General features: G+C 67.1%; 48 protein-coding genes (1 of these 48 cut by a window edge). 27 read left to right on the top strand and 21 right to left on the bottom strand.

The features are described 5' to 3' along the window. The 8 genes from AB6A66_RS02465 to AB6A66_RS02430 all read left to right on the top strand — a co-directional run. On the top strand, positions 1-267 hold a 267-nt coding region (locus AB6A66_RS02465), incomplete at its 5' end, for a hypothetical protein (RefSeq protein WP_371054651.1). Positions 268-617: 350 nt separating this feature from the next. Continuing rightward, positions 618-1,127 carry a MarR family transcriptional regulator gene (locus AB6A66_RS02460; protein ID WP_371054650.1) on the top strand — a complete coding sequence of 170 codons (510 nt, stop codon included), beginning with the start codon at positions 618-620 and terminating at the stop codon, positions 1,125-1,127. Between the two features lie 52 nt (positions 1,128-1,179). Next, on the top strand, positions 1,180-1,374 hold the full coding sequence (locus AB6A66_RS02455; protein WP_371054649.1) for a hypothetical protein: 195 nt from the start codon (positions 1,180-1,182) through the stop codon (positions 1,372-1,374). A 32-nt stretch (positions 1,375-1,406) separates the two neighbouring features. Beyond that, positions 1,407-2,642, top strand: a complete 1,236-nt coding sequence (locus tag AB6A66_RS02450; RefSeq protein ID WP_371054648.1) for a hypothetical protein — start codon at positions 1,407-1,409, stop codon at positions 2,640-2,642. A 78-nt stretch (positions 2,643-2,720) separates the two neighbouring features. Then, entirely contained in the window at positions 2,721-3,095 is a 375-nt protein-coding gene (locus AB6A66_RS02445; RefSeq protein ID WP_371054647.1) for a hypothetical protein, read from the top strand. 92 nt (positions 3,096-3,187) lie between these two features. Continuing rightward, complete coding sequence (locus tag AB6A66_RS02440) at positions 3,188-4,237, top strand: SDR family NAD(P)-dependent oxidoreductase (RefSeq protein WP_371054646.1); 1,050 nt, start codon at positions 3,188-3,190, stop codon at positions 4,235-4,237. A 76-nt stretch (positions 4,238-4,313) separates the two neighbouring features. Further along, positions 4,314-4,838, top strand: coding sequence for a hypothetical protein (locus AB6A66_RS02435; RefSeq protein ID WP_371054645.1), 525 nt, complete (start codon positions 4,314-4,316; stop codon positions 4,836-4,838). 56 nt (positions 4,839-4,894) lie between these two features. Continuing rightward, positions 4,895-7,252, top strand: a complete 2,358-nt coding sequence (locus tag AB6A66_RS02430) for a mechanosensitive ion channel family protein (protein WP_371054644.1) — start codon at positions 4,895-4,897, stop codon at positions 7,250-7,252. Between the two features lie 280 nt (positions 7,253-7,532). Here AB6A66_RS02430 and AB6A66_RS02425 read toward each other — a convergent pair whose 3' ends face one another. The 4 genes from AB6A66_RS02425 to AB6A66_RS02410 form a co-directional block, all read right to left on the bottom strand. Further along, on the bottom strand, positions 7,533-8,549 hold the full coding sequence (locus tag AB6A66_RS02425; RefSeq protein WP_371039323.1) for a TauD/TfdA dioxygenase family protein: 1,017 nt from the start codon (positions 8,547-8,549) through the stop codon (positions 7,533-7,535). 316 nt (positions 8,550-8,865) lie between these two features. Further along, positions 8,866-11,946, bottom strand: a complete 3,081-nt coding sequence (locus tag AB6A66_RS02420; RefSeq protein WP_371054643.1) for an efflux RND transporter permease subunit — start codon at positions 11,944-11,946, stop codon at positions 8,866-8,868. Continuing rightward, positions 11,943-13,241, bottom strand: a complete 1,299-nt coding sequence (locus AB6A66_RS02415) for an efflux RND transporter periplasmic adaptor subunit (protein ID WP_371054642.1) — start codon at positions 13,239-13,241, stop codon at positions 11,943-11,945. Before AB6A66_RS02415 ends, AB6A66_RS02420 begins: the two co-directional genes overlap by 4 nt. Before the next feature lie 4 nt (positions 13,242-13,245). Beyond that, on the bottom strand, positions 13,246-13,743 hold the full coding sequence (locus AB6A66_RS02410; protein ID WP_371054641.1) for a cytochrome b: 498 nt from the start codon (positions 13,741-13,743) through the stop codon (positions 13,246-13,248). A gap of 93 nt (positions 13,744-13,836) precedes the next feature. On the opposite strand from AB6A66_RS02410, the gene AB6A66_RS02405 reads away from it, so the two are divergent. Next, entirely contained in the window at positions 13,837-14,451 is a 615-nt protein-coding gene (locus AB6A66_RS02405; RefSeq protein ID WP_371054640.1) for a TetR/AcrR family transcriptional regulator, read from the top strand. Positions 14,452-14,811: 360 nt separating this feature from the next. Here the strand turns inward: AB6A66_RS02405 and AB6A66_RS02400 are convergent, their stop codons facing one another. Next, positions 14,812-15,240: a helix-turn-helix domain-containing protein gene (locus tag AB6A66_RS02400; RefSeq protein WP_371054664.1), complete on the bottom strand. Its 429-nt coding sequence runs from the start codon at positions 15,238-15,240 to the stop codon at positions 14,812-14,814. Positions 15,241-15,387: 147 nt separating this feature from the next. On the opposite strand from AB6A66_RS02400, the gene AB6A66_RS02395 reads away from it, so the two are divergent. Genes AB6A66_RS02395 through AB6A66_RS02385 form a run of 3 tightly spaced genes read left to right on the top strand, consistent with a single transcriptional unit; the run spans position 15,388 to position 15,883 of the window. Then, positions 15,388-15,477: a mercuric transporter MerT family protein gene (locus tag AB6A66_RS02395; protein ID WP_371054639.1), complete on the top strand. Its 90-nt coding sequence runs from the start codon at positions 15,388-15,390 to the stop codon at positions 15,475-15,477. A gap of 14 nt (positions 15,478-15,491) precedes the next feature. Continuing rightward, entirely contained in the window at positions 15,492-15,698 is a 207-nt protein-coding gene (locus tag AB6A66_RS02390) for a hypothetical protein (protein WP_371054638.1), read from the top strand. Between the two features lie 20 nt (positions 15,699-15,718). Continuing rightward, entirely contained in the window at positions 15,719-15,883 is a 165-nt protein-coding gene (locus AB6A66_RS02385; RefSeq protein ID WP_371054637.1) for a hypothetical protein, read from the top strand. Positions 15,884-15,974: 91 nt separating this feature from the next. Here AB6A66_RS02385 and AB6A66_RS02380 read toward each other — a convergent pair whose 3' ends face one another. Together AB6A66_RS02380 and AB6A66_RS02375 are read right to left on the bottom strand one after the other, a co-directional pair. Then, positions 15,975-16,388, bottom strand: a complete 414-nt coding sequence (locus tag AB6A66_RS02380) for an Rrf2 family transcriptional regulator (RefSeq protein WP_371054636.1) — start codon at positions 16,386-16,388, stop codon at positions 15,975-15,977. Between the two features lie 86 nt (positions 16,389-16,474). Continuing rightward, positions 16,475-16,765: a hypothetical protein gene (locus AB6A66_RS02375; protein ID WP_371054635.1), complete on the bottom strand. Its 291-nt coding sequence runs from the start codon at positions 16,763-16,765 to the stop codon at positions 16,475-16,477. A 213-nt stretch (positions 16,766-16,978) separates the two neighbouring features. Between AB6A66_RS02375 and AB6A66_RS02370 the strand changes: the two genes are divergently transcribed. Genes AB6A66_RS02370 through AB6A66_RS02360 form a run of 3 tightly spaced genes read left to right on the top strand, consistent with a single transcriptional unit; the run spans position 16,979 to position 19,543 of the window. Then, positions 16,979-17,662: a 5-formyltetrahydrofolate cyclo-ligase gene (locus tag AB6A66_RS02370; RefSeq protein WP_371054634.1), complete on the top strand. Its 684-nt coding sequence runs from the start codon at positions 16,979-16,981 to the stop codon at positions 17,660-17,662. Beyond that, positions 17,659-18,864, top strand: a complete 1,206-nt coding sequence (locus tag AB6A66_RS02365) for an NnrS family protein (protein ID WP_371054633.1) — start codon at positions 17,659-17,661, stop codon at positions 18,862-18,864. The genes AB6A66_RS02370 and AB6A66_RS02365 overlap by 4 nt, the downstream gene beginning before the upstream one ends. 10 nt (positions 18,865-18,874) lie before the next feature. After that, positions 18,875-19,543 (top strand): NnrU family protein, encoded by a 669-nt coding sequence (locus AB6A66_RS02360; protein WP_371054632.1) that lies wholly within the window; start codon positions 18,875-18,877, stop codon positions 19,541-19,543. Positions 19,544-19,546: 3 nt separating this feature from the next. Here the strand turns inward: AB6A66_RS02360 and AB6A66_RS02355 are convergent, their stop codons facing one another. Together AB6A66_RS02355 and AB6A66_RS02350 are read right to left on the bottom strand one after the other, a co-directional pair. Continuing rightward, positions 19,547-19,858: a carboxymuconolactone decarboxylase family protein gene (locus tag AB6A66_RS02355; RefSeq protein ID WP_371054631.1), complete on the bottom strand. Its 312-nt coding sequence runs from the start codon at positions 19,856-19,858 to the stop codon at positions 19,547-19,549. Between the two features lie 10 nt (positions 19,859-19,868). Next, positions 19,869-20,567, bottom strand: coding sequence for a helix-turn-helix domain-containing protein (locus AB6A66_RS02350; RefSeq protein ID WP_371054630.1), 699 nt, complete (start codon positions 20,565-20,567; stop codon positions 19,869-19,871). 261 nt (positions 20,568-20,828) lie between these two features. Between AB6A66_RS02350 and AB6A66_RS02345 the strand changes: the two genes are divergently transcribed. The 11 genes from AB6A66_RS02345 (at position 20,829) to AB6A66_RS02295 (ending at position 34,316) form a co-directional block, all read left to right on the top strand. Then, on the top strand, positions 20,829-22,196 hold the full coding sequence (locus tag AB6A66_RS02345; RefSeq protein ID WP_371054629.1) for a nitrate/nitrite transporter: 1,368 nt from the start codon (positions 20,829-20,831) through the stop codon (positions 22,194-22,196). A gap of 66 nt (positions 22,197-22,262) precedes the next feature. Then, entirely contained in the window at positions 22,263-23,687 is a 1,425-nt protein-coding gene (locus AB6A66_RS02340; RefSeq protein ID WP_371054628.1) for a NarK family nitrate/nitrite MFS transporter, read from the top strand. Positions 23,688-23,699: 12 nt separating this feature from the next. Beyond that, complete coding sequence (locus AB6A66_RS02335) at positions 23,700-27,440, top strand: nitrate reductase subunit alpha (protein ID WP_371054627.1); 3,741 nt, start codon at positions 23,700-23,702, stop codon at positions 27,438-27,440. Beyond that, positions 27,437-28,960, top strand: a complete 1,524-nt coding sequence (gene narH, locus AB6A66_RS02330; protein ID WP_371054626.1) for a nitrate reductase subunit beta — start codon at positions 27,437-27,439, stop codon at positions 28,958-28,960. The genes AB6A66_RS02335 and narH overlap by 4 nt, the downstream gene beginning before the upstream one ends. Position 28,961: 1 nt before the next feature. Continuing rightward, entirely contained in the window at positions 28,962-29,681 is a 720-nt protein-coding gene (gene narJ, locus AB6A66_RS02325) for a nitrate reductase molybdenum cofactor assembly chaperone (RefSeq protein WP_371054625.1), read from the top strand. A gap of 12 nt (positions 29,682-29,693) precedes the next feature. Further along, entirely contained in the window at positions 29,694-30,506 is an 813-nt protein-coding gene (narI, locus tag AB6A66_RS02320) for a respiratory nitrate reductase subunit gamma (RefSeq protein ID WP_371054624.1), read from the top strand. A gap of 4 nt (positions 30,507-30,510) precedes the next feature. Then, positions 30,511-31,308, top strand: coding sequence for a peptidylprolyl isomerase (locus tag AB6A66_RS02315; protein ID WP_371054623.1), 798 nt, complete (start codon positions 30,511-30,513; stop codon positions 31,306-31,308). Between the two features lie 18 nt (positions 31,309-31,326). Then, a complete protein-coding gene (locus AB6A66_RS02310; protein WP_371054622.1) occupies positions 31,327-31,908 on the top strand; it encodes a hemerythrin domain-containing protein in 582 nt (193 codons plus the stop codon). Beyond that, a complete protein-coding gene (locus AB6A66_RS02305) occupies positions 31,889-32,506 on the top strand; it encodes a carbonic anhydrase (RefSeq protein WP_371054621.1) in 618 nt (205 codons plus the stop codon). The genes AB6A66_RS02310 and AB6A66_RS02305 overlap by 20 nt, the downstream gene beginning before the upstream one ends. Then, positions 32,503-33,783 carry a gephyrin-like molybdotransferase Glp gene (gene glp, locus AB6A66_RS02300; protein WP_371054620.1) on the top strand — a complete coding sequence of 427 codons (1,281 nt, stop codon included), beginning with the start codon at positions 32,503-32,505 and terminating at the stop codon, positions 33,781-33,783. The genes AB6A66_RS02305 and glp overlap by 4 nt, the downstream gene beginning before the upstream one ends. 11 nt (positions 33,784-33,794) lie before the next feature. Beyond that, the gene (locus tag AB6A66_RS02295) at positions 33,795-34,316 is read left to right on the top strand and encodes a DUF2478 domain-containing protein (protein WP_371054619.1); all 522 of its coding nucleotides are present in this window, start codon (positions 33,795-33,797) and stop codon (positions 34,314-34,316) included. Between the two features lie 309 nt (positions 34,317-34,625). Here the strand turns inward: AB6A66_RS02295 and AB6A66_RS02290 are convergent, their stop codons facing one another. The 10 genes from AB6A66_RS02290 to AB6A66_RS02245 all read right to left on the bottom strand — a co-directional run bounded on the left by AB6A66_RS02290 (position 34,626) and on the right by AB6A66_RS02245 (position 46,959). Next, the gene (locus AB6A66_RS02290; protein ID WP_371054618.1) at positions 34,626-35,783 is read right to left on the bottom strand and encodes a serine hydrolase domain-containing protein; all 1,158 of its coding nucleotides are present in this window, start codon (positions 35,781-35,783) and stop codon (positions 34,626-34,628) included. 4 nt (positions 35,784-35,787) lie between these two features. After that, positions 35,788-36,642 (bottom strand): type II CAAX prenyl endopeptidase Rce1 family protein, encoded by an 855-nt coding sequence (locus AB6A66_RS02285; protein WP_371054617.1) that lies wholly within the window; start codon positions 36,640-36,642, stop codon positions 35,788-35,790. A gap of 411 nt (positions 36,643-37,053) precedes the next feature. Beyond that, the gene (gene cydX / locus AB6A66_RS02280; RefSeq protein ID WP_371039320.1) at positions 37,054-37,194 is read right to left on the bottom strand and encodes a cytochrome bd-I oxidase subunit CydX; all 141 of its coding nucleotides are present in this window, start codon (positions 37,192-37,194) and stop codon (positions 37,054-37,056) included. 14 nt (positions 37,195-37,208) lie between these two features. After that, the gene (gene cydB, locus AB6A66_RS02275; protein ID WP_371039319.1) at positions 37,209-38,369 is read right to left on the bottom strand and encodes a cytochrome d ubiquinol oxidase subunit II; all 1,161 of its coding nucleotides are present in this window, start codon (positions 38,367-38,369) and stop codon (positions 37,209-37,211) included. A gap of 5 nt (positions 38,370-38,374) precedes the next feature. Further along, a complete protein-coding gene (locus tag AB6A66_RS02270) occupies positions 38,375-39,988 on the bottom strand; it encodes a cytochrome ubiquinol oxidase subunit I (protein WP_371039318.1) in 1,614 nt (537 codons plus the stop codon). 93 nt (positions 39,989-40,081) lie between these two features. Continuing rightward, positions 40,082-41,701 carry an amino acid ABC transporter ATP-binding/permease protein gene (locus AB6A66_RS02265; RefSeq protein ID WP_371054616.1) on the bottom strand — a complete coding sequence of 540 codons (1,620 nt, stop codon included), beginning with the start codon at positions 41,699-41,701 and terminating at the stop codon, positions 40,082-40,084. A 50-nt stretch (positions 41,702-41,751) separates the two neighbouring features. After that, on the bottom strand, positions 41,752-43,404 hold the full coding sequence (locus tag AB6A66_RS02260; RefSeq protein WP_371054615.1) for an ABC transporter ATP-binding protein/permease: 1,653 nt from the start codon (positions 43,402-43,404) through the stop codon (positions 41,752-41,754). Continuing rightward, positions 43,401-43,745: a hypothetical protein gene (locus tag AB6A66_RS02255; protein WP_371054614.1), complete on the bottom strand. Its 345-nt coding sequence runs from the start codon at positions 43,743-43,745 to the stop codon at positions 43,401-43,403. The genes AB6A66_RS02260 and AB6A66_RS02255 overlap by 4 nt, the downstream gene beginning before the upstream one ends. 208 nt (positions 43,746-43,953) lie before the next feature. Then, on the bottom strand, positions 43,954-45,615 hold the full coding sequence (locus tag AB6A66_RS02250; protein ID WP_371054613.1) for an alpha/beta hydrolase: 1,662 nt from the start codon (positions 45,613-45,615) through the stop codon (positions 43,954-43,956). Positions 45,616-45,897: 282 nt separating this feature from the next. Next, on the bottom strand, positions 45,898-46,959 hold the full coding sequence (locus AB6A66_RS02245; protein WP_371039313.1) for an alpha/beta hydrolase: 1,062 nt from the start codon (positions 46,957-46,959) through the stop codon (positions 45,898-45,900). Between the two features lie 648 nt (positions 46,960-47,607). On the opposite strand from AB6A66_RS02245, the gene AB6A66_RS02240 reads away from it, so the two are divergent. Further along, the gene (locus tag AB6A66_RS02240) at positions 47,608-48,186 is read left to right on the top strand and encodes a cytochrome c (protein WP_371054612.1); all 579 of its coding nucleotides are present in this window, start codon (positions 47,608-47,610) and stop codon (positions 48,184-48,186) included. A gap of 384 nt (positions 48,187-48,570) precedes the next feature. Here AB6A66_RS02240 and AB6A66_RS02235 read toward each other — a convergent pair whose 3' ends face one another. Continuing rightward, positions 48,571-50,727 (bottom strand): esterase-like activity of phytase family protein, encoded by a 2,157-nt coding sequence (locus tag AB6A66_RS02235; protein ID WP_371054611.1) that lies wholly within the window; start codon positions 50,725-50,727, stop codon positions 48,571-48,573. Between the two features lie 131 nt (positions 50,728-50,858). Further along, positions 50,859-51,707, bottom strand: the 3' end of a protein-coding gene (locus AB6A66_RS02230; protein ID WP_371054610.1) for a RecQ family ATP-dependent DNA helicase. The gene runs 4,257 nt beyond the window's last position; the window shows 849 of its 5,106 coding nt (coding positions 4,258-5,106); its start codon lies beyond the right edge, outside the window; its stop codon occupies positions 50,859-50,861.

The following is a 51,707-nucleotide window of genomic DNA, read 5'->3' as shown; positions in this document are numbered from 1 at the left end:
ACCCCCGCAACCAAACTTTCCGAAAAAATACAGCCGCTTAAGTGCCTCCCGAACGGAAAGCCCTTTGCGTTCCAAGCTTGTGGACGTGACGTGGAGGCAAAGCCGAGCACCTCGAAGGTGCGCTTTAACCACAGTTCGCGCCCAGCTGGAAGCCCCGGGCATGGCGAAGGCCGCGACAGCGCCCTGACGGCCGGTCGCAATGCCATGGGAGCAGGTCAACTGCTCCGCAGGATTGCTGGCGGCCGCAAAAAATTCCGGTTCGCCTGACCAAGCGGTCATCCAAGCGAATGGGTCGGATGTCGAGGACGGGCCCAGACCTTCCGCAGTCGGCGCCGTGCCCCGTCGACGGGATGCGTGGGAATTGCAGCTCATTTTGCAGTCCTGATCGGTGACATCCCGCGAAAGGGCGCGAAACCGTAATCTGCGCCCGGAAAACGACCTGTCCTGCCAGTGGGCGAGGGACACGCGCGACGCTCGAACGCCGCGCCGTCACAACGCAAACCTCGAGTGGCATGTTGTTCTCTGCGGGCCCCGCGATTTAGGATAACAATGGGTCAGGTTGATACGCTTCGAGTCAGCGTGTCGCTCGATGCGACGCGGCAGAAGGCGCGGTCACGATGTGCGACAAGGCGGTCAAAGCCTCGAAGACCGAGCGTAGCGCGGACATCCTCGCCGAGAGGTTCGCAGAGGAGTACCCGCGCTACCAGTATGCCGTTGTCGAATTCATGGTGGCCCATCTGACCGACGTCTCACGGGCCTTCCACGGCGATCTTCAACAGGCGTTGGTGCTCGCAGTGATCGGCCAGGTGCGGCTTGGCGCGGGCCGGACTGCCAGAGACGCAGAGCAGGTGCAGCCGGCGGCCGAGGAGCTTTCGATCACGGCCTCACGGATCGCCGATGTCACGGGTATTCCCCGCGAGACGGTTCGCCGGAAGCTGAAGCTGTTACAGGACCGCGGGTGGGTCGACAGGCGGCCCGACGGGGCTTGGTATCTGGTGTCCGGCCCAGACACGGACACGACCACGCCGGCGCGGCGCGATTTCGCCGAGCTGGAAGAACGCACCCGCCGGATCCTGGCGCGTCTGGTCGTCGATCTCGGCCAACTCGCCAGGCCGCCTCGTCGCTGAGGGGCGAAGTTCCGTCTCCCGGCTGCCCATTTCGGGCAGGTGGTCACTTTCCATGCCGCTGCTCACGCGTCTAGCTATTCGCGAGCAGAAGGGTGTCGAAGACAGGCCGCGGCCTATTCCCAGTCGAGGTGCACTGACTGACCCGGCCGCTCGGGTCACGGGCATGGGCGCCGATCCGGTCGCGGTCATGGAGGCTGTCAACATGAGCATCTGTTTCGGCGATAGCAACATCGGGGCAGCAAAATGAGTTCCGTGCGGAAAGTGATCATGGCGGCGGCCATGGCTCTCGCATCGACTTGGCTTCCGGCAGAAACCGCTGCCCAGAGCGTTGCCGGCGTCGATCCCTATACCAACCAGCAAGTGGAGCGGGTCTCGATCCGCATCGTGAATCCCAGCGCCGATGCCGGGCTGAACGCCAGGGTCGAGGACAGCGTGCGCACGCGCCTCGCCCTTTTCCCGGGTGCGCGGTTCTCCCAGCAGCGGATCGAGTTCCAGCTCGCGCAGGCCCGGCGCATCCGCGATGTGGGCGACATCGACTACGATGTCTCCTTCGGCCGGCAGGGCGGGCTCGATATCGCCATCTCCGTCACGCTTGCCGAGGACGGAGCGGAGGGGCGCGGCCTCACCTTCGGCGGGGACTTTCCGGTCATCTACGAGAAGGACGGCACCTTCGTGCGGTTCAAGCTTGACCTGCTCGCGCTGACCTACGCCAACAACAATGCCTGGTACGGCAGGCCGGACGCGATGCTCGCCGGCAATCCGCTGGTCGAGGGTGAGCCCTCGGGCGAGGGCTGGGACCAGTGGGTGGAATCCTACGTCCATTACGGCATCTACGGGATCACGCCGATCAACGAGCGGCTGTATTTCTACGGCGGCTTGAGCGGCCTCGCGTCCTACTCGGTGGGGCAGGAATTGTTCACCGACGAGACGCGCGGGTGGAACGCGGTCGAGGACGCCTATGCCGGCCTCGTCGGCGGGCGGACGGACGAGGCCGGCAATCGCCTGTCCTACAACCTGACCCTGGGGCGGCAGCGTTTCACGCTGGCCAACGGCTTTCTCATCGCCAATACCGCGGCGAACGGGAAGGAACGCGCGGCGCTGCAAGCCAACGCGCGGTGGGCCTCCGACCTGCTGGCGCTGGCCCGCATTCGCTACAACGACACGATGCTGGAGGCGTTTTACCTCGATCCCGACGAGCTTCCCGACATCGACACCGAGACCGCCTATGCCGGCCTCAATTTCGAGGCCCGACCGATGGAGAACCTCGATATCGGGCTGAGCTATGTCACATCGCCGAACTCGAACGCCAACTATTTCGGCCCGACCGGCGACATCGTGGGCACGCGCGAGGGGCTGCAGGTCTGGGATGCGCGGTTCACCTACACACCGAACGGCGCGGGCGCGCCGGGCCCGTTCTTCGGGGCCGAATATGCATTCCAGTCGAACAAGAACTTCGACATGGACGCGCGCGCGGGCTGGGCCGAGATCGGTTACAGCTTTCCGCAGGCGCGCTAGTCGCCCACGCTCAGCTACCGCTTCGCGCGCTTCTCCGGAGACGATCCCGACACGGGCACCTACGAGCGGTGGGATCCGATGCTCTCGGGCGGCACGGGCGAGCAATGGGTGCAGGGCGCCAATCACTTCAAGGTGGTCCAGGATTCAAACGTGATCGCCCACCGGATCCAGGCCCGCTTCCGCCCCTCGCCGAAGGTTGAGATCGTGCCCCAGCTCTGGGCCTTCCACGCGGACAGCAAGACCAATATCGGCGGCAACCCCGCGCTCTCCTTCCTCAGCGGGACGGAATACGGCTACGAGGCGAACATCACCGCCAAGTGGTTCGTGAGCCGCAACACCTACGTCCACGGCCATCTTGCCTATACCTGGGCCGGCGATGCGACGAGGGACGCCCTGGGCGGCGACGCCGATGACTGGCTGAGCGCGATGCTCTTCGTCCGATACGCCTTCTGAAACGCACGACGCTTTCCCGGGGCGCCGTGATCCTCGCCGTCGCTCGCCCTGACCCCCAGACCACCAGACTGCACGACACAAAGGAGCCCCCGATGATCCGCAGAGACCTCCTGAAATCCCTCGGTATTGCCGCCGCCGGCGGCGTCACGCTGACCCAGGCGGAAGCGCAGGAGCTGAACGAGGCGATCGACCTCGCGCTTCAGGACTGGGCCTACCCCTGGGACCCGCAGGACCCGGATGTGCCCGGCCGCATGAACATCGCGCGCGTCCCCGACGATTACCACATGCCCGGCCGTTTCGCGGGAAAGAACGTGATCGTGACCGGTTCGGCCCGCGGCATGGGCGCCGACGCGGCGCGCCGGCTCGCCCGCGAAGGGGCCAACGTTGTCGGCGTCGACATCCTCGGCGACCTCGGTGAAGAGACGGCGGAGTCGATCCGCTCGGAAGGTCTGAACATGGTGTTCATGCAGGGGGACATCTCGCAGAACAGTGTCTGCGAGGAAATGGTCCGGCTCTGCGTGTCCGAATACGGGGGCCTCGATGCGGCGATCAACAATGCCGGCGTCATGGACGCGCTGCACCCCGACGAACCGATCGACTACGAGAACCAGAAGAACCGCCTGATGGCCAAGATCCACGAGGCGGGCGATGAATACTGGCACCGCGTCATGGAGGTGAATGCGACCGGCATGTTCTATGCGCTGCGCCACGAGTTGCGCCAGATGATGGAGCAGGGCAATGGCGGGTCCATCGTCAACGTCGCATCGGTCACCGGCATCCGCGGCTTCGGCGGGACGGCGCCCTACACGGCCTCCAAGCATGCGGTGCAGGCGCTGACCAAGAACGCGGCGATCGATTATGCCCCCTATGGCATCCGCGTGAACTCCACCGGCATGGGAACGACGCTGACGCCGATGTACGAACGCGCCGTGGAGATCATCACCCAGCGCAGGGCATCGGGCTACAGCGATAGCGGCATCTCGCTCTACAAGTCCCGCAGCCTGCTCGAATACAGCGACCAGGCGAATCGCGGCTCCACCTCGGCCGAGCAAGTGGCGGTCATGCTGTTCCTGCTGTCGCCGGAAGCGTCGAACATCACCGGCGCCACCTACAACACCGACGGCGGCTTCACGATCTACTGAGGCGCGGACCTGGACGGCTGCGATGCCAGGCGGAGAGGCCCATGTGCCGCTCCGTCGATCCGCGTGGGATACCCCGATGCAGGACGTGAACCACATGAGACGTTCGTCAGACCGTACTGGCGATCCGTGGCACGACTTCGACCTTGCAGCCTTCGGGCTGATCTACGGAACGATCACCTCGCTCAGCGTGCTCATGGCGATGAGCGCGCACCCCGAGGCGCCATTCCGGATGGCGGCGGCTCTTTTCGGCTCGGTCCTCGCGGTAACGCTGGCGAAAGCGTTCGCCGAGGTCATCGCCGCAGAACTCGAGCGATGCGCGGACGCGCAGAAGAAAGCGTTCACGGATGCGTGGCGCCACAGTCGTCCGACACTCGTCGCTGCGAACGTCCCGACAGGTCTTATCCTGGCGTCCGGAACGGGGCTGCTGCCGACCCCGGCGGCCATCGGCCTTGCGCAGGGCTTCGGAATACTCTTGCTGCTCGTCCTTGGCGGTCGGGTCGGCTGGATCGCCCGCAGAAAGTTCCGATCGGTCTTGCTGGGCGCGTTGTTCACCGGGGGTATCGGCCTCGCCCTCTCGGCCATGAAGTACCTGATGCACTGAGATGTGGCGCGCCCTGCCCGGACGGTCCGGCCAGGTCGCTCGGAAGGAAAGCTCGAATGTCGACCAGTCGCGCCTGTCCCACCTCCCTGATCGCACTTCTGGCAGCCGTTCTGCTTTGCGCGCCTCTCGCGGTTCGCGCGCAGCAGGCCGACTTTTCGGGCGAGTGGCAGACCTACTGGCGCACCGGCAGCGCGGTGGTGTCTCTCGACCAGGAGGGCAACCAGGTCACCGGCACCTACGCCCCGCACGACGGGCGGATCGAGGGCACGGTGGAGAGGGGCGTCCTGCGCGGCACCTGGGAGCAGCCCGGCTCGTCCGGCCGGGTCGTGTTCGCCCTGTCCGATGACGGGCAGGTGCTGACAGGGCGCTTCGGCAACGGCGAGTACTGGAACGGCTTCCGCGAGGAGACGGGCAGCGCGAGCAGCAACTGGCGGCTCGGCAACGCGTCGCCGCGGGAGACGCTGCGCAGCCTGCTGATTGCCGCCAACGTGGCGATCTATGCCGGCGATGCGGGTGCGCTGCGGCGGGTGGACAACCTGCTAAGCTATGCCGGGCCGGACACGAATGCCCGGGACCAGGCCGCGCGGCGGACCATGATGTTCGACATTCTCGACTTCTCGACGCTTCGGATCAACGACGTGCCCCTCGCGCCCGAGGATCCTCAGGCACAGACCGTCCGCTTCGACGTCGGCCCCGCCGCGATCCCCCAGAAGACCACGCTGCAATTCGTGAGCGAGGTTCCCGGCCGCTGGCGCCTCGTTCTGCCCCCGGCGGACCAGTTGGCCAATGAAACCGCGCACCTGCTGTCCGCGATGGGCTACGAGAGCAAGGCGCAGCTGGACACCGCGCGGGCGAACTCGCCCCGCGCCGTGATGCGCGATTTCATCCAGGGCACACAGTCGTGGGACGAGGGCGGCCGCGAACGCGCACTGGCGGTCATGGACCTGTCCCATATCCCCGAGCGGCTGCACACGCTCGAGGGGCCGATCTATGCCGACTACCTCCAGCGCATCCTGGACAGGGTGGCCTATGTCATCTGGCAGGAAATCCCAGACGACCCCGACCGAACCGTGCCCTACGTCTATTTCCAGCATCCGGTGGGCAACATCGCGATCGCGCGCGTCAGCGAACCGCCGGCCGAGGACGGCGCCGCCGGCGCCGGGCGGTGGAAGTTAACCAGCGAGACGGTGGCCGCGTCGCCCGCGCTGCTGCAGGCGATGCAGAACCTTCCCCCGATCCGGGGGCTGGAGGCACCGCAGGCGCTGTCCCCCTATTTCCGGCTGCGAGAGAGCGTGCGCGCCACTTCGCCCGGCCTCGTGCAGGATTTCGGCTATCTCGAGGCGTGGCAGTGGCTCGGCCTCGTCGCGACGCTGCTTGCCGCCTACGCCGCGCGCCTCGTGGTGGGCGGCGCCTTGCGCGCAGTCGGGCGGCGCGAGGGCGGGGACCGTGCCACGGCCTTGGCGATGCCCGCCGGTCTGATCGCCGCGGCCGTGATCCTGTCCTGGGCGATCACGCGGCTCGGCCTGACCCAGGTCGGGCTGCCGGCGGTGGGATCGCTGATTGGCGTGTTCCTGATCTTCGCCATCGCGGTCCTCGCCTATCGCCTCGTCGGTCTCGTCGGCGGATGGTTTCTAGCGCGCGCCGAAAAGACGGTGTCTCACGTCGACGAGATCGCGGCCTCGCTGGGCACCGGCCTGATGAAGCTGCTGGTCGTGGTCGGCGCCATCATCGCGGTCGCCGATGTCGTGGGCCTGCCCTACGAGGGCGTGCTGACCGGCCTTGGCGTGGGCGGCGTCGCCATCGCCTTTGCCGCGCGCGACACGGTGTCGAACATGCTGGGCGGCGGCATCCTGATGGCCGACCGTCCGTTCCAGAGGGGCGACCTGATCGAGCTGGACGGGACGCTGGCAACGGTCGAGCATGTCGGCCTGCGCTGCACCCGGCTGCGTTCGCTCGACGACACCTTGTTGAACGTGCCGAACTCGCACCTGTCCGATCGCGTGATCGCCAACTGGGGCAAGCGCCGGCGCCGAAAGGTGGTCCTCGGCGTGGGCCTCACCTATGACACCCCGCGCCAGAAGCTCGACACCTTCGTCAAGCGCCTGAAGGAGCTATTGCTGGAGCAGCCGAGGATCGACCGCGAAGACATCTATGTCGGCCTCAAAAGCTTCGGCGCCTCCTCGATCGACATCGAACTGATGTTCTACCTGAAGGTCTACGCCTACGGATCCCAGGTGGATGCGCAGCACGAGATCGTGCTGGACATCATCGCGCTCGCCGAAGAGGTCGGCGTGGAATTCGCCTTTCCCACCCGCACGCTCCACCTGCAGCCCGCCGCGGATCAGATCACGCAGACCGGCGCACCGGACGAAACACCGCGGACCACTTCGGGGGAGGCGGCCGGCCTCGGATAGCGGGACGTCCGGCACGACATCGGCCGGTCACGCGTGACGGCGCACCGACGCGACTTGGGCGGGGCAAGGGCCGGCGGTCGTATTCGGCCAAATCGCGCGCGGGATCGGCGCGATCGGTTGAGCGGAGCGCGGACCGTCCTGTGGGCGCGTCCGGATACGCGGACCACGGCCTTGGTGGAAGAGCCGCAAAGAGGTGGGGGCAATGTGGTCGCATGCCGGACGAGCGCCGCGCCCCGGGCCATCTTGCGATCGGCCGTGGCCCGTTCGCGGTCAACGCCGGTCAGTTCCGCATCTTGATGCCGTCTTCCCACCGGAAGCCGACACCGCCCCCTTGCCACACGCCCTCGCCGATCGGATTGGGGCCGTCGATGGTGACATGCTGCGGCAGGCCGAAACCGGGGGCGAGGTTCTGCACGCCCTTCACCGTGCTGCGGTGCATGATCCGAAGGCCCTGCCGTTCCACGGGCATGTGGGCCTCGGGGGCCGCCCGGTGCGCGACGGCCAGATTGTCGATGAAGACGCAGTCGTTCTCATCGTATTCATGGGCCACCGAATAGCCCTCCGTCAGCCCGGCATTCAGGATGTCGTTGTAATCGTGGCAAAGCTGGCGAAGATCCTCTGCGTGCAGCAGGCTGAACCCGTCCCTGCCGGGCAGCTTTTCGATGACGGCGCCTGTCATGCCCAGATGCAGCCAGATGCATTTCTGGCCCGACACGGGGTGTTCATGCACCAGCGGATGCACCACGCCCGAGGCGGAATTCACCGATGACAGGCGGCTCCAGCGCTCCTGCAGGTCCTCCGGCAGCGCCTCGAAGGCGAGCCCCTGATGCGCGAAATGCGTACCGCCGCCATGCTCGGCAGGCCGAATGATGTGATAGCCCGAATGCGAAAACGTGGCCGGCAGGAAACTGCCGTCATTGTGCCATTGCGGTCCGACATCCGGAATGCCGTGGCGTTCATCGTTCGAGAGGCGAAAGATGTGGCGGTTGCCGCCGGGCGTTGCCGGGTGCACGCCATGGGTGCTGTGCAGCTCGCGCCCGCCCCAGAGGCAGCTCGCGCGCAGGAAATCCTCGGGCTCCAGCTGCGTCTCGTTCTTGAAAACGAGAAAACCGCGATGCGCCATTTCCCTTTCCAGACCATCGACGAGTTCGGGCGGCAGCGCCTCCACGGCAGACAGGTCGATTCCCGAAACCTGCGCGCCGATCGGATCGAGAGCGGTGATTTCACCGCCGAATTCCTCGATCATGGCAGCACGGTCCGGGTCGATCGGCGGGAGCTTCGTTGCAATTGCGCTCAAGGGTCACCTCCTTTGCCTCCTCCAAAGGTAGGAAGAGGTCGGCCCTAGTGAAAGTGGGCCGCCCCCCGCTTCACGGATGACCGAGCAGACAAGAGGGCGTCGGAGACGAGGGTCACGCGGGTTGGCGGCCGGCCGGTTCAAGAGACGGAAGCGGCTCCGGGAAGAGAGCGCGCGGCTGGCTGGCGGCGCGAGTCGCGCGGCTTTCGGCAGGTCGGTCGGGGCGATCTTGCAGGGGCCTCTGCGCAGGCTTTGCGGCGTGTTTCAGGAGAAACGGGTCCCACTGGTCGGCTTTGACGAACGGGCCCGGAATGCTCGCTCACGCGTCGCGCCGGCTGCCCCGGATATCTTCCAGCGCTGCGTAGAACGCAGGCAGCACAAGGAGGATCAGCACCGTGGCGGCGAGCAGGCCGAAGACCACGGAAATCACCAGTGGCTTGAGCGTCTGGGCCTGGGTCGAGGTCTCCAGCAGCAGGGGCGCCATGCCCATGATGGTGGTCGAGACCGACACGAAGATCGGGCGGAAGCGCGCGCGCACGGCTTCTCCGGCGGCAAGCGCGGCAGACAGCCCCTCGGCCCGGCGGGCGTTGATGACGCCCACCAGCAGGATCGCGTTGTTCACCACGATCCCGGCAAGCGAGGCTGCCCCCACCAACGAGGGCATCGAGATGTTGTAGCCCATCAGGACATGGCCCCAGATCACGCCCAGAAACGCCAGCGGAATGGTGATCATCACGATCAGCGGCTCGACATAGCTGCGGAACTGGAAGCTGAGAATGACGTAGACGCCGACCAGGCCGATCACGAAGCCGCGCAGGATCGAGCCGACGGTTTCCGCGGAGTTCGCGGCTTGCCCGCCGACCTCGAAGTCGAGGCCGGGGGACGCCGCGGCCAGATCGGGGAGAAATCCGCCGGTCAGCTGCGCGGTGATCGCGTCGGCATTGCCGATCCTGCCGTCGACATCTGCCGAGACGGTGAGCGTTCGCAGGCCATCGCGCCGCGTGATGGTTCCCCAGCCGCGTGCTTCGGTGAAATTCGCGACGCTGGCCAGCGGGACGGTGCCGCCGTCAGGCAGGGCGATCTCGAAGAGGCGCAGGTCGGAACGGGTAGCACGGTCGGTATCGCTCAGGCGTACCTCCAGATCCCAGGCCAGATCGCCGCGCCGGACTTCGGAAAGTTGCGTGCCGAGGAAGCCTGCGCGCAATTGGCTCGCAACGTCGGTCGCCGTCAGCCCCAGCGCCTCGGCGCCCTGCGAGAGTGTCAGCCGCAACTCGGGTGCACCGGGGCGCAGATCGATGATCGCGTTGCGCACACCGGCATAGGTTTGCAGTTCGGCGAGCGTTGCACGGCCTGCCTCCTCCAGCGTGGCGAGGTCGGGATGGCTCAGGCGCAGTTCCACGGCGATACCCTGCGGCCCGATGCCAGGCTCGGTCAGGATCAGCGAGTTGACGCCGGGCAGGGGGCCGATCTCTTCGCGCCAGAGCATGACGATGTCGTCGAGCGTGTTGCTGCGGGTTTCGGCCCCCAGAAGGTCCACCGCGACGGTGGCGACATGCGCGCCTGTCTCGCCGGCCGAGAGGTTGCGGCCCAGCCGGGTGATGCGGCGGATCACGAGCGGTTGCGCGTCGGGCTGCCCCGGCGAAAGGCGGGCGTTCACGCGGTCGAGCGCCGCTTCGACCTGCGCGACCGCCTCGGACGTGCGCGCCAGCGGCGTACCCGCGGGCAGCATCAGCCGCGCCTCCAGCACGTCGCCGTCGATTTCTGGCATCGCTTCGCGCTTGGCCACTCCACCGCCCAATGCCCCGACGGTCAGGATAAGTGTTCCGATGGCCAGCCCCGCGACCAGCCAACGCCACCTGATCGCGGCATCCGCCAGCCGACCCACGCCCTTTTCGCGCAACGTGTCGAAGCCCGCGTCGAAGCGGCTGCGAAAACGCGAGGGCGCGGCATCCTTCATCCCGCCCTTCAAATGGTGCGGCAGGATGAAGAAGGCCTCGACAAGCGAGGCGGCGAGAGCGGCCAGCAGGACGATCGGCAGAACTTCCAGCACCGCGCCGAGTTCGCCGGCGAGAAAGGCGAGCGGCAGGAACACGGCCAGCGTCGTCAGGAAAGACGAGATGACGCCGGGGGCCACGGCGGCGGCGCCCGCGGCCACGTTCTCGACCGTCACATTCTCGGCGGCATGCACCGCGATGGAGTCCGCGATGACGATGGAATCGTCCATCACGATCCCGATCGCCATCAGGAGCGCGACCAGAGTCATCATGTTCAGGCTGAGGCCCGTCAGGGCCATCCACGCGAAGGCGCCCGCGAAGGCCACGGGAAGGCCCATCGCTGCCCAGATTGCGAAGCCCGGCCGAAAGAAGAGGCTCATCACGGCAACGACCAGCACGAGGCCGATGATCCCGTTCTGCACCAGCATCAAAAGCCGGTCGCGGATGATCGAGGTGACGTCCTGCACCACCTCGACCCGAATGATCTCCGGCAGGGAGGCTTTTTCTTCGTTCACCAGTGCAGCAACGTCGTCGAGCACACGAAGCGCATCGGCGTCGAGCGCCTTGGCAACGTCGATCACGATCGCGGACCTGCCATCCACGAATGCGCGATCGTTCGGCGGCTCGAAGCGTTCCTCGATCATTGCGACGTCGCCCAGCGTCAGCGTCGCGCCGTTCGGCAGGACCAGAACCGGGATTGCAGCCAGCGCGGTGGCCGTGTCCCGCTCGGCGGTAAAGCGCAGCGTCACGTCCGCGCCCGGCCCCTCGAGCGTGCCAGCGGGCAGGTCAATGTTCTGGGCGGAGATAGCAGAGGCCAATGCGGCGGGTGTCAGGCCGTGGCTGTCGAGCACGGCGCGGTCCGCCGTGATCGACAGTGTCCGCTTGCCCAGACCCCCACGGGTCACGCGGGTGACGCCCGGCAGGGCGGTCAGGCGGTCGGAAAGGCCGTCCGCGTAGCGGTCAAGCTCGCCCAGCGGAAGATCGCCCGAGATGGCCACCGACGTTACCGGATCGGAGCGGTGCAACTCGCGGACAACAGCGGGATCGGCGCGGTCGGGGAAGGTATCGATGGCCGCGACCTCGGTGCGCAGGGAATTGACGAAGCGAAGCGCATCGTTGCCGGGCGCCATGGTCGCCACGGCGCGGGCGCGGCCGGTCTGCGCGGCGCAGGTGAAGGTCTCCAGCCCCTCGACACCCTGAACCCCGTCCCAGAGCGGCGCGCAGATCGCGCCTTCGACATCCTCGGCAGCGGCGCCCCGGTACGGCACGGTGACCTCTGCCTCGACCGCGCGAAAATCGGGGAATGTCTCGCGCAAGAGACCCGGCGCGGCGAAGACGCCCGCTGCGAGGAACAGAAGCAGCAGAAGGTTCCCTGCCGTCGGGTGGCCGGTGAACCAGCGGATCATTCCTGAACCTCTACCGGTGTCAGGGCCATGCCGGGGATCGCGGGGGCGATGTCGTCGATCACCACGCGATCGCCGGGGGCGAGCCCCTCGGCGATGACGACGCGGCCGTCCTGCGCGAAGGCGGCGGTGACGGGGCGCAAATCGAGCAGGTCATCGGGGTCCGCGACGCGCACCAGCCCGGCGTGCAGCGCCGCCTCGGGGATCGCGATGGCGCCTGTTCGGGGCGCGCCGGCGAAGGACAGCCCGACCTGCATGTTGGGCACCAACGGCAGGCGGCGGGGCGGGTCGGCGCCTTGGTAGGGATCGTCTACCGTCACCACCACGGGCACGGTGCGGGCGCGCGCGTCGAGTGCGCCCTCGATCCTCGAAACGCGGGCGGGCCAGCCTTGCTCGGGGTCTGACAGGGGGCTGAGCATCACGTCGATCTGGGTGGCGGGCAGCTCGCGCATCATGTCGTCAAGCGTCATGCCATCAGGCACACCGCCGACCAGGCGGCGGAAGCTGTCGATCGGGAGATGCGCCACGACCTCGGCCGCCGCGATGCCATCGGCCCGAATTACCACCTGACCGGGCGCGACTGTCTGGAAACGTTCGGCGCCTATCTCGGTCACGCGCAGATCGAAGGGCGTCGTCAGCGTGGTGCGCGCGAGCGAGCGGCGCGCGCGATCGATGGCAGCTTCGCTCCGCGCCACCTGCGCCGTGATCCGCGCGTCGCGCGGCTCGATCAGCGCGAGCGTGTTCTCCAGTTCCGCCACCGTGCGTCGGGCCAGAAGTGTCGCGCGCTCGGCTTCGTCGGCGCGCGACTGCGGCACGGTGCCCTGCGCGACGAGCGTGCGCGTCCGTTCCAGATCCTGCTCGGTCAGGGTCAGCCGATCCCTCTCCAGTGCAAGGATGCGCCGCGTGTTGTCCGCCTCGGCCGCGAGCTGCGCCCGTTCGGCCTCCAGCGCGGCGAGGTCGGCCTGGGATTGTGCCAGGGCCAGTTCGTAATCGGCGGGGTCTATGCGTAACACATCGGTCCCTGCCGGGATCAGGCGTCCCGCCTCGAGGTCGGGGTGGCGCCAGATCACTTCGCCCTGCACCTCGGTCACGGCGACCCAGGTGTCGGCCGCGCGCAGGTTGCCCCAAGCGGTTGCGGTGGGCCGGAGGTCCTCCGCCTCTACGGTCATCACCCGGACCGGCAGGGCGGGGGCGCCGCCCTCGACCTGTGTGGGGCCGGGGGCGGATGTGATCATCCAGACCGCTGCGGCGATTCCGAGGGCGATGGGCGGAAGGACGAGGAGGGGGGCCAGGCGCATCGGTTCAGCCCTGCGCCCGGCGCATCCGCGCCAGCGTCTCGTCGCGCAGGACGACCTGGTGATAGAGCGCGCCGACGATGTGCAGGGCGATCAGCGCCAGCAGGACGATCTTCATCACATTGTGCCCCTGCGCTGCAACATCGACCGCGCCGAACCAGGCGACAGCGCCACTGACCGGCATGAGGATCATCAGCGCATAGAGGCCGACATGGGTGAGCTTTGCCAGGGCGCCTTGCAACTTGCTGGCCTCGATCACGCGCGGCACGCCACGCCGGGCGCGCAGGGCCAGCCGCCACGCAGCGAAGATCATCACCAGCGCACCGCCCGCCACATGAGTCAGGACCAGCGGATCGAACCCGACCTCCAGCCCATCAGTGACGCGGTCCCAGGCGGTCGACATCGCGTCCTTCAAGATGAATTGCTGCGCGATCAGCGCGACGACGAGCCAATGGAGAGCGATCTGAAGGCCGGAATAGCCGGCAGGGGCTGCCTGATCGGGCATGGCGGGGTACTTTCGGTCCGAGGCGCGACTCGGGATCGGGATTGCGGTTATCGACAGTATATGTTAGTGAGTAATCACTCACAAGAGGTGCCTATGAGCAATCGCCAGAGCGCGGAGGAGCGAAAGGCGCAGATCGTGGCCGGGGTGCTGCGACTGGCCGACGAGATCGGACCCGACCGCCTGAGTACCACGGACGTCGCGCGGGCCGTAGGCCTCAGCCAGCCCGCGATCTTCCGGCACTTCCCGACCAAGGGTGCTCTCTGGCTGGCCGTTGCCGAGGATATCGCGCTGCGGTTGCGGGCCGGATGGGATGAAGCGGAAACAGAGGCCACCGGGCCGCACGCGCGTCTCAAGGCGCTGATCGGCGCGCAACTGGCAGCCATATCCGAGACACCCGCCCTGCCGTCGATCCTGTTCTCGCGCGAGTTGCAGGTCGACAATCCGGCGCTGCGGGACGTGTTTCGAGGGCTTCTGGGTGCGTTTCAGGACCGCCTTGTCGCCGCGATCCGGGGCAGCCAGGCGGCGGGCGACGTACGCCGCGATGTCAGCCCCGAGGATGTCGCCGTCCTGCTGACGTCGCTGGTGCAGGGCGTCGCGATACGCTGGACGCTTGGGGCGCGGAGTTTTCCGCTCGTTCAGGAGGGCCTGCGGCTCTTCGAGGTCCAGATGGCGCTTTTGCGCTCGACCGAGGGTATGTCCCATGAGTAAACCCCGCAGGATCCTCGGCATCGCGGGTGGTTTTGCGATCGTCTTCGGCGTGCTGACCGTGTTCTCCGGCGGCAGAACCCTGCTCGGGTTCGCCGACATGGGGGCGGCCGTGCCATTCGTACTTTGGTTCAACACGCTCGCTGGTGTCGCCTACGTCGTCGCGGGCCTTGGCCTGCGGCAGGGGCGGCGATGGGCGTTTCCCTTTTCATTCGCGATCTTCGCGGCGACGCTGCTGGTCTTCGCGGGCTTCGGTCTGCATGTCGCCCGGGGCGGCGCCTACGAGATGCGCACCGTTTCCGCCATGGCTTTGCGCATCGTCGTCTGGGGTGGCATCGCCTTGTTGGCGCGTCGGCGCGATGATCAGACGGCCGGACCTGCGAGCGATCGAAGCACCGGGCAGTCCGGCACCGCCGCTCCGGTACATCTGGCGGCCGTTGCTCTCAGAACCGCCTCGATACGCCGCAGGTCCGAGATCCTCGCACGGACATCGGCGAGGTGACGCTCCGTCCGCTTCTTGACCTCGCTGCAGGTCGGCGCGGTGCCGTCTTCGAGCCCCAACAGCCCGCGAATGTCCTCCACCCTGGCCCCGAGGTCGCGGGCGCGCAGGATGAAGCGCAGCCGCCTGGCGTGCGCGGCGGAATAGATCCGGTAGCCGGCATCGGTGCGGGGCGGGTCGTGCAGCAGGCCGGTTTTCTCGTAATGGCGGATCGTCTCGATGTTGCGGCCGGTCGCCCGGGCGAGGTCGCCGCGTGTGAGGCCACTCTCGCGCTCGTGATCGGTCGTGGGCAGGTTTCGCCTTGATCCTGTAGTCGCTACAGCCTCTGCACCTGTCGTCAACCATGGACGAAAGGTGCACGACATGGCGCTGAAAGACGACACAACGGACAGCGCGGGTGCGGATCGCCCGGCCCGAAAGGGCTGGCTCGCCGAAGGCGGTTGCTTGGCGCCTTTCTCGCCTCGGCCTGCTGCGTCGGGCCGCTGGTTCTGCTGACCCTCGGCATCTCCGGCGCCCGGATCGGCATCTGACGGCGCTTGAGCCCGTGAAGCCGATCTTCGCCATGATCGCGCTCGGCTTCATCGCGGCTGGCTTCCGGCAGGTGTATTTCCGCAAGCCGGCGGTCTGCGATCCCGGCCCCTACTGCACGCGCCCATCCTCGGCGCGGGTAACCAAGGCCACGCTCTGGGCCTTCCTGTTCCTCGTTGTCGCAGCGCTCACCATCGACTGGTGGGCCCGGCTTCTCTACTGACCCACCGGAAGGACACCGTCATGAGGAAGCTCCTTGCGCTTGCCCTGTTCGGCCTGACCGCCACAGCGCCGTTCACTGCCCTCCCAGCGGCCCCACAGACCGTCGCCGCGGAGCGGACCGTCACCTTCGCCGTCGACAACATGACCGGTGAGCTTTGTCCGGTCACCGTGAAGCGCGCGATGTAGGGCGACTGCTGCGTGTTCTGCTCGTATGGGGATGTCGCCTGCCCACCGGCGCAGGAGGGTGGTGGCTGTCGCGACAGGTGACCGTCGGCGATCAGGCGCTTTCCGGGCGGTAGACGCAATCGGCCAGTGTGCTGCGGTTGAGATCGGCCAAGAAGGCGGCCTCGGCATGCGCCAGCCGGGCCTTCAACCGGCACCGCGGGATCAGCGTGCAGGCGTTGGCTCCTGCCGCGAAGCACTCCACAAGCGCCTGATCGGCCTCGAGCAGCGCCACCACATCGCCCAGCCGGATATCTTCGGGCGCACGCGCCAGTATCGCGCCGCCCCCGCCGCCACGCCGGGTTTCCAGAAGGTCTGCCGCGGCGAGCGCGGAAATCACCTTGGCCAGATGATTGCGCGAGACGCGGAATTCGGCGGCAAGGTCGGCGGCCGTGAAGGCGCGGCCCGGCTCGCCCGCCATGCGCATCATCACGCGCAGCCCGTAGTCGGTGAAGGAGGTGAGGCGCAAGGTCGCGCTCCTGATTTGGTATTTACAGTGCGTATTATGACGGTCTAATCGGTAAATCAAATACCAATTCGTATCCTTCCAATGAGTCAGCGCAGAATGGATGTGCCATGCACCACCACGTAACCGATGCGGCACCAAAGGAAACCGGCGCGCTGATCGACCGGATCCCGACCAACCACCACAAGATGCAGAGGGCTGACCTCGCCCCTCCGGTGCCATTGGCCAGCCATGTCGAACAGGTTCACGCCGATGATCCGGAAGCCCCCAATGGTCTTGCCAATGCCCTGACCCGGCCCGCGCGCGAGATCGGGGCTCATATGGCCCGGGAGGAGATGATCCAGTTTCTGGCCATGCACGCGGGCCGCAGGCCCGGGCATCGAACACCCCGTTGCGGTGATGCGCGCCGACCATGAAGATCACGCAGCGTCCATCTCGCTGATCCCGAAACCGACGGCCGACCCGCTTCCGTCAGAGAATGGCTGCGGATCCTGGCGGTCGCTTGATGGCGGCGCGACGACGCTGCTCGAGGAACTGGCCGCTCACATCGCGCTGGATAACACCTTGCTTTTCCCCCGGTTGGAGGCCGCAAGATGACCAAGGACGGGACACATGCCTCGCCGCCCTGCATGGCGGCCGAGATCGATCCCGCTTATTTCGGCTCGGTTGGCGTCGATCCCGAGCAGGCGTGCGATGTGGCGCGCTGGCGCCAGGCGGAACGGACGCGGCTGGCCGGGCTGAGAGAGGGTCTGGGCCAGGCCGGGCGGGCGCAGGTCTCGGACAGGATCGCGGGGCATCTGGGGCGGGTGCTACGCGATTGCGGGGTGGGGCAGTGGTCTGTCCTGTCGGGCTACTGGCCGATCGGGGGAGAACCCGACCTGCGCCCGGTCCTGGCCGATCTGCATCGCGCGGGCGTGACCGTCGCGCTTCCGGTGGTCGAGACGCGCGCCGCGCCGCTGGCGTTCCGCCAGTGGACGCCCGAGACCCGGCTGGTGCGGGGCGACTGGAAGATTTCGGTTCCCCCGCCAGAGGCCCATCTGCTGACGCCCGACATCGTGCCCGCCCCGTGCCTGGGTTGGGACGGCGCATGTTTCCGGTTGGGCTGGGGCGGGGGCTACTTCGACCGGACGCTGGCGGGTCTGTCGCCGCGCCCCCTGACCATCGGCATTGCCCTCGGCGCAGCGCGCCTGCCCACGATCTATCCTCAACCCCACGACATCCCGCTCGACGTGATCCTGACCGAGGATGGTGTCGCGGCCAAAAGGACAGACAAATGACCTCGACCGCCGAACAGATGCGCGCCTGGACCGGCCCCGCGATCCTGACCTACGGCTTCCGCCCGTTCTTCTTCGGCGCGGCGGTCTGGGCGGCGCTGGCCATGGCGCTGTGGGTACCGATGCTGTCGGGGCATGTCGCGCTGCCCACGGCTTTCGATCCGGTCAGCTGGCACGCGCATGAATTCCTCTACGGTTACCTCGGCGCCGTTATCGCGGGCTTCCTGCTGACGGCCGTGCCGAACTGGACCGGACGGCTGCCCATCGTCGGCTGGCCGCTGGGCGGGCTGGCGGCGCTGTGGCTGGCCGGTCGCGTGCTCGTGCTGGTCTCGGCGGGCTTGCCGCCGCTTCTGGTCGTAGGCTTCGATCTGGCCTTTCCGATCGTGCTGGCCGCCGTGATCGCACGCGAGATCGTGGCGGGCCGGAACTGGCGCAACCTGATCGTGCTGGGGATGCTGGCCGTCTTCGCCCTCGGCAACGCGCTATTTCACTGGGAGGCGGCACGGGGAGACTATGCCGCGCAGGGCTACGGACTGCGCCTGGGACTGGGCGCTGGGATCATGATGATCGCCGTGATCGGCGGGCGGATCGTGCCCTCCTTCACCCGCAACTGGCTGGTGAAGCGCGGGCCGGGCCGTCTGCCCGTGGCACCGATGCAGCGTTTCGACAAGCTGTCCCTGCTGGTGCTGCTGGCCGCGCTCCTGCTGTGGGTGGCCGTGCCGCTGCACACAGCCACGGGGATGGCGCTGATCGTGGCGGGCGCGCTCCACTTTTTGCGACTCGCCAGGTGGGCCGGTCATCGGACGCTCGCTGAACCGCTGGTAACGGTCCTGCACATCGGCTACGCCTTTGTGCCTCTGGGCGCGTTGGCGCTCGGGGCGGAAATCGTGGTGCCGGGCGCGCTCGGGATCGCAGGCGCGCAGCATTTGTGGATGGGCGGGGCCATCGGGCTGATGACGCTGGCGGTGATGACGCGGGCGACGCTAGGTCATACCGGGCAGGCGCTCAGTGCGGATGCCGGAACCATCGCGATCTATCTCGCCCTGATCCTCGCGGTGCTGGCCCGTGTCGCCGCCGGTCTCTGGCCGATGCAGGCGGAGCTTCTGCACGGGCTGTCGGGTCTTTTCTGGATCGCTGCCTTCGCGGGCTATGCCGTGATCTATGGCCGGCTGCTGCTGCGCGCGGCCCCGGCCAAGCGGATCTGAAGGACGCGTCATGGGATGGGGCGAATATGCGCTGGCCTTCGCGGCTTTCTTCCTGACGCATTCCGTGCCGATCCGCCCACCGGTCCGGCCATGGCTGGTGGCGCGGCTGGGGTCCGCAGGTTTCGGCATCGCCTATTCCGCGCTGTCGCTCGGCGTGCTTGCCTGGCTCATCGGCGCGGCGGGCCGCGCGCCCTACGTTCCGCTCTGGCACTGGTCGCCGTGGCAGAACCACGTCGTGCTGACCGCCATGCTGCCGGTTTGCCTGATCCTCGCGCTCGCCATCGCGCGGCCCAACCCGTTCTCCTTCGGCGGGGCGCGGAACGAGCGTTTCGACCCGGTGCGGCCCGGCATCGTGCGGCTGACGCGTCACCCCCTGCTCTTCGCGCTGGCGTTCTGGGCGGGGGCGCATCTGCTTGCCAACGGCGATCTGGCGCATGCGATCCTATTCGGGATCTTCGCGCTCTTCGCAGGGCTTGGCGGTCGCCTCGTGGATCGGCGCAAGCGGCGAGACATGGGCCCGGAGTGGCAGCGGATCGACTCCGCCCGCCGGCAGGCCCCGTTCTTGCCGCGGCCGGCCTCATGGGCCGGCGCAGCGATCCGGCTGGCGCTGGGTGTCGGCCTATACGCGGCGCTAGTGTGGATGCATCCCTACCTCTTCGGAGTCAGCCCGCTGCCCTGAGCGTCAATCCCCGATGTCCTCGATCCAGGTCTTCGCGGCCACGGCGCGCGGCAGCCCAAGGGGACCTATGGCCAGCAGGGCCACCTGCATGATTGCTTCGGGCTCGATACCGTCCGCCCTCGCCCGGCGGGTATGCGAATGGACCGCGCCTTCCGAGCCGGCACCGATCGCCAGAGCCAGCTTGACCAGGCGTTTCTCCCGGTCGGTCAGCGGCCCGCAATCGGCGGTCGCCTTGCCGAGAGCGGAATAGGCCCTCCAGATGTCGGGGTGCTGTTCGGCGAGATCCTTGGCCGCGCCGGGCATCGATTTGGTCATGGGGTCATCCTTAACTTGCGTGATCGTCGATCAGGGGACTGGGCTTGGCGAACCGTTCGAGAAGCGCCTGATCGCGAATCCGGATCCGAGTGCCGTCAACCTCGATGCCATAGGGCTGCAGGCCCTTGAAGGCGCGGCTCAGATTTTCTGGCGTCATGCCGAGCACGGAGGCCAACCTGCGCTTCTCGAACGGCAGATCGAATTCGGCGCCTCCACTCGCGCGTTTCTGCTGACGCAGAAGGAAGTTGGCGAGTCGCTCGAGCGAGGTACGAAGCTTGATATCCTTCTGCGCCTTGATGACCGAGCGGTAGCACTGCGCCAGTTCGGCCACGATCGCGCGGGCGAAGGCGCTGTCGGCGGCGAAGATGGCGCGCACGTCTTCGCTCGGGATCAGGGCGATCCGACTCTTTTCCAGCGTTCGCGCCGACATCAGGTACGGCGCGTCCCGGATCGTCGCGGCAAGGATGAAGGTCGATATGGGCCGCACGGTCGCCATGCTGGTTTCGCGGCCGTTCCAACCAGCAAACAGATCGACAGCCCCGGAAAGTACGATGTGAAGGAAGTCGCTAGGCTCGCCTTCGGTGATGAGCTCGATCTGGGGCGGGAAATTCTGCACGTAGGCGCCGCGCATGAGCGTCACGAAGTGCTCATCCGTCATGTCCCTGAAAAGTTCCAGTTCCCGAATGCCCGGTCCGTCCGGCACGGCCATCGCCTCACCCTTCTAAAATCACGTGATTGATAAATATCAAGAGTCGCCGTGACAACAGTCTTTCACGTGACAGCCCCGTGTTGTCCCTGCATTTGAAAGTGCGCGGTCCCCCGCGTGATAAATTTCAGTAACCCATTTATTTTGCAAAGATTTTTCGGGTTGTTTGACCTCGATCAAGCACGAGGCGCCGGTCCGTCCGGCAGTTATTCCCCAAGCCACACATCGGCATCGCGCCGATGCAAGATGCCGGAGGGACAGTTCATGCATACACTTGATGGCGTTTCACGCTCGGACCAGTACCGCGCCCTGGGGCTCAGTACTTTCGCCTTCACGGTCTGTTTCGCGGTCTGGACGATATTCTCGATCATCGGGGTCCAGATCAAACAGGACCTCGGTCTCAGCGACACGCAATTCGGCCTTCTGGTGGCAACCCCCGTTCTGACCGGCTCGATCAGCCGGATCTTTCTTGGCGTCTGGACGGAGCAGTACGGCGGGCGGATCATGTTTCCGCTTCAGATGCTTTTGACCGCGGTTGCCGTCTGGCTGCTGACCAGCGTCCAGACCTATGAAATCTTCCTTCTGGCCGCGCTCGGAATCGGTCTTGCCGGTGGCTCCTTCATCGTCGGTGTCGCCTACACTTCCCGCTGGTTCGAGAAGGAGCGGCAGGGCACGGCGCTTGGCATTTTCGGCGCCGGCAATGTCGGTGCTGCCGTCACCAACTTCGCGGCGCCGTTTCTTGTGGTCGCGATCGGCTGGGAAGGCACAGCCCGTGTCTATGCCGTTGTCCTCGCGGTCGTCGCCGTCCTGTTCTACCTGCTGGCCAAGAACGACCCCGTTCAGGAAGACCGCAAACGGACCGGCGCCGGTCCGGCCTCGACCGGATCCATGCTGGAGCCGCTCAAGGAGATCCAGGTCTGGCGTTTCGCCACCTACTACTTCTTCGTTTTCGGCGCATTCGTCGCGCTCGCGAGCTTTCTGCCGCGATACTATGTCGGTGCCTATGGCCTCGAACTGACGACGGCAGGGGTCTTCGCCGGTCTCTATTCGCTGCCCGGATCGGTTTTCCGCGCGCTCGGCGGCTGGATGTCCGACAAGTGGGGCGCCCGTTTCGTCATGTACCTGACCTTCATCGGGTCGCTCGCGATCCTGTTCGTGATGAGCTACCCCGAGACCGGATACGTCGTCGAGGGCATCAAGGGGCCGATCGAGTTCGATTTCGGCCTGAGCGTGGGGGTCTTCGTCGGCCTGACCGTCATTCTCGGCTTCCTGATGAGCCTCGGCAAGGCGGCCGTCTACAAGCACATCCCGGTCTACTACCCGCATCATGTCGGCTCGGTCGGCGGTCTCGTCGGCATGATCGGCGGTCTTGGCGGTTTCTTCCTTCCCATTGCCTTCGGCATGCTGCTCGACCTGACGGGCGTCTGGACCGCTCCGTTCATGTTGCTCTTCGTGCTCGTCGCGATCTCGACTGTCTGGATGCACGTCGCCATCCGCCGGATGGAGCGCCGCAAGCATCCGCAACTGGCCGAAGACCGTGACCTGTCGGATCTGCCCGAGGCGCCGCTTCCCAAGCCGGTGGACCGGCCGCGCCGTTCCAGAGGCGGGCCCACCTCCCAGCCGGCGGAATAGACCGGCGCCGGCGCGGCCGGAATGGCCGCGCCGCACGCCCACAGCTTCTGAAAAGGGAAAAGACAAATGGCTTCCAGCACGACGAACAAGGGTCACCTGCTGACCGACTGGCGACCGGAGGACGCCGATTTCTGGGAGAACGAGGGCAGGGCGGTTGCGAACCGCAACCTCTGGATCTCGATCCCGTGCCTGCTGCTCGCCTTCTCGGTCTGGCTGGTCTGGTCGATCGTCGTCGCCAAGCTGCCGGCGATCGGGTTCGAATACACCACCGCGCAGCTCTTCTGGCTCGCCTCGCTTCCGGGGCTCTCCGGCGCGACGCTGCGGATCTTCTACTCCTTCATGATCCCGATCTTCGGGGGGCGGCTCTGGACGACGCTGTCCACCGCATCGCTGCTGATCCCGGCCATCGGCATCGGCTTCGCGGTCCAGAACCCCGAGACGCCCTATGCCGTCTTCCTGATCCTCGCGCTGCTCTGCGGCCTCGGCGGGGGCAACTTCGCCTCTTCCATGGCCAACATCGCCTATTTCTTCCCACGCGCGCAAAAGGGCAACGCGCTCGCGCTCAATGCAGGGCTCGGCAATCTGGGCGTGTCGGTCATGCAGTTCCTCGTGCCGGTGGTCATCACCGCGGGCGTGTTCGGCGCCCTCGGCGGCACGCCGCAGGAGCTGTCGGACGGCGGCCAGCTCTGGCTGCAAAACGCGGGCTTCATCTGGGTGCCGTTCCTGGTGGTCGGGGCGATCGCCGCGTGGTTCGGGATGGACGATATCGCCGATGCGCGCGCTTCGCTCTCGGATCAGCTGCAGATCCTCAAGCGCACGCATAACTGGATCATGTGCGTGCTCTACACCGGCACGTTCGGCAGCTTCATCGGGTATTCGGCGGGCTTCCCGCTGCTGATGAAGACGCAGTTCCCGCATCTCGACATGTTGCACCTCGCCTTCCTCGGCCCGCTCGTCGGCGCGCTGAGCCGGGCCGCGACAGGCTGGGTCTCGGACAAGTACGGCGGCGGACGCGTCACGTTCTGGACGTTCCTGGGCATGATCGCCGCGGTTTACGGCGTGCTGCAGTTCCTCCCGCTCGGTGACAGCGCCGGCAGTTTCTGGGGCTTCTTCGCGTGCTTCATGGCGCTGTTCTTCCTGACCGGCGTGGGCAACGCTTCCACCTTTCAGATGATCCCGGTGATCATGCGGCGCGAGACCGCGCGGCTCTTTCCGATGCTGGACGCCGACGCTGCGCGCAAGCAGTCCGAGCGCGAGAGCGCGGCGATCATCGCCTTCACCAGTGCGATCGCGGCCTATGGCGCCTTCTTCATCCCGAAGAGCTACGGCACCTCGATCTCCATGACCGGCGGGCCGGCGGCGGCGCTTTGGGCCTTCCTGATCTTCTACGTCGTCTGCGCGGCGATCACCTTCGTGATCTACACCCGCCCGGGCGGCCTTCTGCACGATATCGAACATGGCCGCGCCACCCCCGCGCAGCCGGCTGAGTAAGAGGACAGCATCATGAGCCATCTCCTGGACAGACTTAACTTTCTGCAATCCAAGGAACTGGAGCGTTTTTCTAAGGGCCACGGTCAGGTCACGCGCGAGAACCGCGACTGGGAGGACACCTACCGGGAGCGCTGGCGGCACGACAAGATCGTCCGCTCGACCCACGGGGTGAACTGCACCGGGTCCTGCTCGTGGAAGATCTACGTGAAGTCCGGGATCGTCACATGGGAGACGCAGCAGACGGATTATCCGCGCACGCGGCCCGACCTGCCGAACCACGAGCCCCGCGGCTGCGCGCGTGGCGCCTCCTACAGCTGGTATCTCTACTCCGCGAACCGGGTGAAGAACCCGCTGGTGCGCGGGCGGCTGATGAAGGTCTGGCGCAAGATGCGCGAGACGACGACGCCGATCGAGGCCTGGACCGCGATCCAGACCGACCCGATCCTCCGCGCCTCCTACACCGAGACGCGCGGCAAGGGCGGGTTCGTGCGCGCCAGCTGGGACGAGGCGACCGAGATCACCGCGGCCGCCAACGCCTACACCGCCAAGACCTACGGGCCCGACCGCATCTTCGGCTTCTCGCCCATCCCGGCGATGTCGATGATCTCCTATGCCGCAGGCTCGCGGTATCTGTCGCTGATGGGCGGTACCTGCATGTCCTTCTACGACTGGTATTGCGACCTGCCGCCTGCGTCCCCGATGACCTGGGGCGAGCAGACGGACGTGCCGGAATCGGCCGACTGGTACAACGCGGGCTACCTGCTGATCTGGGGCTCGAACGTGCCGCAGACCCGCACGCCCGACGCCCATTTCTACACCGAGGCGCGCTATCGCGGTACCAAGTCCGCGGTGATCTGCCCCGACTATTCCGAGGCGGCCAAGTTTGGCGATGTCTGGCTGAACGTGAAGCAGGGCACCGACGCGGCGCTGGCGATGGCCTTCGGCCACGTCATCCTGCGCGAGTTCCACCTCGACCGGCAGGCGCCCTACTTCGAGGAGTATTGCCGCAAGTATTCCGACTTCCCGATGCTGGTTAAGATCGAGGAGAAGGACGGCAAGATGATCCCCGGGCGGTTCCTTCGGGCCGACGACCTGGACGGCAAGCTCGGCGAGGAGAACAACCCCGAATGGAAGGTCGTCGCTTTCGACAGGATCTCCGAGGGTCTGGTCTCGCCCAACGGCTCCATCGGCTACCGCTGGGGTGAGGACGGAGAATGGAACCTCGAGGAGAAGGCGAACGGGGCCGAGACCAAGCTCCAGATGTCGCTGGTCCTCGACGACGACCACGACGACGTGGTGGGGGTCGATTTTCCTTATTTCGGCGCCGACGCGACGGAGGCGTTCACCACCGGCGACAAGCGCCCGAACGTCCTGACCAAGAACGTGCCCGTGAAGCGCATCAAGACGGCGGATGGCGAAGTTGCCGTCGCCACGGTCTTCGACCTCTTCTGCGCCAACTACGGCCTCGATCGTGGTCTCGGCGGCGAGTGGGTTGCGAAGGATTATGCAGACGACGTGCCCGGGACGCCCGCCTGGGCCGAGAAGATAACCGGTGTGAAGGCTGACAAGATCGTCCATGTTGCCCGCGAATTCGCGCAGAACGCCGAAAAGACCAACGGCAAGTCGATGATCATCATCGGCGCCGCGATGAACCACTGGTACCACATGGACATGAACTACCGCGGCGTCATCAACATGCTGGTGATGTGCGGTGCGGTGGGCCAGTCGGGCGGCGGCTGGGCGCATTACGTGGGCCAGGAAAAGCTGCGCCCGCAGACGGGCTGGCTGCCCTTGGCCTTCGCGCTCGACTGGGGGCGTCCGCCGCGGCAGATGAACTCGACCTCGGCCTGGTATGCGCACACCGATCAGTGGCGCTACGAGACGCTGACGGCGGGCGAGATCCTGTCTCCCACTGCGCCCGAAGGCGACTGGGACGTTTCCCTGATCGACTACAACATCCGCGCCGAGCGGATGGGCTGGCTGCCCTCGGCCCCGCAGCTCAAGACCAACCCGCTGGAGGTGGCCAAGGCCGCCAAGGCGGCGGGCAAGGAGGTGGCACCCTACATCGCCGAGCAGCTCAAGTCCGGCGAACTCGAGATGTCCTGCGAAGACCCCGACGCGCCCGAGAACTGGCCGCGCAACCTCTTCGTCTGGCGGTCGAACCTCTTGGGTTCGTCGGGCAAGGGGCACGAATACTTCCTCAAGCACCTGCTCGGCACCGATCACGGCGTCATGGGCAAGGATCTGGGCGAGGAAGGCCGGCAACTGCCGAAGGAGGCGAAGTGGCACGAGGACGGCCCGCGCGGCAAGCTCGACCTGCTGGTGACCATCGACTTCCGGATGAGCACGACGGCGGTCTATTCCGACATCGTTCTGCCCACGGCGTCCTGGTACGAGAAGAACGACCTCAACACCTCGGACATGCACCCGTTCATCCACCCTCTTCAGGCGGCCGTGGACCCGGCCTACGAAAGCAAGTCCGACTGGGAGATCTTCAAGGCGATCGCCTACAAGGTGCAGGAGGTCGCGCCGGAAATTCTCGGGCAGGAGACCGACGTCGTCGCGCTGCCGATCCTGCACGACACGCCCGGCGAAGTCGCACAGGATCAGGTCCGCGACTGGAAGAAGGGCGAATGCGATCTGATCCCAGGCAAGACCGCGCCGAACTTCATCGCGGTGGAGAGGGACTATACCGCGATCGGCGACAGGTTCTGCGCGCTTGGCCCGCTCATGGACAAGCTCGGAAACGGCGGCAAGGGCATCTCGTGGAAGACCGAACACGAGGTCCAGCACCTGCGCGACCTGAACGGCGTGTGGGAGGATGGCCCGGCCAAGGGTTGCCCGAAGATCGTCACCGACATCGACGCGACCGAGGTCGTGCTGATGCTCGCGCCCGAAACGAATGGCGAAGTCGCGGTCAAGGCGTGGGAGGCGCTGTCCAAGGCGACGGGCCGTGAACACGCCCATCTCGCGCTGCCCAAGGAGGACGAGAAGATCCGCTTCCGCGACATCGCGGCCCAACCGCGCAAGATCATCTCGTCGCCCACCTGGTCGGGTCTGGAAAGCGAGAAGGTCTGCTACAACGCGGGCTACACCAACGTCCACGAGCTGATCCCGTGGCGGACCCTCACGGGTCGGCAGCAGCTCTATCAGGATCACCTGTGGATGCTGGCCTTCGGCGAGGGCTTCATGTCCTATCGGCCTCCGGTGGACCTCAAGACCATCACCAAGGCGGTGCAGGACGAGGGCGACACGCTCACCCTCAACTTCATCACGCCGCACCAGAAATGGGGGATCCACTCGACCTATACCGACAACCTGCTGATGCTGACGCTCAATCGCGGCGGTCCGGTGATCTGGATTTCCGAGAACGACGCGAAAAAGGCGGGGATCGTCGATAACGACTGGGTCGAGCTGTACAACGTGAATGGTGCGCTCACGGCCCGCGCGGTCGTCAGCCAGCGCATCAAGGATGGTACGACCTTCATGTATCACGCCCAGGAAAAGATCGTGAACACGCCCGGATCGGAAAAGACCGGCAATCGCGGCGGTATCCACAACTCGGTCACCCGCACGGTGCCCAAACCCACCCACATGATCGGCGGCTACGCCCAGCAATCCTACGGCTTCAACTACTACGGAACCGTGGGGGCGAACCGGGACGAGTTCGTCGTCGTCAGGAAGATGAAGAAAGTGGACTGGCTCGACCGCGAAAAGAGCTGGGAAGCGCCTGCACAGGAGGCAGCAGAATGAGAATCCGCGCACAAATCGGCATGGTGCTGAACCTCGACAAATGTATCGGGTGCCACACCTGCTCCGTGACCTGCAAGAACGTCTGGACCAGCCGCGACGGTGTCGAATACGCTTGGTTCAACAACGTCGAGACCAAGCCCGGCACCGGCTATCCCACCGACTGGGAGAACCAGGCCCGCTGGAACGGCGGCTGGGAGAGGACGAAATCCGGCAAGCTCCAGCCCAAGCAGGGCTCCAAATGGCGGATCCTCGCGAACATCTTCGCCAACCCCGACCTGCCCGAGATCGACGACTACTACGAGCCGTTCGATTTCGACTACGACCACCTGAAGTCGGCCCCCGAGATGGAGGCGTTCCCCACGGCGCGCCCCCGTTCAAAGATCACCGGCGAGCGGATCGAGAAGATCGAGAAGGGCCCGAACTGGGAGGAGATCCTCGGCGGCGAATTCTCGAAGCGCGGCGAGGATTACAACTTCGAAGGCATCCAGAAGGAGATCTACGGGGAATACGAGAACACCTTCATGATGTATCTCCCCCGGCTCTGCGAGCATTGCCTCAACCCGACCTGCGCGGCGTCCTGCCCCTCGGGCGCGATCTACAAGCGCGAAGAGGACGGCATCGTCCTGATCGACCAGGAGAAATGCCGCGGCTGGCGGATGTGCGTCTCGGGCTGCCCGTACAAGAAGGTCTATTACAACTGGTCCACGGGCAAATCCGAGAAATGCACCCTCTGCTATCCGCGCATCGAGAGCGGCAACCCCACCGTCTGTTCGGAGACCTGCGTCGGCCGCATCCGGTATCTCGGCGTCATGCTCTATGACGCCGACAAGATCGAGGAGGCCGCGAACGCGGCCGAGGAGATGGACCTCTACGACGCGCAGCTCGGCGTTTTCCTCGACCCGAACGATCCCGTGATCATCGAGACCGCGCGGGCCGACGGCATCCCCGAGGACTGGATCACAGCGGCGCAGGAAAGCCCGATCTGGAAGATGGCGATGGAGTGGAAGGTCGCCTTCCCGCTGCATCCCGAATACCGGACGCTGCCGATGGTTTGGTACATCCCGCCGCTCAGCCCGATCCAGAACGCCGCCGAGGCGGGCGCGATCGGCATGGACGGCGACATGCCGGATGTCCGCAATCTGCGCATCCCGCTGCGCTATCTCGCGAACATGCTCACGGCCGGTGACGAGGCTCCCGTGGCCCAGGCGCTGGAACGGATGCTGGCGATGCGCGCCTACATGCGCGCCAAGACCATCGACGGCGTGCGCGACGAGGCCATCGCGGCCCGCGTCGGCCTGTCCGGCCGGGTGATCGAGGACATGTACAAGATCATGGCGCTCGCGGACTACGAGGATCGCTTCGTCATCCCCACCACCCACCGCGAACAGGTCGAGGATGCCTACGACCTCAAGGGCGGCTGCGGCTTCACCGACGGCAATGGCTGCTCCACCGGCATCTCCAAGGGCTCGCTGTTCGGCGGGTCCAAGAAACCCCTGAAAATGCCCACGGAGGTGCAGTGACATGGCCCCGCAACTTCAAGACCGCACGCTGAAATCCCTTTCGCTGATCCTGAGCTATCCCACGCGGGAGCTTCAGGCCGCCATGCCCGAGATCGGGGCCGTTCTCGCCTCCGACACAAGGCTCACCGGCGCCGCGCGGCGGGGTCTGCGGCCCATTGTCGAGGCGTTGCGCGACGACGACATCTACGACCTCGAGGAGCGGTTCGTGATGCTCTTCGACCGCTCGCGCACGCTGTCGCTCAACCTCTTCGAGCATGTCCACGGCGAGAGCCGGGACCGCGGCGGCGCCATGGTGTCGCTGATCGAGACCTACCGCGAGGGCGGGTTCGAGCCCGCCACCACGGAACTGCCCGACCACCTGCCGGTTCTGCTGGAATTCCTCGCCACGCGTCCCGTCGCCGAAGCGCAGGAAACCCTGGCGGACGCGGCGCATATCTTCACCGCCATCGAGGAACGCCTGCGACGTCGGGACTCGGAATATGCCGCCGTCTTCGCCGCTCTTTCCCAGCTGTCCGGTGTGACGGCGGACGGGGAGGCGGTGGCAGAGCTCCTCGAACAACCCGACACGGACCCCGAGGATCTCGAGGCGCTCGATGCCGTCTGGGAGGAATCGGAGGTTCTGTTCGGCCCCGACCCCAATGCCGGCTGCCCGATCACGCGCGACATCCTCTCGCGCATGGATGAACCCGTAACACCCGCTCCGCGGCACGCGGCCGAATAGGAGACTGAACCCATGTTCGCCAACTTCGACCTGAACTTCGTCATCTTCGGCGTGATGCCCTATGTTGCTCTGACGATCTTCCTCGTGGGCTCCATCGCCCGCTACGAGCGCGACCCTTTCACCTGGAAAAGCTCCTCGAGCCAGCTCCTGCGACGCAAGCAGCTGATCTGGGGGTCGATCCTGTTCCATGTCGGTATCATCGTGGTGTTCTTCGGCCACCTGATCGGTCTCTTCGTTCCGGTCTGGGTCCTCGACACCCTGGGAGTTCCCTACGGTCTCAAGCAGTGGCTCGCCGTTCTGATCGGCGGACCGGCCGGTGTCGCGGCGCTGATCGGCTCGACCATGCTGCTGCATCGCCGGTTGTTCGATCCGCGCATCCGCGTCACATCGAGCTATCCCGACATCATCATCATGGGCCTGATCTGGCTCCAGCTCGCGATCGGATTGCTCACGATAACCCAGACGCTGCAGCACATGGACGGCGGCGAGATGGTGCGCTTCATGAACTGGTCGCAAAGCGTGGTGACCTGGAACGTCAATGCATGGATCACCGTCGTCGACGTGCACTGGCTTTACAAGCTGCACATCTTCCTCGGCCTGGTCATCACGATCCTGTTCCCGTTCACGCGGCTGGTGCACATCTGGTCGGGGTTCGCGGCACCGTTCCGCTACCTGCTGACGCGCCCGGGCTACCAGATCGTCCGGTCGCGCCGCAGCACACCGCTGCCGGCCCGCAACGGGCCGGTTGCGTCGGCAAGGCGCGCTCCGGTCCCGCCGCGGGCCACGGGCCGGCCCGAGTCCAGTATCGCCAACCCTGCGGAGTGAAACCATGAACGCAGCCCTGTTTCCTGATCTGGTGGTCAATGGCGAGACGGTGCCTCACACCGTCATCGCCGCCGAGACGCAGAACCACCCCGGCCCCAAGGGCAAGCCCGGCATCGCCTGGCGCAAGGCGGCGAACGCGGTGGCGGTGCGCACGCTGCTTCTGCAGGAGGCGCGACGTCGAGGCCTGTCGCCCGATCCGGCCGAGATCGGGCCGGGCCGTTTCGAGACGGACGAGGAGGCTCTGATCCGGGGCCTTCTCGAAACCGCGGTCACGTCCGAGGCCCCGATTGAGTCCGACATCCGTACCGAATGGGAGCGCGACCCACAGCGCTTCCGCTCGCCACCGCTCTGGGAGGTGTCGCATGTCCTCGTCGCCTGCGATCCGCGGGACGACAGGGCGACGGCCACCGCCCGGGAGCGGGCTGCGGATCTTGCGCGCCGCGCGCAGGACAACCCGCGTGGCTTTGCCAAGCTTGCGCAGGAGCACAGCGATTGCGGCTCGAAATCCTCGGGCGGCGCGCTCGGCCAGCTTGGGCCGGGCGACACCGTGCCGGAGTTCGAGGCCGCGCTGCGCTCGCTGGCCGAGGGCGAGATCACGCCCGAGCCGGTTCTCACTCGCCACGGCTGGCACGTCATCCGCGTGGATGCCGTGGCCCAGGGCGCCGTCCTGCCCTTCGAGGCCGTGCGCGGCAAGATTTCGGACGCCATGGAGAAGGCGGCCTGGGCCCGTTCGGCCCGACACTACATCAACCAACTGGTCGCGTCCGCCGAGATCTCCGGCGCGGACCTGCGATCGGTCTAGTCCCGGAAACGGCAGACCATGAACACCCATGTCCGCGATCTGAAGCGAGGAGACTGCCTCAGCCCGACCGCACCTCAGCTTCTGGGAAACCCGCTCGATTTCATCCACGAGGATCATCTGCGCGAAAGAACGATCTGCGCGCAGATGGACGGTTTGGCCGGAGCCCGAACCCCCGACGAGGAAGCGGCGGCACGCGTTCTGGGATTTCTCAAGAAAGAACTGCCGCTGCATCTCGAGGATGAGGAAGAAGATCTGTTTCCATTGTTGCGGCGTCGCTGCGCGCGCGAGGATGAGATTGGAAAGGTGATCGATCGCCTGACCTCCGATCACGGGCATGCCGGAGAGGACGCGCCTCGCGTGATTGTGGACCTCGAGGCCCTTCAAGCGGGACAAAGCGACCTGACTAGGGACATGCGCGAGCGTCTGGCACGCTTTGCCGCACATGCCCGCCGTCACCTCGTGCTCGAGAATGCGATCATCCTTCCCTTTGCAAGGATGCGCCTTACCGAGCGCGACCTGGAGACGCTCCGTCTGCGGATGATGCAGCGCCGCGGCCTCGACAGATCGATGGAGGCACCTGATGCTGAAAGACCTGATTGATCGCAACATGATCTGGTCCGAAACGCGTCACGCGGAAGACCCGGGCTATTTCGCCCGATTGGCCGGCCAGCAAGCCCCGGAATTCTTCTGGATCGGATGTTCCGACAGCCGCGTTCCGGCCAACGTCGTGGCCGGGCTGGACCCCGGTGAAGTATTCGTGCACCGCAATGTCGCAAACGTGGTGCATTCGAGCGATATGAACCTTCTCTCCGCACTCGAATTCGCGGTCGAGGCGCTGCAAGTGCGCGAGATCATCGTATGCGGCCACTACGGATGCGGCGGCGTCAAGGCCGCGACCGAGGACATGCCCCACGGGCTCGCGGATCACTGGCTCGAACCGATCCGACGGCTCGCCCGGGCCTATGCGGTCGATCTGGCAAAATGCGAAGATATCGACGCGCGCCGGGACAAGCTGTCAGAGCTGAATGTCATCGAGGGTGTTCGGCGCGTTTCCGAAACGCCCATCATGCAGAAAGCCTGGGATCGCGGGGCCGACCTACGCGTGCACGGGCTGATCTACGGGCTGAAGGATGGCCGGCTGCGTAACCTCGATTGCTCGATCGGCCCGGGAAATTTCGAGGGGCGGGCCGCGCAATGACCATAATACGACGAATTGAGACACGAGGCTGCGGTTGCGATGCTCCAGAGCCCCCGGCAACGCTGGTCAGTATCGATGACGCGCTTGGACGGATGGCGCAGCTTGCAAGGCCGGTTGCCGCAACGCAGACGGTGCCCCTCTTGAGCGCGCTCGGCCGGGTTCTGGCCGACCCCGTGCGTGCGGCGTGCATGACGCCTCCTTTCGACAACACAGCCATGGATGGCTACGCGGTCGATACCGCGGATTTCGTCGGCGAAGGGCCGTGGACGTTCCCGGTCGTGGCGACCGTTCCTGCCGGTGCCGTCGTCCCAGCCGTGGTCGGCAAGGGCAGTGTGGCGCGCATATTCACCGGCGCTCCATTGCCGCTCGGCGCCGATGCCGTGATCCGACAGGAGGACGCGCGCCATTCGGGGCAGGGCGTGACATTCGAAACGCGCCCTGAAGGGGGCTCGAACATACGCCGCGCCGGTGGAGACATGCGCCGCGGCCAGATCGTCGTGGACGCGGGCACAAGATTGGACCCGCCCGAGATCGCGGCCTGCGCCGCTGCCGGGGCTGGCAGCGTGCAGGTGCGCCGTGCCTTGCGGGTAGGCGTGCTCGTGACGGGCGACGAGCTCTGGACGCCTGGGACCACGCGCGCTCCCGCGGGCATCTGGGACGTGAACACGGCGATGCTTTGCGCGGCTTTGGGCAGTTCCCGGATTGACCTGGTGCATGTCGAGCGGGTCGGCGACCGACGGGACCTGTTGGAGCGCAGTCTTGCCGCCCTGGCTGGTCAAGCCGATCTCATCGTCACGGCCGGAGGCGTATCGGTTGGCGAAGAAGACCATGTGAAGCCCGCGCTGGGCGCGCTCGGCGGGGATGTCCACTTCAGCGGGGTCGCGGTCAAACCGGGTAAACCGGTGTCATACGGTTGCATCGGGAAGAGCCACTGGCTCGGGCTGCCCGGCAATCCGCTTGCGGCGTTCGTCATGTGGCAGGTCTTCGGCACGGCGCTGGTTCAGCGACTGACAGGCCAATGCGTCCGGCGCGCGACGCGGCGACATGTCGTGACGGCCGAAGCGATCCGGCGCAAGTCAGGGCGATGCGAGATCAGGCCCGTGACGATCGCGGGCTTCGATGCCCGGGGCCGCGAGGTGGTCCGGTTCGAGGACGCCACGCATTCCGGACGGGTCGGCGCGCTGCCCGCCGCCGATGGACTGATGTTCCTGCCTGCGGAGGTCGACCACCTGCCCGCCGGGGCGCGCGTCGAGTTCCAGCCTTTCTGCGATGCATGAGGAGACATGAGATGCCTCTCGCCTACACGATGGCGCCCGGGCGCGGCGACACCGACCTGATCCTCGCGCGGCTCGCCACCGATCTGATGGCACGGAGCCTCCGGCTCTGCGGGACGGTCCAGATCAACACCGAGCGCGCCGATACGGGGCCCTGCGACATGGATGTGCGCGTGCTGCCGGACGGACCTGTCCTGCGGATCAGCCAGGACCTCGGGCCCTCCGCGCGCGGCTGCCGCCTCGACCCCGCGGCGCTCGAGACGGCCGTGGGGCTCGTCTCGGCCCGGCTCGATGCGCGGGCCGACCTGCTCATCATCAACAAGTTCGGCAAGCACGAGGCCGAGGGGCGGGGGTTCCGCGACGTGATCGCCGAGGCCATCGCACTGGATGTGCCGGTCCTCGTGGGCCTGAACGGTCTGAACCGGGAGGCGTTCGAAGCGTTCGCTGGGGGGCTCGCCACCCATCTGCCGCCCGAGAGCGACGCGCTCGCCAGATGGGCCGAAGGAGTCGTCAACCGTGCGGCAGAAGCCGTCTGATGGCATCACCGGACTGGAACCGCCTTCCGCCTATCCTGGCGAGCGCGCGCCCCGGGCGGTGAGGGGGTTTTAGAGGGATCTGATGCGAAAGAGCGCCTCGGCCGCCATGGCCATGCCGACGGCGCCCGCCCAGGCAATGCGCGACCGGTAGCACGACTGCGCCCGCACCCATGTCCGTCGCCATGCTGTGCACGACGATAGGCGCCAGCCGGTGCGATAGCGCCCCGTCGTCACGGCTATCGGAAAAACCTCGGCGCGGCAGGGACGGCCCGCGCCACCACACCGGAGGCGATCGCCAGGCGCCTGCGCTTACCGGATGAGCGAGATCGCGAGATCGGCGAGCGCGGCCTCGAGGGCGGGCACGAGATCGCTCGTGTCATCCGCGATCCCGACATCGGTGTTGATCTGGAAGGCCACCGTCACGCCGTGATCCGCGTAGTGGCGCAGGCTCGAGACATGGCCGGGAATCCAGCCGCCATGGCCCCAGACCGGCCCGCGCGGCGTGTCGGCATGGATCGCCACGCCCGCGCCGTAAAGGATGCCGGGGGCGTCGGGATCCACGGGCACCCCGTCGAGCAGCCGGTCGAGATAGGGCTCCTCCATCGCGTCGCCGGCGAAGAGGAGCTGTCCCCAGCGCGCCAGATCGGCAGATGTCGAGGCGAAGCCGCCACCGGCGGATTCCACGGAAGGGTTCCACAGAAGCCGCCCCTGGGCATCGGCGGTGCGCGCGGGCAGGCCGAACGGATTGTCCGGATCGACATACCCCACCGCGAGCCCCGGCAGGTCGCGGCGGTCCGAGGGGACCGTGCCGCCGAGGTCGAGGGGATCGAGCAGGCGGGTGCGGACCGCCTCGCGCCACGCCTGTCCCGTCACATCCTCGATCACGAGACCCAGCAGGACATAACCCGTATCGCTGTAGGCCCAGGCTTGCCCGGCCTCGAACAACGGCTCCCGTCCGGTCACGAAACCGATCAGCTCCTCCGGGTCGAAATTCGGCCCGCCGGCCAGCCCGGTCCAGGCCCGCTGGAACTCCGGCAGATGCACATGGTCCGGCAGCCCGGAGGTGTGGTGCAGCAGGTGATCGATGGTGATGGTGCGCGCGTTGGGCAGCGCGTCGAACCACGGGCGATCCCCGAGATGCGCGGACAGGAGGTCGTCGCGCGACAGCCGCCCTTCGCTTTCCAGAGCCAGCACCGTGACCGCCACGAAGCTCTTGCCGATGCTTGCCGCCAGCATCGGGGTCTCGGGCGTCATGGCGCGGCCTGCCTCGCGATCGGCAAGGCCCGTGGCGGCGGTCACGACCGAGCCGTCGGGCAGGGCGATCGCCGCGGTGGCGCCCGGAAAGCCGTAGCGCGTGTGGGCGTCGTCGAGCGCGGACGACAACCGCTCTTCCTGGGCCGTCAGGGGCGCCGTGAGGCAGGCAAGTGCCAGCGCGAAGACGGGAAGAGGAAGAGGGTTCCGGAACATCTCCCTATGTCACCGATCGGGACGCGGCACCCCGTGCGGCCGGGATGACCTCGGTCACGGCGCCGTCGCGGGTGAACATCGTGTCACGGTTCCACCAGACCGCGACGGCGGCCACGGCCACCAGAAGCCAGGTATCCCAGGGCTGCGCGTCCGCCCAGAACGGGTTGATCAGTTGCCAGTGGAACAGCATGGGCCAGAGCAGGCTGCCCCGCGTGTCGTTGAAGATCGGGGTCACCAGGACCGCGAGCGTTATGTTGCCGACGAAGAAGGGCAGGAAATTCCAGTCGGCGAAGACCACGCCGGCGAGAAAGAAGGCCGGCAGGTGCCAGACCCCCCAGGTCGCGCCGATGATGATGCCCGCCCAGATCGGCGCCACGTGGCGTTGCAGCAGCGGCTGCATGACGCCGCGCCAGCCGAACTCTTCCACGGGTCCGAGAAAGAGCATCATGACCATCACCGCCAGGACCGCCCCCGCGCCCTCGGGCGGCAGGGGCGCCAGCACCGGCCCGCCCTTGATAAGCGAGCCCGCGACGAAGACGAGCGGAATGAGAAGCAGGATGAACGCCGCCCAGCCCCACGACCCGCGCCACATGCGCAGCCGCGCGAGAAAGGCGGCGATGCCCGACAGCCCGCCATGAAGGTAGATCACGGCGAAGGCCGCGATGGCCGGCGACCAGGTGGCGAGGAAGAACAGGGGATGCGCGCCGCTGATCTCGCCGAACGTGCCGGCGGCCATGTCCGGGGCGACGATATAGGCCCCGATCACACCCCATGTGATCAGGAAGGTCACGGCGAGAAAAAGACCGAGAGCCGGGCTTGGGATCGTCTTCGCGGATGGGACGCTCGATCGGGCGGGCATGGTCAGGACCGTAAGGCATTTCCGACGTTTCGCGCAGTGTATCGAGCAATGCGCGGCGCTTCACGCTGATATGGATCAGGCCGGCATCACCGGATTGGCTGACGCCCCGCCTCCGGCCGGGCGCGCCACCAGAGACACATGAGCCGCAGGCCGGATGCGCGATCGACAGCGCTGCGGGTCGGAGACTGTTCGTCCCCTCCGCCTGATCGGGCAATCGTACGAGGTGTGCCCCCGACGTCGCGAACATGGCGGTGCGTCTGCCATCCTCCTCCAGGCAGCCGCCGCGACGTCGAGGCGTCGACAGGGCGCCTCGTGCGCCTTTCCCGGCGGCACACCCCCGACGCGGCTCGGAGGCGCCGGCCTAGTGACGAGCGCCCCCTTCATGTCAAGGCATCGAGGCCGCAGCGGCGCTCAGTCTTGGGAGCGCTCGCCGCCATCCTCTTCGCTGTCCGCGATGAGCCGGCCGTCCTCGCGCATTTCCAGCCACATCGCGTTCAGCACGGCGAACATGGCGGCGAGAGGCAGGCCCAGAAGCCAGGCGAAATACCACATGGCGCGGTCTCCTTTCAGTAGCTGTGGCCCGGGCCGGTGACGTCTTCTTCGGTCACCTTGCCCCAGAGCACTTTGTAGACCCAGGCGGTGTAGGCGAGGATCAGCGGCATGAAGATCACCGTCATCACCAGCATCACGAAGAGCGTGAGATGCGAGGAGGAACTGTCCCATACGGTGAGCGAGCTCGACGGATCGACGGTGGAGGGCAGGATGAACGGGAACATCGTGAGGCCGACGGACGCGATGATCCCGGTGATCGCCATCTTCGACCAGAGAAGCGTCGAGACTTCGCGCCCGGCGCGCAGCCCGGTCACGGCGAAGAGGATGCCCAGAAAGCCCATCACGGGCGCGACGACGATCCAGGGCCGCTCGACATAGGCCGCAAGCCAGCTGCCTCCGCGCGCCACCTCGGAGTAAAGCGGGTTGGAGGGGCCGTCGCGAACGACCTCGCCCGTGATCTGGTAGCCGTCGAGTCCGAAGGCGAGCCAGAGACCGGCGAGCGCGTAGCCGGCCGCCGCGACGATCCCGGCCACCGTCCCGAAGCGGCGGGCGCGTTCGACGACCACCCCCTCGGCCTTGAGCGAAAGCCAGGCCGCGCCGTGCATCAGCAGCATCGCCAGCGAGACCACGCCGGCAAGCAGGGCGAAGGGCCGGAGCAGGCCGAGGAACTTGCCGTAGAACGACCCGTCATAGACGGAGAAGAGATCCTCGGTCAGGTAGAACGGCACGCCAAGGAGCACGTTGCCCACGGCCACGCCGAAGAGAAGCGCGGGAACCGCGCCGCCCACGAAGAGCGCCCAGTCCCAGCCCGTGCGCCAGCGCGCGTCCTCGCGCTTGGAGCGGTACTTGAACGCGACGGGGCGCAGGATGAGCGCGGCGAGTACGGCGAACATGGCGAGGTAAAAGCCCGAGAAGCTCACCGCGTAGAGCGGCGGCCAGGCGGCGAAGATCGCGCCGCCGCCCAGGATGAACCAGACCTGGTTGCCCTCCCAGACGGGACCCACGGTATTGATGACCACGCGCCGCTCCACGTCCGTCTTCGCCACGAAGGGCAGCAATGCGCCCACCCCCATGTCGAAGCCGTCGGTGAGTGCGAAGCCGATCAGCAGTACGCCGAGAAGCGCCCACCAGACCACGCGCAGGATTTCGAAATCGACGAGTTCATGCAGGATCATCTGTCTTACTCCGCAGGTGTTGCGGCGAAGGGGCCCTTGCCGTCATGCGTGCGCAGACGGTGCTGGTGCCGCTCCATCCATGTCTCGGTTTCCTCCACGTCCTCGACGGGCCCGCGCCGGATGTATTTCAGCATGAGCGCCATCTCGATCACGAAGAGCACCGAGTAGAAGGCCATGAAGCCCGCAAGGGTGATGAGAAGATCGGCCACGCTCAGGTGGCTGGCCGAGAGCGCGGTCGGCAGCACGCCGTCGACCGTCCAGGGCTGGCGGCCGAATTCCGCCACGAACCAGCCGAGCTCCGCCGCGATCCAGGGCGCCGGGATGATGAAGACGGCGAGCCAGAGCGCCGGCCGCGGGAACCGCATGCCCCGGAAGTTGGCCTGCACAAAGAAGTACGCCATCACCGCGACGAAGGCGAAGCCCAGACCGACCATGATGCGGAACGCCCAGAAGAGGGGGGCGACACCCGGGATCGTATCCTCGGCCGCCATGGCGATCTGCGCGTCGGTGGCGTCGCGCGGATCCTCCACGTAGCGCTTGAGCAGGAAGGCGTAGCCGAGATCGCCGGAATGCGCCTCGAAGCGCGCGCGCATCTCGTCGGTGACCGCGCCGCGGTTCGCGCGGATGTCCATGAGCGCGTCGTAGGCGACGAGGCCGTTGCGGATGCGCTCGGCGGATTCGGCTTCGAGCTCGTTGATGCCGGGGATCTCTTCGGTGAGCGAGCGGGTGCCGATCAGCCCCATCGCCCAGGGGATCTCCACCTTGTAGTGGGTCTCGCGCGCCTCCTTGTCGGGCAGGCCCACGGCGGTGAAGGGCGCGGGCGCCTCGTGGGTCTCCCACATCGCCTCGATCGCGGCGAGCTTCATCTTCTGGGTGTGGGTGGCCGAGTAGCCCGACTCGTCGCCCAGCACCACGACCGAGAGCGCGGAGGCCAGGCCGAAGGAGGCTGCCACCGTGATCGAGCGACGGGCCATTTCGACGTGCCTGCCCTTGAGGAGATACCACGCCGAGACGCCGAGCACGAAGACGGCCGCGGTCACGTAGCCCGCGGAAACGGTATGGACGAACTTGGCCTGGGCCACCTCGTTGAAGACCACCTCGAAGAACGAGGTCATCTCCATGCGCATGGTGTCGGGGTTGAAGACGGCGCCCACCGGGTTCTGCATCCAGCCGTTCGCGATCAGGATCCAGAGCGCCGAGAAGTTGGAGCCGAGCGCGACGAGCCAGGCGACGACCATGTGCTGCACCTTCGTCAGCTTGTCCCAGCCGAAGAAGAAGAGGCCGACGAACGTCGCCTCGAGAAAGAAGGCCATCAGCCCCTCGATCGCGAGCGGCGCGCCGAAGATGTCGCCCACGTAGTGACTGTAGTAGCTCCAGTTCATCCCGAACTGGAACTCCATCGTGATGCCCGTGGCGACGCCCAGCACGAAGTTGATGCCGAACAACGTTCCCCAGAACTTCGTCATCTGCCGCCAGACCGGGCGGTTGGTCATCACGTAGACCGTCTCCATGATCGCCACGAGGATGGAGAGCCCCAGCGTGAGCGGCACGAAGAGGAAGTGATACATCGCCGTCATAGCGAACTGGAGGCGTGACAGCTCCACGACGTCGAGTTCCATTGGCAGGCTCCTTGTCGCGCGAGAAAACCAATCTCGCAGATGTGCATTTGATGCCGGCCTACACCCGGAGACCGGGTGGCGGTTTGATCTGCGTCAAACAGATATGAAATCGGGAATGTATTTCCGTAGATCGAGGGTGCGGTGCGCTGTCGCAAGCTCCTCGTCCCGGTGCGACGCGGTCAGGATCGCCGCGCGGGGCAGGGCGGCGCGCAGCCCCCGGAGCACCGCATGGGCGGTGTCCGCGTCGAGCCCCTCCGTGGGCTCATCCAGCAGCAGAACCTCGGGCCTGCGCAGGAGCGCGCGCGCGAGCACCAGCCGTCGCGACTCGCCGCCCGAGAGCCCGGCGCCGCCTTCGCCGAGCACCGCGTCCAATCCGCCCTTCGCGGTCACCGTGCGCCGCAGCGCGACGGCCTCCAGCGCGGTCCACATTTCGTCCTCGGTCGCGTCGTGTGCGGCCAGCGCGAGGTTGTCGCGGATCGTGCCCGACAGGAGTGCGGCGCGCTGAAGGACCAGCGTCACCCGTTGGCGAAGCGCGTCCTCGGGCCAAGTCCGGATCGCTGCGCCATCCAGCAGGACCTGCCCGCCAGCGGGCTCGTCGAGGCCGGCGGCGATGCCCAGCAAGGTGGATTTCCCGACGCCGGACGGACCGGCCAGCGCAACGGTTTCGCCGGGCGCGACGGCGAAGCTCACGCCGCAGAGCAGGGGCGCACCGCCACCGGGCCGACCGACGCTCACGGTTTCGAAGCGAAGGCCGGACCGGGCGCGGGGCTCCGGCGCCCCGGCTGGCAGGGCGCGCGCGCCGGCCGGGGCGTCCATGACGCGGCGCGCGGCGTCGCGCATGCGGCCGAGTTCGCCGAGCCCCTTCCGAAGCGGCAGCACCGTCTCGGCGAGCGCCAGCGCGACGAAGAAGCCGATCGCCGCCGGCGCTGGATCGGCCCGACCCGACGCCACAAGCCAGCCGCCGATCACCAGCGCGGCGCCCGCGGTGCCCGCCACCACGCCCGCGAGGGCCAGCCCGGCGTTCCGGTCGATGCGGTTCAACCGGTCGCTCGAGGCGCGGGCATGGGCCTCCAGGGCGGCCAGCGTCTCGAGCCGCGCCGCCATGCGCCCGTGCACGAGAAGGTCGCGCTGGCCGCGAAAGGTGTCGATCACGTCGCGGCGCAGCGCCTGGGTCGCGGCTTCCGCCTCCGAGGAGGGACGAAGCGTCGCCCGGCCGACCTGCGCGAGGATCGCGGTCGCGCCCAGCAGATATCCAGCAGCGATGCCCCACGCCATCTCGGGCGCCACCAGCCACCACAGGACCGCGAAGGCCGCCGCGTGCGTGAGCAGCCCCGCAAGAGCGGGCAGGGCGAGGCGCAGCACGACCCCGTCCAGCGCGTCGACATCCGCGGTGATCCGCATGAGCGGCAGGGCGCCCCGCAGCCTCTGGAGTTCGGCGAAGGGACGTGCGGCGAGGCGGTGCATCAGGTCCAAACGGAGTGCGGCCAACGCACGCAACGTGGCGTCATGGGTCAGGAGCCGCTCGGCATAGCGTCCGCCCGCACGTCCGAGCGCGAGGAAGCGGATGCCCGCGGATGGCCGGAAAACGTCGAAGGCGATGCCGATGCCCGCCAGCCCGGCAAGCCCCGTGGCGGTTATGAACCAGCCCGAGAGGCCGAGAAGCGCCGCGCCCATGACGAGCACGGCGACCGAAAGCGCGGCGCCCCGCCACATCGCTCGTGGAGCCGCGCCCCAAGTCAGGCGGAGGACCTGCCATAGCTGCCTCATGCGGCGCCCTCGGCCGCGGCAGGCATCGCGACGATGCGATCGACCGCCGCGATGAGCCGCGGGTCGTGGGTGGCCACGATCAGCATCGCGCCGCGGGCGACCATGGCGCGCAGCCCAGCGATCACCCGCCGCGCGGTCTCGTCGTCGAGGTCCGCGGTCGGCTCGTCGGCCAGCACGACATCCGCGCCCGAGAGATGGGCGCGCGCCACGAGAAGCCGTCGGGCTTCTCCGCCCGAGACGCCCGCGCCGGTTTCACCGAGCCGTGCATCCAGCCCGTCGGGCAGCCGCGCGACGACCTCCTCGGCCCCGGCGGCGCGCAGTGCCGGCCCGGGATCGTCGCAGGCGCCCGCCGGATCGAGGAATGCGCGCAGCGCGACATCGGGCACATGCACCTCCTGGGGCACGAGCGCGAGCCGCGCGCGCCAGCCGTCGGCGGTCGCGTCGGACAGCGCCCGGCCGGCCACCTCGAGGCGCCCCGTCTCCAGTGGAAAAAGGCCGGCAAGCGCCATGAGCGCCGAGGACTTGCCCGACCCGGACGGCCCGACTAGCGCCACGGCCTCGCCCGGCGCGACGACCATGTCGGGCAAATCGACGAGACCTCCCTCCCGGCGCAGCGACGCATGCTCGAGGCGCACGGTGGCCGCTCCCGGAAGGGGCGCGGCCCGGCCCCCCGTGCCGAGGATCGCCGGGCGGTCCTGCGTCTCCAACGCCGCGAGTTCTCCGGCGACGGCGCGCGCGGTGGCCCGGTCGTGCCAGACGGCCGCCATGTCACGCAGGGGCTGGAAGAATTCCGGCGCCAGCAACAGCACGAAAACGCCTTCGGCCACCGTCAACCCGCCCCAATGGCCGAAGCCGATTTCCCCCAGAAGCGTGAAGCCGACATAGACCGCCACCAATGCAACGCCGAGCGCGGAGAACAGCTCCAGAACCGTCGAGGACAGGAAGGCGACCTTGAGCACGGCCATCGTGCGCGCCCGGAGCGAGTCGGCGCGCGCGGCGAAATCCGCCTCGGCGCGGGCCGTCGCGTCCAGAAGGCGCATGTCCGGCAGGGCCGCGATCCGGTCGATCAGCAGCGCGTTCATGTCGCCGATCTCGGCCATCTGCCGTTCGCTCGCTTCGCGCGCGGCCATTCCGACCAGCGCCATGAAGACCGGGATCAGCGGCCCCGCGATGAGCAACACGAGCGCCGCCGCCCAAGAGACCGCCAGGCTTGCCGCGAGGATCAGCGGCGGCACGAGCGCAACGCGCATAATGGCGGCGCGATAGCGCGACAGGTAGGGCGAGACGAGTGCCAGTTTCTGGGCGACCAGCGCCGCCGTCTCGGCGGAGGAGGGGCCGCCCTCGATCCGATGCGCCGCGTGCGAGAGCAGCCGCCGGCGCTCTGCCGAGACCACGTCCTCCGCCGCCCGGTGGGCGAGGCCGCTGCCTACGTGGTCCAGCCCGGCCCGCAGCAGCCCCGCCGCCACGAACACGGCGACGAGCACCATCGCCTTCGCCGTGTCGCCGTGGATCCATCCGCTGATCGTCTGGGCGGCCGCAAATGCCTGGACGAGCCAGAACGCCCCCGAAGCACCCACCAGCACGGAGCCCGCCCTGAGCCGCCACCCGGCGGCCTGCTCCATCTCTCGCAGCCTGTCATCGCCGGTCATCGGCACGGCCCTCCTCGACGCACCGCACTTAGCGCCGTGCGGTCGCGCACCGCAACGGGGTGCGGGCCGATCCCGCGGCGGCGTTTTGTCCCGAATGCGGGCGGCCGGAACGGACCGGTTTCGGGCAGCGAGACCGTCTGCGCGCCGCGCCTGTCCCGGGGAACGTCACGGGAGGCCAGCACGATCTCGCAAAATCGGGCCCCATCTTCATCAACGGCCGCCCGGCCAGAAGATGTCGGCAGCGGCGAAGCGGATGGCAGATGGCCAGGCGTCGCGGCAGCCGGCGTGAGCCGCCGGGCGATCCGGCGCCGGTCTTTCAGCCGGCCGGCGGTCATCTCCATGCGATCGCGCCGTTCGCCGCGTCGACCCTTGCAGGGAAGGTCGACGTTTCATTCCTTGGGGGGCGGCAGCGGTGGTCCGCCAGCCCTGTCGCTCGCCACCCCTGCGGGATCTCTCGGGGCGTCTTCTCGCCCGGACCGCTTGCCTCGGAAGACTGTCCCGCGGCCCTTGGGTCACCCCCGATCGTCGAAGGTTTCCCGGGCGGCGGGCTCAGTCGTTCGTGCAGCCCTGCTGGAAGCCGTTGTCGCAATGAGCCATGAGGCGTTCGGTATCCTCCCGCGTCCAGCCCGCGGGCGCCGTGACCTGCGCCCACGGCTCGATGTAGTCGTGGGCGTAGTAGGAGTGCCCGTAACCCGCCGGCGTCGTCGTCGAAAGCGCCATGTCCACCGCCAGCTGGAACTGCGTGACGATGGGCAGGAACCGCAGGTCGGGCGACACGCCGTGGCCGGGCGGCTCGGTCATCCAGACGGGCGGACGCCAGACGGAGAACGGATCGTAGAACGTGATCGGGTCGCTCGGGTATTGCAGGAACATCAGCCGCATGTCGCCCCACGGCGCGCCTTCGGAGCCGTCGGCCACGTGGGATGCGTAGCGGATCAGCGATCCGTCTCCCACTTCCGGAAGAACCCAGGATGTCCCTTCGTTCCGTGCGTTCTGCACGTAGTTCCAGAAGTTCGACGGGAATGGCGGACCCGCCCAGAACGCGCCGTCGATGCCGTCGTTGACAAGCCGGAAGAGGTTGGTGGCGTACATCGAGGACCAGGCGCCGAGGCTGAGCCCGTGGATGTAGAGCCGCGGACGGTCGTCCCGGGGCAGCGTCTTCCAGTAGTCGTGGATCGTCTCGATCGTCGCGGTCGCCTGCTCAAGCCCTGTCCGCGTCTCGAAGATCAGCGCGAGCGGGGACTGCATGTAGGAATACTGCACGGCCACCGTCGCGATGTCGCCGCCATGCATGTATTCGACCGGGTCATGCGAGCCGGGATCGAGCCAGCCGGTTCCGGTCGGGCTCGCCACGATGAGGACCTCGCGGTCGAAAGCGTCGAGGCGCAGGAGTTCATCGAGCGCGAGAAGGGCCCGCGCCTCGGGCGTGGGTGCGTTGGCCCGGCCCACGTAGACCCGGATCGGGTCGAGCGCATCCTCGCCCGAGAAGGCCGATATCGCCTCCGCGTCGGGGCCGCGCGTGACGAAGTCCCGGCCCGGCTGGCCCATGGCCTGCCAGTCCACGAGGGACGCCGGACTGCCCGGTGTCCTGGGCTCTGTCGGAGCCGGCGGCGCCTGGTCGAAGAGGTTCTGGGCCGTCTCGTAGCTTTCGTCGAGCACGTCGAAGACGGTCGGCACCAGCTGGTCGCGTGTCAGCAGGAAAAGGAGCATTGCGACGGCGACGAGGCCCAGCACGTTCGCGCGGCGCGGTGGCATCACCCGGTAGAGCGCGCCGCGCACGAGCCGGAAGAGCAGCGAGATCGCGACGCCGAGGGCATAGAGAAGCGCGAAAACGACGGCCACGATCGCGATGACCTGCACCCAGTGCGCTTCCTCGGCCGGGGCGAGATCCATGCGCATGCGCAGATCGTCCTGCCAGCGCACGCTCGCCCGTGTCGACAGAACCAGCGTGCCAAGAACCGGGATCGCGACCACGGCGGTGGCGATCGCCGCCGCGCGCCCCCGCAGTCGCGGCATGTCCGCGAGATCCCAGATCGTCTCGAGGATCCGGCCGCAAAGATAGCCCAGCGCCATCAGGAGCCCTCCGAGCGCCCCCTGGATCGCGGGGCCGCGCGGTATGAGCGACGGCGACAACGAGGCCGCGAGGAAGAAGATCCCCAGCAACAGCGCGGGGATCGAGAAGTGCGTTACGAGGGCCCGCAGAAACCGCATGGGAATTTTCCTTCGATCGACGCTCATGCCGCATGCATGTCACCCGGTGGCCGGACGACCGCCGTGTTTCCGGTTTGCGGCCAGATTGCATCATCACCCCGCGTCTGAACAGCACTGCGGCGCCCGCTTCCTGCAGATGCGTGGAAAGGGTCACGGAACCGCGACACCCGCGGCGTGGATCATGCATGCGTGCGACAGCCATGTGACCGGCACCGGTGCGCGGCGTCGCGCGCGCCCCGATCCGCGAAAGACGAACCCGCGGCGGGACCCGAGCGCCCGCGCTCATTCCTGAACGGGACTCCCGCGCTGTTGCAGCCGCCACTTGTTGGTGCCCACCTGAAGCAGGCCGGACCGGTCCGCCGCACGCAGCCCGTCGTTGAGAAGCTGGCGCAGGTCGGCGCCCACCGCCGCGCTGTAGATGTGGTAGAGGTGACCGGTCGGGCTGCCAGCCGGGAGGTTGCCGAGATCGACGACCTCGACGCCGTCGAGGCTCGCGACATCGTTCCCCGTCTCGCCCAGTCGGGGATACCCATGCAGCTGGGCCGACAGCGCGAGGGGGCGGTCGTTCGCTGCAACGTAGATGGTGATCCCCTCCACGATCGGCCGGATCCGCGGCAGCATGCGACGAAAGATCTCGAAATCCATATCCGGGGCCAGCAGGACGATCTGGTCGAGCCGGATGTCCGGCATTCTGTTGGCCACCTCGTATAGGGCGAGCACCACGCCGCGCGCGCCCAGGCTGTGGCCGACGACATCGACGTCGCCGCCGAAACGGCGTTCCGCCTCGATGATGGCGTCCGCGAGGTCGGGAACGCTCCAGTAGAGGTCGGCCTCGTCATGGGTGTAATAGGCGATTGATCCGTCCGAAGGCCAGCTGAACCACAGGAAACGCCCGGCGAGACCGGCGTTCTCCTGCAGCAGGATCGCGCGGCGACATCCTTTCTCGAAACTGATGTAGTAGCCGTGGACGTAGACCGCAGGCGCCGTGCCGCGCGTCTTGTCCTCCAGCGCGTCGAGAACCTCTGCGCTGTCTCCGCCCTTGATCCGGTCCACCCGCAGCAACTCCTCGCGTATGAAGGAGGGGGCCGCTTCCGCGAGCGGCGCAAGCCCGCCCAGGTCGACTTCCCTGACCCTGCACCATCCGGCCGTGAGGCCACTTCGCTCGTCGCCGTAGAATTGCCCGGGGTCGTCCTTGCCGGTCAGGTTTCTCAATGTCAGGAACGGCAGCTCCCGGTCGTCCAGGGCGGTTTGAGGAATCGCGGCCGTGGGGAACAGGGCAACCGTCACGCCGAGGACGAGGCTTGCGCCGAAAAGGCGCACGAGGTTTGAGAAAGTTGATCGCATGCCGTGCTCTGGGGAATTCCGTTGAATGAATGATGCGCAAGGGGCGCCTGCGGCACAAGGCGACATAGCCTGACGGTCGGAACCTCCAACAGCGGAGATCGGCGATGCGTCGGTCGGGCGGGTGCCAGACCTTGATCGCGTCGCGCGCCGAGATCCGGAATGNAATGTCAGGAACGGCAGCTCCCGGTCGTCCAGGGCGGTTTGAGGAATCGCGGCCGTGGGGAACAGGGCAACCGTCACGCCGAGGACGAGGCTTGCGCCGAAAAGGCGCACGAGGTTTGAGAAAGTTGATCGCATGCCGTGCTCTGGGGAATTCCGTTGAATGAATGATGCGCAAGGGGCGCCTGCGGCACAAGGCGACATAGCCTGACGGTCGGAACCTCCAACAGCGGAGATCGGCGATGCGTCGGTCGGGCGGGTGCCAGACCTTGATCGCGTCGCGCGCCGAGATCCGGAATGCGGACCCGTGGGTCGCTGACGATCCCGATCTCGTGTGACGCCGCGGTGATTGACCGTCGTCAATGAAGCCCGAATGGCCATGCCTAGTCTGCATGGAGTGATGAGTGTCTCGGGCGTGGGCGAAGACGTGAAGGGTGGGTGTGACCTCGCTGCGTGAAGCCGTGTGCGTGCGCGTCAGCCGGGCGGTGCATGATCAGGTTCGAGCCCGGGACCAATGTGCGGTCGCACGATCGGCGCGTTCTGGCAACCGCACGCCGTGGCCGCGACGTCGAAGAGTCGGCGCAAGGCGCGTGCAACAAGGTCGTGCGCACGGTCCGGCGCACCGGGTCATACAAACAGAAGGAGAAAGACATGCAGATCAGGGCAGCGCTTTCGGCGGCGGTCATGACCGTGTCGCCGCTTGCGGTTCAAGCGGAGGGTTCGGCGATCGCTCTCGGCAGGTCGGCTTACGGGGCTCTTTGCGCCGTCTGTCACGGTGACGATGCCAAGGGCGGCGGCGAGGTGGCCGAGCTCTTCGAAGTCAAGCCGCCGGACCTCACCAAGCTCGCGGAGCGCGCGGGCGGAAGCTATCCGTTCTCGGAAGTCTACGAGGTCATCGTGCTCGGCATGGAAGCTCCGGGTCACGGCGCTTCGGAAATGCCGATCTGGGGCGACTACTTCGTCGCCGATGCGCTGGAAGATCGCGGTGTGAGCCGCTCCGATGCCGTGTCGATTGCGGCCGGCCGGGCGCTGTCGCTCACCTACTACCTGGAGACGCTTCAGGAATGATGTCGGCATAGGGCTGCCATCTGCAAAGGCACTGTCGCGACCGACGGGGAGCATCACGGCCAGCTCCGAGGCACAAGAGCGCACGGGCTTCGTGCGCGGTCCCGGCATTTCTGCACGCGTCCCGCTGCCGCCGTGGCAGAGGCCACTCGAAACCCTGCGGCTTGAACGTCCGATCGCACCAGTCGCGCAGCTCTCGACGCGGCCGACTTTGAATTTCATGCGCACAGTTCCGGGCCTCGCCATGCGCCCGGATCGACACCGCGCCAGGCGTTCTCAACCGCGGTCCCGACGACTCCCCCGCAAACTCATGCGCCCGAAAACCTCCCGGTCGGAATGAGAAAGGGCGGCCCGAAGGCCGCCCTTCCGCCGATCCTCCGAGCCGGATTATTCCGGCGTCACCGACCACAGCATCGTCTCGCCGGAATGGTCGTCGACGCCATCATTGTCGGTCGAGATCCACATCGTGCCATCCCCTGCGATCGCCAGACCTTCCACCTTGTCCAGCACGTAACCGCCGGTCGAGGCGAGGCCGGGCAGCAGGTCGACAACGAGCTCGGGCGCGAGAACGTTGGGCGTTTCGCCCGGGGCGACCATTTCCATCCCGCTCAGCGCCACCCGGGTGATCTGTTTGGTAACGGCCGAAGCGGCGTGCTGATTGTCACGCTCGATGAAATAAAGATGGCCGTCATGGGCGGCAACCTCCGAAAGGCCGACCCAGCCGGTCGCCGGCTCGGTCAGCGGGTAGTGGATCACGCCCCATTCTTCGGTCCCGATGTTGTAGGACAGCACCTTCGCGTGGTTCTGCGGGTCGTCGTCCCATTCGCGCTGCACGGCGACATAAAGCGTGTCGCCGACCCGGGCGACGCCCTCGAAGCCGTGGCGGCGCTGCACGTCGAGGATCGCCTGCGGCAGGGTCACGTAGTCCTCGATCGCGCCATCGGCGCCGACACGGTAGAGCGCAGAGGGCACGAGACGGTCGGCGCGGCCTTCGCTGGCCACCCAGAACCCGCCCTCACCGTCGAGCGCGATCCCCTCCATGTCCATGAGTTGCGCGGGCTGACCTTCGCGGGTCACACGGATCGCATCCACGATGCGGGCCGGCGTCTCGCGCACGTCGATGTGGAAGATCGTCGGCTGCATTCCGTAGAAACTGTCGGACACGGCGAAGATCGTGCCGTCCTCGGCCATCACCTGGCCCGAGATCGCGCCCCATCCCACCGGTGCGCCGTCCTCGGTCAGACCGGCGGAGGTCAGATGCGGATAGGCCGCCGGCGCCTCCTGGTATTCGTAGATCATCACATGCGCTGGCGCCGCGCCGTCCCCGCGCCCGTCGAACTCGTTGGCGGTGGCCAGCAGGTTGCGCTCCGGGATCGCGATGGCTCCTTCGGGTGAGATACCCGAGGGCAGCAGCTGTGCCAGCACCGGCGCCGCGGGGTCTGTCATGTCGTAGACCCCCACGATGGACCCGCGCTCCGACAGCAGGAACATCATCGGCACGCCGCCGAAGGTCGCGACCTCCATGCCCTCCGGCTCCACGCCCTTGTTGCCGGAGCGTTCCTCGGGGTAGTGGCCGATCTCGACCAGCGCGTATTCGAAGGACAGGCCGCTGTCGAAAAGCTCGGTTCCGTCGCGGTGAAACACGGTGAAACCGCGGCTGCCACCGTCCATGTCGCCCTCGTTGGCGATGACGAAATGCTCGGTGTCGATCCACTGCACCGCGTCGGGTTCGCGCACCCGGCCCGGCTGGCTCTCGACAAAGCGCAGCGCGCCGTCCTCGGTCAGGTCCACGCCCGCCAGATCGACGGCGCCCGCGGAGAAATGGCTCAGCACCTCACCGGCGGCGGACACGACCACCATGTGGTTGTTTTCCTGCAAGGTCACGACGATGTCGCCGTTGGCGTTCACATCGACGAATTCCGGCTCGGGGTCTTCGGGCGCGACATCGGCCAGCCCGGTCAGATCGACCCGGATCTGCGCGGTGCAGTCCATGTTGCCACCATTGCCCAGGGGCTGGATCACGAGATAGCCTGCGGGCATCTGCGGCACCCGGCCCTCGCCCAGATCCTCGTCGCGCTCGTTCTCGATCGCCACGGTGATGAAGCTGCCATCGGGCGCCACAGCGGTGCTGTCGGGCTGCCCGCCCAGGTCGCAAGAGCCGATCACCGCGCGACTGTCCGCGTCGAGGGCATGCAGCACGCCCGACGGCTCGGTGAAGCTCTCGGAGGTGTTCTCGGCCACGAAAACGGTCCGGCCCAGGACCGACACGGCCGTCGGCTCACCCGCCGGCAGGGCGAAGCTGCCTGCCGCGACCGGGTTGGCCGGATCGGTGATATCGATGAAGCCGATCACGCCCGCAGGGCTGTCAGAATAGACCAGCGTCATGCCGTCGCCCGTCGCCGCGATGATCTCGGCGGAGGTTTCGTCAGCCTCGGGCGTGTTCAACGCCACCGGGAAGGAGGCGATGCGATTGAAATTCATCTCTGCCATGGCGGGGGCGGCGAGCGCTCCCGTGGCAACAAGGGTCAGAAGGGACACGCGCATCAGAGAAGCCTCCATCAGTTGTTGATCGACCCTCGCCTAGTGCCTGCCGGTTACAGCCATGTGACGCTGGATTGCCTCCGCTGAACGTGTCCACTCAGCGGGGGCAGGCCTCGCGATCTCGGCTGGGCAGGTCAGTTGTCTGTCGTCGCTTTGAACACCAGTTCGGGCAGCACGACTTCCCATGCCTCGCGGCGAAGATAGGCCTGATAGGTGTCGTCGCTGTCGTCAGCCCGCCAGAAAAGGATTGCTGCAACACGCGCATCAAGAAAGGCCGAATGCTCGGGCGGGCGGAACGCTCGGGACATTCGGCCAAGCGTTTCCCCACGCGAATTGCGAATGAGCCATCGCTCTCCCTCTCTCGCCAAGCTCACCGGATCGCCGGGCTTCGCCGCGGCGATGGCTCCCAAGGCCGGGTTCCGGTCCGAGAGGCGACCGGCGAAGGACAGGTCCACGAGTTTCGGGTCAGGAGAGACATACTTCTTCCGGATCTGCGGCAGGTCTTCAGTGCAGGGGCTCACGAGCCGACGCAGGATCGCTTCGCCTGCATCCTCGGCGAGGGCATGGTCCCCCTGCGTCAGGAGCGTGAGGCCCTGCCGAGCGCGCGTCATGGCCACGTAGAAGAGCCTGCGAGGGGCATCGGCGTCCTCATTGCGCGAGGCGCGGTCCCAGCCACCGTTCAGGATCGCGACATGGTCGAACTCGAGCCCTTTTGCGCGGTGGGCGGTCAGGAGCAGAAGGCCGCGCTGCGCGGTGCGTGCCTCCCGCGCCCATTCGCCGAGCCATTGCACGAGGTCTGGGACGGGCATCGCCTTCTCGTCGATCTCGCGGGCAAGGGTTCCTATCCCCTCGCCGATGACGTCCGTCCAGAACGACCGCGGCTGCCGGTTCAACATGTCCAGCAGATCGGCGATGGTTACCAGGCGTGTGCGGTCCGCCAGCAAGTCCCTGACCAGCGTCTGCATCTCGCGCAGTCGCCACAG

Source organism: Rhodosalinus sp. K401 (assembly GCF_041365735.1).
In the GTDB taxonomy this organism is placed as follows: Bacteria; Pseudomonadota; Alphaproteobacteria; order Rhodobacterales; family Rhodobacteraceae; genus Rhodosalinus.
The sequence above is the reverse complement of the archived record's forward strand: the minus strand, read 5'-3'. Positions and strand labels throughout refer to the sequence as shown.

What these genes read in the sequence shown, in the direction of transcription:
- AB6A66_RS02445 (WP_371054647.1), top strand. Translation starts at nt 2,721, where the DNA reads ATGCTCTCGGGCGGCACGGGCGAGCAATGGGTGCAGGGCGCCAATCAC.
- AB6A66_RS02385 (WP_371054637.1), top strand. Translation starts at nt 15,719, where the DNA reads ATGAGGAAGCTCCTTGCGCTTGCCCTGTTCGGCCTGACCGCCACAGCG.
- AB6A66_RS02290 (WP_371054618.1), bottom strand. Translation starts at nt 35,783, where the DNA reads ATGTTCCGGAACCCTCTTCCTCTTCCCGTCTTCGCGCTGGCACTTGCC.
- AB6A66_RS02340 (WP_371054628.1), top strand. Translation starts at nt 22,263, where the DNA reads ATGGCTTCCAGCACGACGAACAAGGGTCACCTGCTGACCGACTGGCGA.
- AB6A66_RS02250 (WP_371054613.1), bottom strand. Translation starts at nt 45,615, where the DNA reads ATGCGGTTTCTGCGGGCCCTCGTAACGCACTTCTCGATCCCCGCGCTG.
- AB6A66_RS02240 (WP_371054612.1), top strand. Translation starts at nt 47,608, where the DNA reads ATGATCAGGTTCGAGCCCGGGACCAATGTGCGGTCGCACGATCGGCGC.
- AB6A66_RS02450 (WP_371054648.1), top strand. Translation starts at nt 1,407, where the DNA reads ATGGCTCTCGCATCGACTTGGCTTCCGGCAGAAACCGCTGCCCAGAGC.
- AB6A66_RS02235 (WP_371054611.1), bottom strand. Translation starts at nt 50,727, where the DNA reads ATGCGCGTGTCCCTTCTGACCCTTGTTGCCACGGGAGCGCTCGCCGCC.
- cydX (WP_371039320.1), bottom strand. Translation starts at nt 37,194, where the DNA reads ATGTGGTATTTCGCCTGGCTTCTGGGCCTGCCTCTCGCCGCCATGTTC.
- AB6A66_RS02345 (WP_371054629.1), top strand. Translation starts at nt 20,829, where the DNA reads ATGCATACACTTGATGGCGTTTCACGCTCGGACCAGTACCGCGCCCTG.
- AB6A66_RS02335 (WP_371054627.1), top strand. Translation starts at nt 23,700, where the DNA reads ATGAGCCATCTCCTGGACAGACTTAACTTTCTGCAATCCAAGGAACTG.
- AB6A66_RS02420 (WP_371054643.1), bottom strand. Translation starts at nt 11,946, where the DNA reads ATGATCCGCTGGTTCACCGGCCACCCGACGGCAGGGAACCTTCTGCTG.
- AB6A66_RS02430 (WP_371054644.1), top strand. Translation starts at nt 4,895, where the DNA reads ATGTCGACCAGTCGCGCCTGTCCCACCTCCCTGATCGCACTTCTGGCA.
- AB6A66_RS02435 (WP_371054645.1), top strand. Translation starts at nt 4,314, where the DNA reads ATGCAGGACGTGAACCACATGAGACGTTCGTCAGACCGTACTGGCGAT.
- glp (WP_371054620.1), top strand. Translation starts at nt 32,503, where the DNA reads ATGACCATAATACGACGAATTGAGACACGAGGCTGCGGTTGCGATGCT.
- AB6A66_RS02310 (WP_371054622.1), top strand. Translation starts at nt 31,327, where the DNA reads ATGAACACCCATGTCCGCGATCTGAAGCGAGGAGACTGCCTCAGCCCG.
- narH (WP_371054626.1), top strand. Translation starts at nt 27,437, where the DNA reads ATGAGAATCCGCGCACAAATCGGCATGGTGCTGAACCTCGACAAATGT.
- AB6A66_RS02305 (WP_371054621.1), top strand. Translation starts at nt 31,889, where the DNA reads ATGCTGAAAGACCTGATTGATCGCAACATGATCTGGTCCGAAACGCGT.
- AB6A66_RS02410 (WP_371054641.1), bottom strand. Translation starts at nt 13,743, where the DNA reads ATGCCCGATCAGGCAGCCCCTGCCGGCTATTCCGGCCTTCAGATCGCT.
- AB6A66_RS02255 (WP_371054614.1), bottom strand. Translation starts at nt 43,745, where the DNA reads ATGGAGATGACCGCCGGCCGGCTGAAAGACCGGCGCCGGATCGCCCGG.
- AB6A66_RS02350 (WP_371054630.1), bottom strand. Translation starts at nt 20,567, where the DNA reads ATGGCCGTGCCGGACGGACCGGGCATTCGGGAACTGGAACTTTTCAGG.
- AB6A66_RS02360 (WP_371054632.1), top strand. Translation starts at nt 18,875, where the DNA reads ATGGGATGGGGCGAATATGCGCTGGCCTTCGCGGCTTTCTTCCTGACG.
- narI (WP_371054624.1), top strand. Translation starts at nt 29,694, where the DNA reads ATGTTCGCCAACTTCGACCTGAACTTCGTCATCTTCGGCGTGATGCCC.
- AB6A66_RS02315 (WP_371054623.1), top strand. Translation starts at nt 30,511, where the DNA reads ATGAACGCAGCCCTGTTTCCTGATCTGGTGGTCAATGGCGAGACGGTG.
- AB6A66_RS02455 (WP_371054649.1), top strand. Translation starts at nt 1,180, where the DNA reads ATGCCGCTGCTCACGCGTCTAGCTATTCGCGAGCAGAAGGGTGTCGAA.
- AB6A66_RS02265 (WP_371054616.1), bottom strand. Translation starts at nt 41,701, where the DNA reads ATGTGGCGGGGCGCCGCGCTTTCGGTCGCCGTGCTCGTCATGGGCGCG.
- cydB (WP_371039319.1), bottom strand. Translation starts at nt 38,369, where the DNA reads ATGATCCTGCATGAACTCGTCGATTTCGAAATCCTGCGCGTGGTCTGG.
- narJ (WP_371054625.1), top strand. Translation starts at nt 28,962, where the DNA reads ATGGCCCCGCAACTTCAAGACCGCACGCTGAAATCCCTTTCGCTGATC.
- AB6A66_RS02375 (WP_371054635.1), bottom strand. Translation starts at nt 16,765, where the DNA reads ATGCCCGGGCCTGCGGCCCGCGTGCATGGCCAGAAACTGGATCATCTC.
- AB6A66_RS02245 (WP_371039313.1), bottom strand. Translation starts at nt 46,959, where the DNA reads ATGCGATCAACTTTCTCAAACCTCGTGCGCCTTTTCGGCGCAAGCCTC.
- AB6A66_RS02295 (WP_371054619.1), top strand. Translation starts at nt 33,795, where the DNA reads ATGCCTCTCGCCTACACGATGGCGCCCGGGCGCGGCGACACCGACCTG.
- AB6A66_RS02355 (WP_371054631.1), bottom strand. Translation starts at nt 19,858, where the DNA reads ATGACCAAATCGATGCCCGGCGCGGCCAAGGATCTCGCCGAACAGCAC.
- AB6A66_RS02405 (WP_371054640.1), top strand. Translation starts at nt 13,837, where the DNA reads ATGAGCAATCGCCAGAGCGCGGAGGAGCGAAAGGCGCAGATCGTGGCC.
- AB6A66_RS02440 (WP_371054646.1), top strand. Translation starts at nt 3,188, where the DNA reads ATGATCCGCAGAGACCTCCTGAAATCCCTCGGTATTGCCGCCGCCGGC.
- AB6A66_RS02270 (WP_371039318.1), bottom strand. Translation starts at nt 39,988, where the DNA reads ATGGAACTCGACGTCGTGGAGCTGTCACGCCTCCAGTTCGCTATGACG.
- AB6A66_RS02415 (WP_371054642.1), bottom strand. Translation starts at nt 13,241, where the DNA reads ATGCGCCTGGCCCCCCTCCTCGTCCTTCCGCCCATCGCCCTCGGAATC.
- AB6A66_RS02460 (WP_371054650.1), top strand. Translation starts at nt 618, where the DNA reads ATGTGCGACAAGGCGGTCAAAGCCTCGAAGACCGAGCGTAGCGCGGAC.
- AB6A66_RS02365 (WP_371054633.1), top strand. Translation starts at nt 17,659, where the DNA reads ATGACCTCGACCGCCGAACAGATGCGCGCCTGGACCGGCCCCGCGATC.
- AB6A66_RS02370 (WP_371054634.1), top strand. Translation starts at nt 16,979, where the DNA reads ATGACCAAGGACGGGACACATGCCTCGCCGCCCTGCATGGCGGCCGAG.
- AB6A66_RS02285 (WP_371054617.1), bottom strand. Translation starts at nt 36,642, where the DNA reads ATGCCCGCCCGATCGAGCGTCCCATCCGCGAAGACGATCCCAAGCCCG.
- AB6A66_RS02260 (WP_371054615.1), bottom strand. Translation starts at nt 43,404, where the DNA reads ATGACCGGCGATGACAGGCTGCGAGAGATGGAGCAGGCCGCCGGGTGG.